34 protein-coding genes, 1 rRNA gene and 1 pseudogene are annotated in these 41,148 nt (G+C 63.8%); 18 read left to right on the top strand and 18 right to left on the bottom strand.

From position 1 onward, the window contains the following. From rrf to JOY50_RS27615, 7 genes are all read left to right on the top strand, one after another. Positions 1–101: ribosomal RNA gene (rrf, locus tag JOY50_RS27645) — 5S ribosomal RNA — on the top strand; the annotation flags it as partial. A gap of 150 nt (positions 102–251) precedes the next feature. Then, positions 252–3,731 (top strand): exodeoxyribonuclease V subunit gamma, encoded by a 3,480-nt coding sequence (gene recC / locus JOY50_RS27640; protein ID WP_243056136.1) that lies wholly within the window; start codon positions 252–254, stop codon positions 3,729–3,731. Further along, on the top strand, positions 3,728–7,402 hold the full coding sequence (gene recB, locus JOY50_RS27635) for an exodeoxyribonuclease V subunit beta (protein WP_243056135.1): 3,675 nt from the start codon (positions 3,728–3,730) through the stop codon (positions 7,400–7,402). Before recC ends, recB begins: the two co-directional genes overlap by 4 nt. Further along, a complete protein-coding gene (gene recD, locus JOY50_RS27630) occupies positions 7,399–9,474 on the top strand; it encodes an exodeoxyribonuclease V subunit alpha (protein ID WP_138737494.1) in 2,076 nt (691 codons plus the stop codon). Before recB ends, recD begins: the two co-directional genes overlap by 4 nt. Positions 9,475–9,672: 198 nt before the next feature. Then, the gene (locus JOY50_RS27625) at positions 9,673–10,239 is read left to right on the top strand and encodes a YfiR family protein (protein ID WP_243056134.1); all 567 of its coding nucleotides are present in this window, start codon (positions 9,673–9,675) and stop codon (positions 10,237–10,239) included. Beyond that, complete coding sequence (locus JOY50_RS27620; RefSeq protein ID WP_132842627.1) at positions 10,236–11,507, top strand: diguanylate cyclase domain-containing protein; 1,272 nt, start codon at positions 10,236–10,238, stop codon at positions 11,505–11,507. The genes JOY50_RS27625 and JOY50_RS27620 overlap by 4 nt, the downstream gene beginning before the upstream one ends. 4 nt (positions 11,508–11,511) lie before the next feature. Beyond that, positions 11,512–12,003: an OmpA family protein gene (locus JOY50_RS27615; RefSeq protein ID WP_132842625.1), complete on the top strand. Its 492-nt coding sequence runs from the start codon at positions 11,512–11,514 to the stop codon at positions 12,001–12,003. Positions 12,004–12,145: 142 nt separating this feature from the next. Here JOY50_RS27615 and JOY50_RS27610 read toward each other — a convergent pair whose 3' ends face one another. Then, a complete protein-coding gene (locus tag JOY50_RS27610; protein WP_138737493.1) occupies positions 12,146–13,096 on the bottom strand; it encodes a LysR family transcriptional regulator in 951 nt (316 codons plus the stop codon). 132 nt (positions 13,097–13,228) lie between these two features. Between JOY50_RS27610 and JOY50_RS27605 the strand changes: the two genes are divergently transcribed. Together JOY50_RS27605 and mmsB are read left to right on the top strand one after the other, a co-directional pair. Further along, a complete protein-coding gene (locus JOY50_RS27605; protein ID WP_132842609.1) occupies positions 13,229–14,755 on the top strand; it encodes a CoA-acylating methylmalonate-semialdehyde dehydrogenase in 1,527 nt (508 codons plus the stop codon). A gap of 9 nt (positions 14,756–14,764) precedes the next feature. Then, the gene (gene mmsB / locus JOY50_RS27600; RefSeq protein WP_019473211.1) at positions 14,765–15,652 is read left to right on the top strand and encodes a 3-hydroxyisobutyrate dehydrogenase; all 888 of its coding nucleotides are present in this window, start codon (positions 14,765–14,767) and stop codon (positions 15,650–15,652) included. 209 nt (positions 15,653–15,861) lie between these two features. Here the strand turns inward: mmsB and JOY50_RS27595 are convergent, their stop codons facing one another. The 8 genes from JOY50_RS27595 to JOY50_RS27560 form a co-directional block, all read right to left on the bottom strand. Then, positions 15,862–16,206, bottom strand: coding sequence for a cupin domain-containing protein (locus JOY50_RS27595; RefSeq protein WP_003258412.1), 345 nt, complete (start codon positions 16,204–16,206; stop codon positions 15,862–15,864). Between the two features lie 119 nt (positions 16,207–16,325). Continuing rightward, positions 16,326–17,258, bottom strand: a complete 933-nt coding sequence (locus JOY50_RS27590; protein ID WP_016489124.1) for a phosphatidate cytidylyltransferase — start codon at positions 17,256–17,258, stop codon at positions 16,326–16,328. A gap of 1 nt (position 17,259) precedes the next feature. Then, complete coding sequence (locus JOY50_RS27585; RefSeq protein ID WP_132842605.1) at positions 17,260–17,883, bottom strand: lysophospholipid acyltransferase family protein; 624 nt, start codon at positions 17,881–17,883, stop codon at positions 17,260–17,262. Between the two features lie 10 nt (positions 17,884–17,893). Next, complete coding sequence (locus tag JOY50_RS27580) at positions 17,894–18,325, bottom strand: hypothetical protein (RefSeq protein ID WP_138737490.1); 432 nt, start codon at positions 18,323–18,325, stop codon at positions 17,894–17,896. After that, a complete protein-coding gene (locus tag JOY50_RS27575; protein ID WP_243056133.1) occupies positions 18,322–19,770 on the bottom strand; it encodes a phosphatase PAP2/dual specificity phosphatase family protein in 1,449 nt (482 codons plus the stop codon). The genes JOY50_RS27580 and JOY50_RS27575 overlap by 4 nt, the downstream gene beginning before the upstream one ends. Then, entirely contained in the window at positions 19,771–21,525 is a 1,755-nt protein-coding gene (locus JOY50_RS27570) for a bifunctional alpha/beta hydrolase/class I SAM-dependent methyltransferase (RefSeq protein WP_243056132.1), read from the bottom strand. A gap of 32 nt (positions 21,526–21,557) precedes the next feature. Continuing rightward, positions 21,558–22,163 carry a CDP-alcohol phosphatidyltransferase family protein gene (locus tag JOY50_RS27565; protein ID WP_132842597.1) on the bottom strand — a complete coding sequence of 202 codons (606 nt, stop codon included), beginning with the start codon at positions 22,161–22,163 and terminating at the stop codon, positions 21,558–21,560. A gap of 160 nt (positions 22,164–22,323) precedes the next feature. After that, positions 22,324–23,208: a LysR family transcriptional regulator gene (locus JOY50_RS27560; protein ID WP_132842595.1), complete on the bottom strand. Its 885-nt coding sequence runs from the start codon at positions 23,206–23,208 to the stop codon at positions 22,324–22,326. 77 nt (positions 23,209–23,285) lie between these two features. Here JOY50_RS27560 and JOY50_RS27555 point away from each other — a divergent pair, with 77 nt between their 5' ends. Next, positions 23,286–24,050, top strand: a complete 765-nt coding sequence (locus tag JOY50_RS27555) for a sulfite exporter TauE/SafE family protein (protein WP_243056131.1) — start codon at positions 23,286–23,288, stop codon at positions 24,048–24,050. Here the strand turns inward: JOY50_RS27555 and JOY50_RS27550 are convergent. Further along, positions 24,040–24,354 (bottom strand): putative quinol monooxygenase, encoded by a 315-nt coding sequence (locus tag JOY50_RS27550; RefSeq protein WP_132842590.1) that lies wholly within the window; start codon positions 24,352–24,354, stop codon positions 24,040–24,042. The genes JOY50_RS27555 and JOY50_RS27550 overlap by 11 nt on opposite strands. 162 nt (positions 24,355–24,516) lie before the next feature. On the opposite strand from JOY50_RS27550, the gene JOY50_RS27545 reads away from it, so the two are divergent. From JOY50_RS27545 to ggt, 3 genes are all read left to right on the top strand, one after another. Continuing rightward, the gene (locus JOY50_RS27545; protein WP_243056130.1) at positions 24,517–25,107 is read left to right on the top strand and encodes an NAD(P)H-dependent oxidoreductase; all 591 of its coding nucleotides are present in this window, start codon (positions 24,517–24,519) and stop codon (positions 25,105–25,107) included. Positions 25,108–25,290: 183 nt separating this feature from the next. Then, positions 25,291–26,187 (top strand): LysR family transcriptional regulator, encoded by an 897-nt coding sequence (locus JOY50_RS27540; protein ID WP_019473093.1) that lies wholly within the window; start codon positions 25,291–25,293, stop codon positions 26,185–26,187. Positions 26,188–26,304: 117 nt separating this feature from the next. Beyond that, positions 26,305–27,972: a gamma-glutamyltransferase gene (gene ggt, locus JOY50_RS27535; RefSeq protein WP_243056129.1), complete on the top strand. Its 1,668-nt coding sequence runs from the start codon at positions 26,305–26,307 to the stop codon at positions 27,970–27,972. Between the two features lie 135 nt (positions 27,973–28,107). On the opposite strand, the gene JOY50_RS29395 is transcribed toward ggt, so the two are convergent. The 3 genes and pseudogenes from JOY50_RS29395 to JOY50_RS27525 form a co-directional block, all read right to left on the bottom strand. Next, the gene (locus JOY50_RS29395) at positions 28,108–28,971 is read right to left on the bottom strand and encodes a methyl-accepting chemotaxis protein (RefSeq protein WP_405046017.1); all 864 of its coding nucleotides are present in this window, start codon (positions 28,969–28,971) and stop codon (positions 28,108–28,110) included. Beyond that, positions 28,963–29,892: pseudogene (locus tag JOY50_RS29390) on the bottom strand (methyl-accepting chemotaxis protein); the annotation flags it as partial. The gene JOY50_RS29395 and the pseudogene JOY50_RS29390, both read right to left, overlap by 9 nt. 431 nt (positions 29,893–30,323) lie before the next feature. Next, complete coding sequence (locus JOY50_RS27525; RefSeq protein ID WP_063422447.1) at positions 30,324–31,217, bottom strand: neutral zinc metallopeptidase; 894 nt, start codon at positions 31,215–31,217, stop codon at positions 30,324–30,326. Between the two features lie 200 nt (positions 31,218–31,417). On the opposite strand from JOY50_RS27525, the gene pcaH reads away from it, so the two are divergent. Next, positions 31,418–32,137, top strand: coding sequence for a protocatechuate 3,4-dioxygenase subunit beta (gene pcaH, locus JOY50_RS27520; protein ID WP_016489110.1), 720 nt, complete (start codon positions 31,418–31,420; stop codon positions 32,135–32,137). A 10-nt stretch (positions 32,138–32,147) separates the two neighbouring features. Further along, on the top strand, positions 32,148–32,753 hold the full coding sequence (gene pcaG, locus JOY50_RS27515; protein WP_003251601.1) for a protocatechuate 3,4-dioxygenase subunit alpha: 606 nt from the start codon (positions 32,148–32,150) through the stop codon (positions 32,751–32,753). Between the two features lie 34 nt (positions 32,754–32,787). Here the strand turns inward: pcaG and JOY50_RS27510 are convergent, their stop codons facing one another. The 5 genes from JOY50_RS27510 to JOY50_RS27490 all read right to left on the bottom strand — a co-directional run bounded on the left by JOY50_RS27510 (position 32,788) and on the right by JOY50_RS27490 (position 38,108). Next, a complete protein-coding gene (locus JOY50_RS27510; RefSeq protein WP_243056127.1) occupies positions 32,788–33,222 on the bottom strand; it encodes a cupin domain-containing protein in 435 nt (144 codons plus the stop codon). 103 nt (positions 33,223–33,325) lie between these two features. Next, positions 33,326–34,231: a LysR family transcriptional regulator gene (locus tag JOY50_RS27505; protein ID WP_243056126.1), complete on the bottom strand. Its 906-nt coding sequence runs from the start codon at positions 34,229–34,231 to the stop codon at positions 33,326–33,328. Positions 34,232–34,287: 56 nt separating this feature from the next. Then, on the bottom strand, positions 34,288–35,373 hold the full coding sequence (gene trmA / locus JOY50_RS27500) for a tRNA (uridine(54)-C5)-methyltransferase TrmA (protein ID WP_016497920.1): 1,086 nt from the start codon (positions 35,371–35,373) through the stop codon (positions 34,288–34,290). Then, positions 35,370–36,665, bottom strand: a complete 1,296-nt coding sequence (locus JOY50_RS27495; protein ID WP_016497921.1) for an NCS2 family permease — start codon at positions 36,663–36,665, stop codon at positions 35,370–35,372. The genes trmA and JOY50_RS27495 overlap by 4 nt, the downstream gene beginning before the upstream one ends. A 222-nt stretch (positions 36,666–36,887) precedes the next feature. Beyond that, positions 36,888–38,108: an MFS transporter gene (locus tag JOY50_RS27490; RefSeq protein WP_243056125.1), complete on the bottom strand. Its 1,221-nt coding sequence runs from the start codon at positions 38,106–38,108 to the stop codon at positions 36,888–36,890. A gap of 344 nt (positions 38,109–38,452) precedes the next feature. Here JOY50_RS27490 and JOY50_RS27485 point away from each other — a divergent pair, with 344 nt between their 5' ends. Genes JOY50_RS27485 through JOY50_RS27475 form a run of 3 tightly spaced genes read left to right on the top strand, consistent with a single transcriptional unit; the run spans position 38,453 to position 41,065 of the window. Continuing rightward, complete coding sequence (locus tag JOY50_RS27485) at positions 38,453–39,889, top strand: cytochrome ubiquinol oxidase subunit I (RefSeq protein ID WP_019473085.1); 1,437 nt, start codon at positions 38,453–38,455, stop codon at positions 39,887–39,889. A 3-nt stretch (positions 39,890–39,892) separates the two neighbouring features. Next, positions 39,893–40,900 carry a cytochrome d ubiquinol oxidase subunit II gene (gene cydB / locus JOY50_RS27480; RefSeq protein ID WP_138737486.1) on the top strand — a complete coding sequence of 336 codons (1,008 nt, stop codon included), beginning with the start codon at positions 39,893–39,895 and terminating at the stop codon, positions 40,898–40,900. 9 nt (positions 40,901–40,909) lie between these two features. Continuing rightward, positions 40,910–41,065 (top strand): DUF2474 domain-containing protein, encoded by a 156-nt coding sequence (locus JOY50_RS27475; protein WP_016489104.1) that lies wholly within the window; start codon positions 40,910–40,912, stop codon positions 41,063–41,065. Positions 41,066–41,148: the final 83 nt, after the last annotated feature.

Raw genomic sequence — 41,148 nt, 5'->3', positions numbered from 1 at the left:
GCATTGGAACCACCTGATCCCATCCCGAACTCAGCAGTGAAACGATGCATCGCCGATGGTAGTGTGGGGTTTCCCCATGTGAGAGTAGGTCATCGTCAAGATTCATTTCGCAAAACCCCTATCTGCGTATGCAGGTAGGGGTTTTGTCTTTTCCGCCCAGGAAAAGATTTGTCTCCATGCATGCCATGGTCCACGGCATGCCCCGTGATATGGTTCCGCATCGGAATCAACCGCCTCCCAGGGAATGCTCAATGGCTACTACCACTCTCCACCCCGGCTTCATGATCGTCCACGGCAACCGCCTCGACGACCTGCGCAGCCTGGTGGTGAGCTGGATGCGTCGCTACCCCTTGGCGCCGCTGGAAAACGAAATTGCCCTGGTGCAAAGCAATGGCATCGCTCAATGGCTCAAGTTGGCGCTGGCTGAAGACCCGCAGGAAGATGACCAGGGCGGCTGCGGCATCGCCGCCGCAATCGATGTGCAACTGCCTGGCAGCTTCATGTGGCAGCTGTACCGAAGCGTGTTGGGCCGCGACGAAATTCCCGAGGTTTCGCTGCTGGACAAAGCTCCGCTGACCTGGCGCCTGATGCGCCTGCTGCCAGCTCTGGTCGAGCGCCCGCATTTCGAGCCGCTGCGGCGCTTCCTCACCGACGACAGTGACCTACGCAAGCGCTACCAGCTCGCCGAGCGCCTGGCCGACCTGTTCGACCAGTACCAGGTCTACCGCGCCGATTGGCTCAAGGACTGGGCTGCCGGCGAGCACATCGTCAGCACCGCCCGCGGTGAGCGCAAAGCGCTGCCCCCAGGCAACCGCTGGCAAGCCGAACTGTGGCGTGCATTGCTGGAGGATGTCGGCCAAGAGGGGATGGCACAGAGCCGCGCCGGGGTGCATCAACGCTTTGTCGAGCGTATCAACAGCTTGCAGCAGGCACCCGCAGGGCTCCCACCGCGGGTGATCGTGTTCGGCATCTCTTCGCTGCCAGCTCAGGCCCTGGAAGCATTGGCGGGCCTGGCGCGTTTCAGCCAGGTGCTGCTGTGCGTGCACAACCCCTGTCGCCACCACTGGGCCGATATCGTTGCCGACAAGGACCTGCTGCGCCATCAGTACAAGCGCCAGCAGCGCAAGCAGGGCATGCCCCTGCAACTGGACGACCAGTCGCTGCATCAACATGCCCACCCGTTGCTGGCGGCCTGGGGCAAACAAGGCCGCGACTATATCAACCTGCTCGACAGCTATGACGACCCGGGCAGCTACCAGGGGGTGTTCAGCGATGGCCGCATCGACCTGTTCAGTGATGGCTCGCCCACAACGCTGCTAAACCAGTTGCAGGACGACATTCTCGAACTGCGCCCGCTCGCCGAAACCCGCGAGCTGTGGCCGGCAGTCGACACGGCGAAAGACCGCTCGGTTCGGTTCCACATTGCCCACAGCCCGCAACGCGAAGTGGAGATCCTGCATGACCAGCTGCTGGCCCGCTTCAGCGCCGACCCGACGTTGCGCCCACGTGACGTGATCGTCATGCTGCCGGCCGTCGACACCTACGCCCCGCATGTCCGCGCAGTGTTCGGCCAGTTGCAACGCAATGACCCGCGCTACATTCCGTTCACCCTCACCGACCAAGGCCAGCGCGGTCGCGAGCCTTTACTGATCGCCCTCGAACACCTGCTCAAGTTGCCGGACAGCCGCTTCGCAGTCAGCGAAGTACTCGACCTGCTGGACGTACCGGCCGTCCGCGCCCGCTTTGGCATCCGCGAAAACGACCTGCCCACGCTGCACCGCTGGATCGAGGGTGCGGGCATCCGGTGGGGCATCAACGCCGAGCAGCGGGCCAGCCTGGGCTTGCCTGCCGGGCTTGAACAGAACAGTTGGCGCTTCGGCCTGCGGCGCATGCTGCTGGGCTATGCCGTGGGTGTGGGCGAGGCCTGTGACGGCATTGAACCCTACGACGAAATCGGTGGGCTGGACGCGGCACTGATCGGCCCGCTGGTTGCACTGCTCGATGCGCTCGAAGTCGCCTGCCAGGCCTTGGCCGAGCCTGCGACAGTCAGCCAGTGGGGTGAGCGCCTGCATGCCTTGCTGCAGGTGTTTTTCCTCGCCGAGGGCGAGCGGGACGAGCTCCTGCTGATGCAGCTGCAGGAGCTGCGCGATGGCTGGCTTGAAGTGTGCGAGGCCGTCGGCCTGCAAGACCCGTTGCCGCTGACCGTAGTGCGTGAAGCCTGGCTGTCGGGCCTCGACCAGGGCAAGCTGTCGCAACGCTTCCTCGCCGGCTCGGTGAACTTTTGTACCCTCATGCCCATGCGCGCCATCCCGTTCCGGGTGGTCTGCCTGCTGGGCATGAACGATGGTGACTACCCGCGCGCCCAGCAACCGCTGGACTTCGACCTGATGGCCAGCGACTACCGCCCCGGTGACCGCTCACGGCGCGAAGACGATCGTTACCTGCTGCTGGAAGCGCTACTGTCGGCGCGTGACCAGCTGTATGTCAGCTGGGTCGGGCGCAGCATTCGCGACAACAGCGAGCGACCTGCCTCGGTGCTGATCGGCCAATTGCGTGATCACATCGCAGCTGGCTGGCACTTGGCCGGTGCGCAGGAGGGGCCGGCAGCGCAGCCGGGTGAGCAACTGCTGCACGCACTGACCCAGGAGCATCCCCTGCAGCCTTTCAGCGCTCGTTACTTCCAGAAGGGCAGCCCGTTGTTCAGCTTTGCCCACGAATGGCAGCTGCTACACCAAAAGGGCGAGGAGGATGAGCAGGGTGACACCGGCCTGCCGCCTTACCTTGACGATGAAGCCCTGAGCCTGACCCAGCTCAACGACTTCTTGCGCCACCCGGTGCGGCATTTCTTCAGCCAGCGCTTGAAGGTGTACTTCGAGGCGCTGGAAACGCCAACCCCGGACGAAGAACCTTTTATCCTGGATACCCTGCAGCGCTACGGCGCCAGTGAAAGCCTGCTCGGCGCCGCGCTGGCCGAGCCGGGCAACGCCGAACAGGCGTTGCGGGCCCAGGCCCGGCGCCTTCAGGCTTGCGGTTTGTTGCCGCTGGCCGGTTTCGGCGAGCTGCTGCAAAGCGAGTTGATCGAACCGCTCCCCGACCTTCTGCAACGTCACCAGCAGTTGCTGCAACGCTGGCCGCAGCCGGTCGAGGGCGCTTTGCCGGTGCATTTCGAGCACGGCCCGCACCGTCTCGAAGGCTGGCTGGGGCGGGTCTTCCAGGCGGATGACCTAAGCCTGCTGAGTATCACCACCGTACCTAACACAATCAGCGCAGGGCGCAACAACCTCAAGTGGCACCGTTTGATCGCCCCCTGGGTTACCCACCTGGCGGCCTGTGCGGCAGGCTACCCCTATAACAGTGCACTGGTAGCCAGCGACCTGACCCTGTTGCTTGCGCCGCTGCCGCAAGAGCAGGCTGCGCAACTGTTGGGCGACTTGCTGGTGGCCCGTCAGGCGGCGATGAATGCGCCGTTGCCCGTCGCGGCCAAAACCGCGTTTGCCTGGCTGGCCCAGGACGATGCTGATAAAGCCCTGGCCGCAGCGGCCCGCGCCTACGAAGGCGATGAACGCACCCGTTTTGGCGAGCGAAGTGAAAGCGTTGCCCTGGCCCGCCAGTTCCGCGACTTTGCCGCGCTTAGCGCCGACGAAACCTTCGAAGGCTGGTGCGAAACCTTGTACCGCCCATTGTTCACCGCCCCGTGGCAGACCCTGGGCAACCCGGAGAAAGGCGCATGACCCAGGACCGTCCCCTGGCACTGAGTTTCCCCCTGCACGGCAGCCAGCTGATCGAGGCCAGCGCCGGCACGGGCAAGACCTTTACCATTTCGGCGCTGTACCTGCGGCTGATCCTCGGTCACGGTGGTGAGCAGGGCTTCGAACGCGAACTGCTGCCACCGCAGATCCTCGTGGTCACCTTCACTGATGCTGCCACCAAAGAGCTGCGCGAACGCATCCGCGCCCGCCTGGCAGAGGCTGCACGGTTCTTCCGTGGCGAACTGGAAGGCGCCGATCCGCTGTTGCATCAGCTGCGTGACGATTACCCGCAGGAGGCTTGGCCGCGTTGTGCAGGCCGCCTGGAAATCGCTGTGCAGTGGATGGACGAGGCTGCGGTATCGACCATCCACGGCTGGTGCCAGCGCATGCTGCGCGAGCATGCCTTCGACAGCGGCAGCCTGTTCACCCAGACCCTGGAAACCGACCATAGCGAGTTGCTGGGCCAGGTCATGCGCGATTACTGGCGGCGCTTCTGCTATGGCATGCAAGGTGACGCCCTGGCCTGGGTACGTGGCAACTGGGGCAGCCCTGACGCTTTGCTGCCACGCATTCGCCCACTGTTCGGCCGCGTACGCGCCCAGCAGGACGGGCCGGAGCCAGCCGCACTGATCCAGGCATCGCTGCAGCAACGTGGCGAACAGTTGGCCCGGCTGAAGGCACCGTGGGCGCAATGGGCCGAGGAACTGCGGCAGATCTGCCGCGATGCGCTGGCCGCCAAGCAGGTCGATGGCCGCAAGATGCAAGCCCGTTACTTTGAGCCCTGGTTCGACAAGCTCTGCGCCTGGGCCGGGGATGAGCAACTGGTGGAGCTCGACCTGGGCACGGGCTTTACCCGCCTGACCCCGGCCGGCATGGCCGAGGCCTGGAAGGGGGAGCCTCCCGAGCACCCGGGCCTGAACGCCATGCAGAGCTTGCAGCAACAATTGCAGGCCTTGGACAGCCCGGATGCTCCGCTGCTCGAGCATGCGGCCAATTGGGTATCCGCGCGTTTCGAAGTGGAGAAGCGCCGGCGTGCCGAAATGGGCTTTGACGACATGCTCGTGCGCTTGCAGCACGCGCTTGCCAGCGAGGCCGGCGAGCGCCTGGCCAGCCTGATCCGCGAGCAGTTTCCGGTAGCGCTGATCGACGAATTCCAGGACACCGACCCGGTTCAGTACGGTATTTTCGAGCGTATCTACCAGATCAGCGAAAACCGCGCAGAAACCGGCCTTTTCATGATCGGCGACCCCAAGCAGGCGATCTATGCCTTCCGAGGCGCCGACATCTACACCTACCTTGCCGCACGGCGCGCCACCAGCGGCCGCCTGCACAGCCTGGATACCAACTACCGGTCCAGCAAGGCCATGGTCGCGGCGGTCAACCAGGTGTTTCTGCAGGCCGAGGCGCGTGAAGCGGGGCGGGGCGCATTCCTGTTCCGCGAGGCCGATGACAACCCGCTGCCATTCATCGAGGTCCGCGCCAAGGGGCGTAGCGAACAGTTGCTGATTGACGGGGAGCCCAGTGCAGCCCTGCAGTGCTGGCAGCTGGAGAGCGAGGAGCCAGTCTCCAGCAGTGTCTATCGCCAGCAGCTGGCAGCCAGTTGCGCCAGCCATATCGTTGCCCTGCTCAATGGCGGTCAGCAGGGCACGGCGGGGTTCCAGAACGCCGAAGGCGAATTGCGCCCCTGTCTGCCCTCCGACATCGCCATCCTGGTGCGTGATGGCCATGAAGCGCAGATGGTCCGCGCCGAGCTGGCCGCACGCGATGTGCGCAGTGTGTATTTGTCCGACAAGGACTCGGTGTTCGCCGCCCAAGAGGCCCACGACCTGCTGGCCTGGCTCAAGGCCTGCGCCGAGCCAGACTCGGAGCGCCTGCTCAAGGCCGCACTGGCCAGCCTTACACTGGGCCTGTCGCTGACCGCGCTGGACCGCTTGAACCAGGACGAACGGGTCTGGGAAGGTTGGGTCATGCGTTTTCGTCATTATCGCGATACCTGGCAACGCCAAGGCGTGCTGCCCATGCTGCGGCACCTGCTGCATGACTTCCAGCTGCCGCGCACGCTGGTGCGCCGCAGTGATGGCGAACGTGTACTGACCAACCTGCTGCACCTGGCCGAGCTGCTACAGCAGGCCGCGGGTGAGCTGGACGGCGAACAGGCGTTGATCCGTCACCTCGCCGAACAACTGGCCAGTTCCGGGCAGGCCGGTGAAGAGCAGATCCTGCGTCTGGAGAGCGACGAACAGTTGGTCAAAGTGGTGACCATCCACAAGTCCAAGGGCCTGGAGTATCCCCTGGTCTACCTGCCGTTCATCTGCACCAGCAAACCGGTAGATGGCAGCCGTCTGCCGCTGGCCTGGCATGACAGCGAAGGTAACGCTCACCTCACCCTCACTCCGGAACAGCAACAGATCGAGCGCGCCGACGACGAGCGCCTGGCCGAAGACCTGCGCCTGCTCTACGTAGCCCTCACCCGCGCCCAGCATGCTTGCTGGCTAGGTGTTGCCGACCTCAAGCGCGGCAACCACAAGAGTTCGCAGCTGCACCGCTCAGCCTTTGGCTACCTGCTGGGTGGCGGCCTTGCCTTGGCGGGCTCGGAGCAGCTTGCAGGCTGGTTGCAGGCGTTGGCGTCAACCTGTCCGCACATCACTTGCCCGGGCCTGCCGCAGGCGGATGAACGCGTGTATCGCATGCCGCACGCCGAACGTGAGCTCTTGCCCGCACGCAAACCGCGCCGCGCGGCAGCCGAGCATTGGTGGATCGCCTCGTACAGCGCCCTGCGCATCGGCGATCAGACGCTCGTTGCCGACAGCTCGCAGGCCCAGCAACTGCTGGATGACGAAGTGGTCGATGCCCAGCTGCTGCGTGAGGTCCCGGCCGACAGCGGCGACATCCACCGCTTTCCGCGGGGGCCGAACCCTGGCACTTTCCTGCATGGTTTGCTGGAGTGGGCGGGGCGCGAGGGCTTCAGCCAGGTCAGCGACAACCCTCAACTGATCGAGCGTACCGTGGGCCAGCGCTGCAACCGCCGTGACTGGGCCGGCTGGATTCCCACCCTCAGCCAGTGGATGCAACGCCTGCTGGGCGAGGCGCTGCCATTGCCGGGCAGCGACCAGGGCGTGACGCTGGGGCAGTTGCGTCATTACCAGATCGAAATGGAGTTCTGGTTCGCCAGCCACCAGGTCGACGCCGAGCAACTCGATCGCCTTGTCGCACGCCACACCCACCCCGGCCTAGCGCGCCCGGCGGCGCAGCCAACCGTGCTCAACGGCATGTTCAAAGGTTTCATCGACCTGGCGTTCGAGCTGGACGGGCGTTACTACGTGACTGACTACAAGTCCAACTGGCTGGGCCCGGATATCCAGGCCTACGACGCCATGGCCATGGAAAAGGCCATTATCGAGCACCGCTACGACCTGCAGTACGTGTTGTACCTGCTGGCCCTGCACCGCCAGTTGCGCGCTCGCCTGCCGGATTACGACTACGACCGCCATGTTGGCGGTGCCTTGTTCATCTTCCTGCGGGGCGCCAGCAGCAGCGGCCACGGCGTGTACCACACCAAGCCACCGCGCGAGCTGATCGAACGCCTTGATGCGCTGTTCCGTGGCGAGCATGCGCCGGCACAGCAGGACCTGTTTGGCGGAGCCGTGCCATGAGCCGAAACCTAGTCGACCTGTTGCCCACCCCGTTGCACGCCGAGCATCTGCTGGCGCTGGCGCCACAGCATGACAGCGGTGACCTGCTGCAACTGCTCGATCGCTGGGTAGAGCGGGGCTGGCTGCGTGCCCTGGACCGCGCCTTCGTCTCGTTCCTCGAAGAGCGCGCCCCCGGTAGCGACCCCTTGCTATTGCTGGCGGCGGCGCTGGCCAGCCACCAACTGGGCCACGGGCATGTCTGCCTGGACCTGCAACAAACCCTGGCCGAGCCCGATTTCGCATTGTCGCTGCCGCCGGAAGGCGACGCCCTGATCGGCCCCTTGCTGCTGCCGTCGCAGTTGCTGGCCAACCTCGACTTGCAGGCCTGGCACGACCGCATCGCCGCCAGCCCACTGGTGGCCGCAGGCGATACCCCAGGCCAACAAGCGAGGCCACTGGTGCTCAGCGCAGAGCGCCTGTACCTGCGCCGTTACTGGAGCTACGAGCGGCGTATCGACCATACCTTGCGCCAGCGCCTGACCCAGGCCGAAGCGCCGCTGGCCGACCTGTCAGGCCGCCTGGCGCAATTGTTCGAGGGCGGTGCGCCAGCGGGCCAGGTGGACTGGCAGAAGCTCGCCTGTGCGCTGGCTACCCGTGCCGGTTTCAGCATCATCACCGGTGGCCCCGGCACGGGTAAAACCACTACCGTGGTGCGCCTGCTGGCCTTGCTGCAGGGGCCGGCAGTGGAGCAGGGCAGGCCGCTGCGCATCCGCTTGGCCGCGCCGACCGGCAAGGCTGCTGCGCGCCTGACCGAATCGATTGGCCAGCAAGTCGAGCGCTTGCAGGTCAGCGCCGAAGTACGCGGGCAAATTCCTACCGAAGTCAGCACCGTGCACCGTCTGCTCGGCAGCCGGCCCGGCTCGCGGCACTTCCGCCATCATGCGGGCAACCCGCTGCCGCTGGATGTGCTGGTGGTCGACGAAGCGTCGATGATCGACCTGGAAATGATGGCCAACCTGCTCGACGCCCTGCCACCCCGCGCGCGCCTGGTGCTGCTGGGCGACAAGGACCAGCTGGCCTCGGTCGAGGCCGGTGCGGTACTGGGTGACCTGTGCCGGGATGCCGAGGAGGGTTATTACTCGCCGGCGACCTCAGCGTGGCTGGAACAGATCAGTGGCGAGTCGCTGGCCGCCAGCGGCCTCAAGGCCGGTGATGAGCAGCGCAACCCGCTGGCCCAGCAATTGGTGATGCTGCGCTTCTCACGGCGCTTCGGGGAAGGCAGCGGCATTGGTCAGCTGGCGCGCCTGGTCAACCGCCAGGACTCCCATGCAGCGCGTAACCTGCTGGCCGCGCCGCCGGCCGACGTGCACAGCCTTGCCCTCAAGCACGAGCAGGACCGGGCTTTCGACCGCCTGCTGCTCGACGGCCTTAACCGCGGTGCCGAAGGCCCGCAGGGCTATCGCAGCTACCTGCGCACCCTTGGCCGCTACCGGCCTCCACTCGACACCGCATTTGACGACCCCGCGTGGGAGCAATGGGCGGGCAGGGTGCTGCACAGCTTCGAGGACTTCCAGTTGCTGTGTGCCGTGCGCCGTGGCGCCTGGGGTGTCGAAGGCCTCAACGAACGGGTGGCGCGGGTACTGCACAATGCCGGGCTGATCGACAGCCAGCAGCCCTGGTACGAAGGCCGCCCGGTGTTGGTAACCCGCAATGACTACGGCTTGGGCCTGATGAACGGTGATATCGGCATCGCTTTGCGCCTGCCGGATGAGCACGGTGAGCCGCTGCTGCGCGTAGCCTTCCCGCGTAACGACGGCAGTGGTGGTGTGCGTTTCGTTCTGCCGAGCCGGCTCAATGAAGTGGAAACGGTATTTGCCATGACCGTACACAAGTCCCAGGGCTCGGAGTTCAGCCACACGGCCCTGGTGCTGCCGGATGCGCTCAACCCGGTGCTGACCAAGGAACTGGTGTACACCGGCATCACCCGGGCCAAGCACTGTTTCAGCCTGGTGGAGCCACGCCAGGGCATTTTCGAAGAAGCGGTGGCGCGCAAGGTGCGGCGTATTTCCGGGTTGATGCTGGAACAGGTGTAAGACCGCGGGGCCCTATCGCCGGCAAGCCAGCTCCCACAGGTGCAGCACAGCTTTCAAAGGCTGTGCTGCACCTGTGGGAGCTGGCTTGCCGGCGATGGGGCCATCAATCCCGATACATGAAGCAGCTCATTCCTACAACCATGCGGCCATGTGCTATCGTTGCGCCGATATCGGAAGGGACTTTAAGAGATTTCCCACATGAAGGTGGCCGCAAGGCGAGTGACAAGCTGTGCGCTTTCGCTATTGCTGGCCGTCCTGTTCCTTTGCGCAGGCCCTGCCCAGGCAGACCCCGGCACAACCGCCGCCCAGGCGCAGCAACGTGCCAAGGCCGTCACCCAAGTGGTACTCGGCATCTTCAGTTACGCCCGCTGGCCCGTCGAACCTTCACCCTTGCGCTTGTGCCTGGTCGGCCCGACCGAATACGCCGATGACCTGATCAAAGGCCATGTGCAGGAGTCCGGCCGCCCGCTGCAGGTGCGGCGCCTGCTGGCAGAAGACACTCAGGTTGCCCAGGCCTGCGATGCCATTTACATCGGCAAACTTGACCAAGGCCAGCGTGATCGGCTGTTCGAGCGTGTCAGCGGCCACCCGGTACTGAGCATCAGCGAAGCGAACGACCCGTGCACGGTGGGCAGCCTGTTCTGCCTGCGGGTCAGCGACCAGCAGGTGGCCTTTGACATCAACCTCGACTCGGTGGCGCGTTCCGGGGTACGCATCCACCCCAGTGTGCTGCAATTATCGCGGCGCCGGGCGGTGCAGCCATGAAGCCGACCCGCAAGCATGGTGTGCGCCCGACCCTGCGCTCGGTGCTTGGCCGTGGCCACCTCAGCGTTGCCTTGCTCGCCGTGGGCCTGGCCGGTATTTCACTCACCCTGTTGGGCGTGCTCGCCCTGCGCGTCTACGCCAACCACAACCTGCACCTGATCGCCCGTTCGATCAACTACACCGTGGAAGCGGCAGTGGTATTCGACGACAGTGCCGCAGCCAATGAATCGCTGGCACTGATCGCCAGTAAAGAGGAAGTGGCCGAGGCCAAGGTCTTCAACGGCGAAGGCGGGCTGCTGGCGCACTGGCAACGCGCCGATACTGGCATGCTCGCCAAGCTTGAAGTGCAGGTTGCCACTGCCTTGCTGGATGAGCCGATCAACCTGCCGATCCTGCACCAGCAACAGCAGGTCGGGCACATCGAGCTGGTCGGCCAGGGCCGTAGCCTGTTGCTGTTTTTGCTCAGCGGCCTGGCTGGCATCCTGTTCTGCACGATTCTCAGCGCCTTGGCGGCCCAGTATCTGTCACGGCGCCTGCTCAACGACATCACTCGCCCGCTACGTGGCCTGGCCAGTGTCGCCCACGCCGCTCGCCGCGAGCGCAGTTTCGACCGCCGTGTGCCGGAGGCGCCGATTGCCGAACTCAACGAACTGGGCAACGACTTCAACGCCCTGCTCGACGAACTCGAGGTATGGCACAGCCACCTGCAGAACGAAAACCAGACCCTGGCCCACCAGGCCAGCCACGACAGCCTGACCGGCCTGCCCAACCGCGCCTTCTTCGAAGGGCGCCTGAACCGCAGCGTGCGTAACGCTGCGCGGCAGCAGGACCACCTGGCGCTGCTGTTCCTGGACAGCGACCACTTCAAGCAGATCAACGACACCCTCGGCCATGCCGTGGGTGACGAAGTACTGATCAGCGTGGCCGACCGTGTGCGTGCCCAACTGCGCGAGCACGACCTGGTGGCACGCTTGGGCGGTGATGAGTTCGCGGTACTGCTCACACCTTTGCAGTCGCGCGAGGACGCCGAGCTCATCGCCGAGAAGATTGTTGCCAGCATGAAGCTGCCCGTGCAGCTGGACAGTGGCCGCAGTATCGCCACCTCACTGAGTGTCGGTATTGCCTATTACCCGGATGACGGCGCTGACCCCGCCAGTCTTCTCAATGCCGCCGATGCGGCGATGTACCAGGCCAAGCGCAAACGCCGAGGCCATTGGCAAGTGGCGCAGACGGAACGGTCCGCCAATGAAATCAAAAACAGGAGTTGAACCCGTGATACACGCTTTACGTTTTCCCCTTTGGGCCTTGTTGCTCGCCGTGCTGGCGCTGACCGGTTGCCAGAGCGCACCCCCCAAGGGCCTGACCCCCGAACAGATTGCCGTACTCAAGCGCGAAGGCTTTACCCCAACCGATGAAGGCTGGGCCTACGACTTGTCTGGCAAGGTGCTGTTCGGCAGCGACCTGGATGGCCTTAACGGCCCGAGCCAGGCGATTGTCGAGCGCATTGGCAAGGCGCTGCTTGGCGTTGGCATCCAGGGTGTACGGGTGGACGGGCATGCCGATTCGTCGGGCAAGGCGGCGTACAACCAGCAGCTGTCCGAACGCCGTGCGCAGAGCGTGACCAAGGCACTGGTAGGGGTTGGCATGCAGGCGCAGAATATCCAGAGCCGTGGCCTGGGTAGCAGCCAGCCGGTGGCGGACAACCGCACCAGTGCCGGGCGTACCGAGAACCGTCGGGTGTCGATAGTGGTGGCGTCCTACTGACCGCTGTCCTCTGAGCTATCACATTTCTCTGTAGGAGCAGCCTTGTGCTGCGAAGAGGCCAGACCAGGCACAGCAGTTGTATTGCCATGACTGGCCCCTTCGCAGCACAAGGCTGCTCCTACAAAGGAGCTATGCAGCCCCATTATTCCTGGGCAAAGCGCATCTCGCGGGTTTCCCCCATCAACAACGGCGCATTCGCCTCAGTCACCCCACGGATGTAATCCCACAACAGGGTAATCCGCTTCAACTTGCGCAAATCCTCCCGGCAATACATCCAGAATTGCCGCGTCACCTCGATCTCCTCCGGCAGCACCGTCACCAGTCGCGGGTCTTGCGCCGCAAGGAAACACGGCAGTATCGCCAACCCACGCCCCTGCAGTGCGGCCGTGTACTGGGCAATCACGCTGGTACTGCGCAAGTGCGCGCTGGCGCCGGGAATCAGGTTGGCCAGGTACAAAAGCTCCGAACTGAACGCCAGGTCGTCCACGTAACTGATGAACGGGTGCCTGGCCAGGTCGGCCACCTGGCGGATCGGGGTGTGGCTGTCCAGGTAGTCTTGGGTCGCATACAGCCGCAAGCGGTAATCGCACAGTTTGCAGCACACATAAGGCCCATGCTCCGGCCGCTCCAATGCAATGACGATGTCCGCCTCGCGCTTGGACAGGCTGATGAAGTGCGGCAGTGGCAGGATATCCACCGAGATCGCGGGGTAGGCATCAACGAAGTGGCTTAACTGCGGGGTGATGAAAAAGCTGCCGAAGCCCTCGGTGCAGCCCATGCGCACATGCCCCGACAACGCCACGCCCGACCCGGACACCTGCTCGCACGCCATGTGCAGCGTGCTTTCGATCGACTCGGCATAGCCGAGCAAGCGTTGGCCCTCGGCGGTAAGGACAAAGCCGTTGGTCCGCGATTTTTCGAACAGCAACGTGCCCAGCGCCCCTTCCAGCGAGCTGATGCGCCGCGACACCGTGGTGTAGTCCACGCTCAGGCGTTTGGCGGCGCTGCTGGCTTTGCGGGTGCGCGCCACTTCGAGGAAAAACTTCAGGTCGTCCCAGTTGAGCGCGCTCAGGGATGTGAGGTCTTTTTGCATGATGATCCGGTTTTTTTGTGCGTTCTTGTTGGATGTTTGCACATCTATACTCGAAACAAGCCTCAGGACGCCACCTCGCGTTTGCTTGGCGCTGGCGATCTCGTCCCGACAATAATTCCAAGGAGAACGCAGATGAACGCACCGCAGTCCCCTAACAGCACCAAGATCGAGCAGGTGAAGCTGCTGATCGACGGCCAGTGGGTCGAATCGAAAACTACCGAATGGCGCGACATCGTCAACCCGGCCACCCAAGAGGTGCTGGCGCGCGTGCCGTTCGCCACTGTCGAGGAAGTCGACGCTGCTGTAGCCGCTGCCCACCGCGCCTTCCAGACCTGGCGAAATACCCCGATCGGCGCGCGCATGCGCATCATGCTCAAGCTGCAGGCGCTGATCCGCGAACACACCAAACGCATTGCCCAGGTGCTCAGCGCCGAGCAGGGCAAAACCCTGGCCGACGCTGAAGGCGACATCTTCCGGGGCCTGGAAGTGGTCGAACACGCCGCGTCCATTGGCACCCTGCAAATGGGCGAATTCGCCGAGAACGTCGCGGGCGGTGTCGATACCTATACCCTGCGCCAGCCAATCGGCGTATGCGCCGGTATCACCCCGTTCAACTTCCCGGCAATGATCCCGCTGTGGATGTTCCCCATGGCCATCGTCTGCGGCAACACCTTCGTGCTCAAACCGTCCGAGCAGGATCCGCTGTCGACCATGCTGCTGGTCGAGCTGGCGCTTGAAGCCGGCGTACCGGCGGGCGTGCTCAACGTAGTGCACGGTGGCAAGCAAGTGGTGGACGCCATCTGCACGCACCAGGACATCAAGGCCATTTCCTTCGTCGGCTCTACTGAAGTTGGTACCCACGTGTACAACCTTGGCAGCCAGCACGGCAAGCGCGTGCAGTCGATGATGGGCGCCAAGAACCACGCGGTGGTGCTGCCCGATGCCAACCGCACGCAAACCGTCAACGCCCTGGTCGGTGCCGCCTTCGGCGCGGCGGGCCAGCGCTGCATGGCCACCTCGGTGGCGGTGCTGGTGGGCAAGGCCCGTGAGTGGCTGCCCGACATCAAGGACGCGGCGAGCAAGCTCAAGGTCAATGCCGGCTGCGAACCGGGCACCGACGTGGGCCCGGTGGTTTCCAAGCGCGCCAAGGAGCGTGTGCTGGGCCTGATCGAAAGCGGCATCAAGGAAGGCGCCAAGCTGGAACTCGACGGCCGCGAGGTCACTGTGCCGGGTTACGAGCAAGGCAACTTCGTTGGCCCAACCCTGTTCTCGGGCGTGAAGACCGACATGCAGGTGTATACCCAGGAAATCTTCGGCCCGGTGCTGGTAACCCTGGAGGTCGATACCCTCGATGAGGCCATCGCGCTGGTCAACGCCAACCCGTTCGGTAATGGCACCGGCCTGTTCACCCAGAGCGGCGCGGCGGCGCGCAAGTTCCAGAGCGAAATCGATATCGGCCAGGTCGGCATCAACATTCCGATCCCTGTACCGGTCCCGTTCTTCAGCTTCACCGGCTCCCGTGGCTCCAAACTCGGCGACCTCGGCCCGTACGGCAAGCAAGTGGTGCAGTTCTACACTCAGACCAAGACCGTCACCGCCCGCTGGTTCGATGACGACAGCGTCAATGACGGTGTGAACACCACCATCAGCCTGCGCTAAGGAGAAGTCATGCGTATTGCATTCATCGGCTTGGGCAACATGGGCGCGCCCATGGCCCGCAACCTGATCAAGGCCGGGCACCAACTGAACCTGTTCGACCTCAACAAGGCCGTGCTGGCCGAGCTGGCAGAACTGGGTGGGCAGATCAGCCCCTCGCCCAAGGACGCGGCGGCCAACAGCGAGCTGGTGATCACCATGCTGCCGGCTGCGGCCCATGTGCGCAGCGTGTACCTGAACGAAGATGGCGTGTTGGCCGGTATTCGTGCCGGTACGCCTACCGTGGACTGCAGCACCATCGACCCGCAGACCGCCCGTGATGTGTCCAGGGCGGCAGCGGCCAAGGGCGTGGACATGGGCGACGCGCCGGTGTCCGGTGGCACTGGCGGCGCGGCGGCCGGCACCCTGACCTTCATGGTCGGCGCCAGCGCCGAGCTGTTCGCCACGCTCAAGCCGGTACTGGAGCAGATGGGCCGCAACATCGTGCACTGCGGTGAAGTCGGCACCGGGCAGATCGCCAAAATCTGCAACAACCTGCTGTTGGGCATCTCGATGATCGGTGTGTCCGAGGCCATGGCCCTGGGCAACGCGCTGGGCATCGATACCAAGGTGCTGGCCGGCATTATCAACAGCTCGACCGGGCGCTGCTGGAGTTCGGATACCTACAACCCGTGGCCGGGCATTATCGAGACGGCGCCGGCATCGCGTGGCTATACCGGCGGCTTTGGTGCCGAACTGATGCTCAAGGATTTGGGGCTGGCCACCGAAGCGGCACGCCAGGCGCACCAACCGGTGATCCTCGGCGCCGTGGCCCAGCAGCTGTATCAGGCCATGAGCCTGCGTGGCGAGGGAGGCAAGGACTTCTCGGCCATCGTCGAGGGTTATCGCAAGAAAGATTGACGCAAGAGGTGGGCTTCATCGCGGGCCAGGCGGCCTTCCCTCTGTAACTGCGCACCAGAGGGAAGGGCACCTGCCCCGCGATTTTTTTTGCCTGTTCCGGCCCTATCGCAGGCAAGCCGGGCTCCCACAGGTACAGCGCTGGGTTGAAGGCCAGTGCTGTATCTGTGGGAGCCCGGCTTGCCGGCGATAGGGCCGGTGAAGTTTACAAATCAGGCGAAGACGAAATACTTGCGCACGGTCTCGACCACTTCCCAGGTGCCTTTCATCCCGGGCTCGATCACGAACACGTCACCGGCCTTCAGGTGCTTCGGCTCTTCGCCTTCCGGGGTGATGATGCAGTAGCCATCAAGGAAGTGGCAGAACTCCCACTTCTCGTAGTTGACCTCGAACTTGCCCGGGGTGCAGATCCAGGTGCCCATGATCTTGCTGCCGTCGGCCGACAGGTAGGCATTGAGGTTGACGGTGTGCGGATCGCCGCCGATGCGCTTCCACTTGGTAGCGTCCACGACCGGCGTCGGGCAGGTTTCGCGCAGCACGGTGATGAAATCGGACATGGGACAACTCCTGGTGACTGGTTGAATGACGGGTCACCATAGGGCCATCGGCCGAGCCGCAGTTGCCTGGGCTCGACGTCCAGCTGTCTGGTCGCGCTATGCCAGACGTTTGATATTGGCTACGCCCACCAGTACCGCACAAAGTGGAAGAACACCGGCGCGGCAAAGCACACCGAGTCCATGCGGTCGAGCATGCCGCCGTGGCCTTCGATCATGTGGCCCCAGTCCTTCACCCCGCGGTCGCGCTTGATCGCCGACATCACCAGCCCGCCGAAGAAGCCCATGGCGTTGACCGCCAACGCCATCAGCGCGGCCTGCCAGAAGGTGAACGGGGTGATCCAGCACAACAGGGCGCCGATCAGCGTGGCCAGTGCCACGCCGCCGGCCAACCCTTCCACGGTCTTGGACGGTGACAGGTTGGGGGCCACCTTGTGCTTGCCAAACAACTTGCCGCACACGTATTGCAGCACGTCGCTGATCTGCACCACCAGGATCAGCCAGGCGATCAGCAGCAGGTTGCGCCCCTCGTAGCCGGGGATGTCCAGGGTCATCAAGGCGGGTACCGACGACACGCAGTACACCGCGATCATCAGCCCCCACTGCACCTTTGACGCCCGTTCGAGAAAGCGCGTGGTATCGCCGCCGAAGCTGGCCAAAATCGGCAGCAGCAGGAACAGGTACACCGGGATGAAGATGCTGAACAGGCCGTACCAGTCCATGGCGATCAGCACGTACTGCACCGGCAATGCCACATAAAACGCTGCCACCAGCGCCGGGTAGTCGCTGCGCCGGGTCGGGGTGAGGGTCATGAACTCGCGCAGGGCGTAGAACGACACGCCATAGAACAGCACGATCACGCCGTATTTACCGAACAGGAAGGCGATGCCGATCACCAGCACCATCACCCACCAGGCGTTGATGCGGGCGTTGAGGTTGTCGATCACCGCGTGTGGCGCCGGGCCGGCGCGCCACTTGAGCAGGCGGCCGGTCACGCTGGCGAGCAGCAGCAGGGCGCCGATGCCGGCGAACAGGGAAAGGGTGTTGTCGTCCATGTCAGGCATCCTTCGGGGCCAGGGTCAGCAGGGCCTGGCTGGCCCGCTCGAGAAAGGCCTGCTTGCTTTCATCAGCGTGCAGGTGCAGCGGTTCGCCAAAGCTCAGTGTGCACAGCAACGGCAGGGGCAGGGCACGGCCTTTGGGCATCACCCGGTTGAGGTTGGCGATCCATACCGGTACCAGCTCGACGTCGGGGTTGGCCGCAGCCAGGTGGTACAACCCGCTTCTGAACGGCATCAATGGCTCGTCGCCCAGGTTACGCGTGCCTTCCGGGAAGAAGATCAGCGAGTCACCTTGGGCCACGGCCTCAAGGATCGGCTGTAGCGGGCTGCCTTGGCCTTCGCTGCGTTGGCGGTCGATCAATACGCCGTTGAACACCTTGCGAATGAGAAAATCGCGCATGCCCGGCTTGGCCCAGTAGTCCGCACCGGCCACCGGGCGGGTGCGTTTGCGCAAGGGTTGCGGCAGTGAAGCCCACAGCAGCACGAAGTCACCGTGGCTGCTGTGGTTGGCGAAGTACAAGCGCTGTACCGGCAGCGGCGTGCACCCCAGCCACAGCGCGCGGGCGCCCGTGATCAGGCGGGCGGCGGAGGTGATGAGGTAGGCGGTCAGGTTGGCGAGCATGGATCGGTGGTCATCCCTTCAAAGGCAGTGTCAGCAGGGTAGCCAAAGCCAGCGACAGCTGCAGGCCCAGGCACACTGCCTGGCGGCGCAACAGGTTCAACGCGGCTTGGTTGCGTTCAGGCCAGGCGCGGGCGTCCGTGGCCTGCGGTTTCAGTTTCAGCTCGAACAGGGCGCGGTCCAAGGCCTGAGTGTCTGCTGCCAGGTGGTTGCTGCTGGCGAGGTGGGTGAACAGGTCGGCATCTATGGCCACGCGGATGGCCCAGTACTTGTGCATCACGCCAAGCACCAGCAGCACCCCGCACAGCAAGCTAGCCAGCGGCTGAAGGGGTGCACCCAACAAAGGTGCAAGGCCGTAGGCCAGGGCCAGCAGGGTGAGGCCGTCGGACAAGCGTTCCAGCTGTTTGCCGCGACCCAGCAGGCTAGCCACCACACGCAGGTTCATGGCTGTGCTCCAAGCTGTTGCAGGGCCCGCCGGTGTGCCAGGTGCAGGACGATGCCGGGGCGGGCTTTGCGGATCAGTGCTTCGGCCTGCTGGGCGTTGCTGCAGCGGCCGGAGAGCAGCAGCCAAGCGGCCACGGCGCTGGCGCTGCGCGAATAGCCCAGAGCGCAGCAGACCAGTACGGGGCCTTGGGCGCGCAGGCGTTCGATGGCCTCGGCGGCCTGCTGTAGCAGGACAACGTCCGGCGCTATCAGATCCAGGGTAGGGAAACACTGATACTCAAAGGCTGACTCGGCCGTTGTAGGAGCGGCCTTGTGTCGCGAAAGGGGCGCGAAGCGGCCCCGGTTTTTCAGCTTCGCAGCAGACATTGCCGGGGCTGCTGCGCAGCCCTTTCGCGACACAAGGCCGCTCCTACAACGGTTGGCGCTGCCTTGAGCTTTGCACGGCAGCTCGGCGCACAAATCGACAAGCGCAGCGAACTGCGTGCTGCGCCCAGGGATCCTCCCCAGATACACGCCATCGCACACGTCATCGGCCTGTGGGTGGTGCCGGGTCCATAGCCGCGAATTGACCCACGCGCCGACCAAATACGGTGACAGCAGCCAGCTGGCCGCATTCGACAAGCGCCCATCGGCGCCTTTCTGAAACCCGCCTGCACCCAACACACCATAGTTCAGCGCAACCAGCGCCAGCGACACGGCCGGCCAGGCCAACCACAACCAGGCGCCGCCCGACACAACGGCAGGCACAGCGCACAAAATAGCGCCCACGGCATAGTAGAACGCCACCCGCCAGCGCTTGGCATCCTGTGCAAGGCGCGCCTGTTGCCAGGGCAGTCGCCCCTGATACGGCCACAGCCAGACGCAGGCAAACCCCGCCAATGCCCCCGTGGGTACATCGATAAAATGATGCTGCCAGGTGGTCAGTACCGACACCCCGATCAACGCCATCCAGCCATGCATCAGCCATCGCCAGGGCTGGCGCTGCACATGCCGGGCAAACATCGTCCAGATGATCACCAGCAGCGCAATGTGCAGCGATGGCGCCTGGTTGAACGGCTTGTCGAAGCCCATCAGCACATCGAACAGCCAGCCGAACAGCCCACCCAGCTCCGGCCGTTCGAAGGTGAACCGTAGCGGCCACAGCAGGAAGCAGGTGACGCTGATCACTTGTGCGCTGAGCAGTGCCAGCGCGTGCCGGTCCATTTCCTGGCGCGTGCGCGGCAGCAGGAAGGACAGCCCGTAGAGCAAATCGATCGACCAGTACGGGATGATCGTCCAGGGCCACAGCGGCATGCCGCGTTCCCAGTCGAACACCAGGCTGCCGACATCACTGCGCCCGGCCGTATGGTTGTTCGCCAGCCCGTAGCTGAGGAAGAACAACGGCCCCAGCAGCAGAAGCCAGAACACGCCCCGGCGGACCAGCCCTGGCTCGCGTGGTGGGTTCATTCAGCGCACCCGCTGTGCCAGGCTGACGCTGAAAATACCCCATTCATCGATGCGCTGGGCCAGCTTGCGGAAGCCGGCTGCCTCTACCAACTGGTCCATTTCGGCCTGGCTGCGGCGTCGCATCACCCAGGCCTCGCCACCCCTGTGGCTGGTAAGGGCGCGGGCGATCATCTCCAGTTGCGGGTGCCACGGCTGGCCGGTGTAGACCAGATAACCGCCATCTTCCACGGCATCGGCCAGGCCGGCCAGTGAGTTGCCCACCAGTTGGTTGCTGGGGAACAGTTCGTAGAGCCCCGAGACCACCGCCAGGGTCGGCGGCTGCTCCATCGTGGCCAGGCTCTGGCGGTCGAAGGCATCCCCTTGGACGAAGCGGGCAATGTCGGCCAGGCCCTTCTCAGTGATCAGCGCGCTGCCTTGCTGCACGTTCAGCTCGCTGTAGTCGCGCAGCAGGATCGAGTCCGGCAACTGCTCAAGGTCTTGCAGGGCTTCGAGGATGTAGCGGCCATGGCCGGCGGCGATATCGACAATGTGCACAGGCCGCTGTTGTTCGCGCAGCCGAGCGATGGCCAAGCGCAGCAGTTCCTCGACGTGCAGCTTGCGCTGGCGAATGCCACGCCAGCCAATGGCGTCGAGGTAGTTCTGGTCGACCAGGCGGCCCAGCTTGCCCTTGCCGGTGGGTTGGTTGCGGTACACGTAGTCGAGGGTGCTGCCCGAATCGAAGCCGGTGTCGAAGCCCAGTTTCACACCCGTAGACAGCCCCTTGCCCAGGCTTAGCCCCGCGCGGGTGGCGCGCCAGTAAAGGTCACGCGGCGAGTGGCGTGGCAACGGTGCAGCCAGGCTTTCGGCTTCGGCGCAACTGGCGCCGGTCTTGTCGGCATCGAGCAGTGACGGCAGGGCGGCGGGGCTGGCGAAGCAGTGTTCCACAAACCGCTCGATGCGCTTCAGGGCATGGGCCCGGTCACGCTCGCCAAGGGTGTCGTGGAAGAAGCCCGGCAGGATGTGCATTTCCTTGCGCGTGCTGCCAAGGCGTTCGAAAAAGCGTTCCTGCGGCTGGCGCTCGACCACGAAGTCGGCCCCGGATACCAGCAACTGGGTCGGGACCTGGATGGCCTGGGCATCCGCCACCACGCGGTCAGCGGCTTCGTACAGGCCCAGCAGCATGGTCACCGAAATCGGCCGGCTGATCAGCGGGTCGGCCACGTACGACATGACACGCTCGGGGTCGTGTGTAAGCAGGCGTGGCTTGACGTAGCTGTTGACGAAGAAGTTGCCGCGCAAGGCCTTGAGCAGCTTCAGGCCAGGGCGGGCGAATGGCACGTACAGCTTGACCTTGAACGCTGGCGAGGCCAGCACCAGGCAGCGCACCTTGGGCGCGTAGTCGTGGGCCCAGGTGGCAATCAGCACAGCGCCGACGCTTTGCGCCAGCACCACCAGGTCGTGCTCGACGATGCCGTGATGGGCCTGGATATGTTCGATGAAGGTTTGCACGTCGCGCACGCTGGTGGCGAACCCCGGGCTGTCGCCACGTGCGCCTGGCGACTGGCCATGGGCGCGGGCATCCCAGGCGAAGAAGTCGTAGCCCGGCATGTCCAGCTCATCAGCCAGGTGGGCCATGCGCCCGCCGTGTTCATGGCCGCGGTGGAACATTACCACGGCTCGGCGGGGCTGGTGCTCGTTACGGGTGGCAGGCCAATGACGGTAGTGCAACTCGACACCGTCATGGGTAGAGAAGTGCAGCGCTTGCGCTTGGCGCATGTTCAACATCCTTATTTGCGGCGGCTTTGGGCTCAGCGGGTTTCGGCCAGCCCCTGGCGAACCCGGTTGTAGAGGGTATAGAGCGACAGCGCGAGGATGACCAGCAGCAAACCATTGATCCAGCTGCCGTTCAGCAGGCCAAAGGCGACGCCGGTACCCAGCACGCCGAAGGCAAAGGCACGGTCGCTTTTGCCCATGGGGCCGTCATAACGCCGCGAGGCACCGGCCAGCGGGCCCATGACACCGGCGTATTCACTAAAGGTGGCGCACAGCACCACCAGCACCACCAACGTCGGTGAAACCCCGGCCAGCAGGGCGAAGGGCAGGTACAGGGCCGCGTCGGCGATCACGTCGCAGAGTTCGTTGAGGTAGGCGCCCAAGGTAGATTGCTGGCCGAACTCCCTGGCCAGCATGCCGTCGACGGCATTCAGCGCCATGCGCAGCAGCATCCACACCGGGATCAGGATGAACAGCCAGGTAATGTGGGGCAGGGTAGCCAGCAGCAGGCCCAGCAGGATCGATACCACGGCGGCGGCGACGGTGACCTGGTTGGCGGTGACACCGCGGTCGTATAGGTGCTGGACTGCTGGCCGCAACAGGGCCTGGAAGCGGGGTTTGAGCTGGTAGATCGATGCCACCGGAAAATCCTTTTTTCGTGGTGCGGTAGGGCGTTATTGTGTGACAGCATGCTTCGCGGGTAAACCCGTTCCCACATGTTTTGCGTCAACTTGGAAATACCGGTTCTTCTGTGGACACGGGTTTACCCGCGAATGCGCCGTGACAGGCGCTGACGTAACCTCAGGCTTCCATCAACCGTTCAAGCAGTGCTGCGGCATAGCCCGGCAACGCTGCAAAATCCCGCGCGCACACCAGCAACTTGCGATTGGCCCACGCCTCCTCCAACGCCACCCAGTGCAACGGCAGCACGCCCTGCCAGCGCTTCACTGCTGCCAGCGGCACCACCCCGACGCCGGCCCCGCCTGCAACCATGCGGATCACCCCATCGAAACCCTCGGCCCGCACCCGCACTTGCATACGGCGCCCCTCACGCAGCGCCTGTTCTTCCAGGTACAACGCCAACGCGCTCCCGGCCCCCAGCCCGACATACCCATGCACCAGGCTGTCGATGAAGCGGGGCGCCACCTCACTGGCCAGCGGGTGGCACAAGGGTGTGACCAGTACCAGCGGGTCATCGCGAAAAGGGCGGGTCTGCAGGTGTTCGTTGGGGGCGGCGGTTGAAACGATGCCAAAATCCGCCATGCCCTGGGTAATCGCCAGCACAATGCGCAGGCTCGGCAGCTCTTGCACATCCACGCTGACCCCGGGGTTTTCAGCCAGGTAGCCGGCCAGCAGTTCCGGCAGGTATTCCGTAAGTGCAGCTGTGTTGCATAAAAGGCGTACCTGGCCCTGCTGCCCTTGCGCGTACTGGCCCAGATCAAACTGCAGGCGCTCGACCTGCTGGCCTATCAGGCGTGCATGCTGCAGCAGTGCCTGACCAGCCGGTGTCGGCTGCACGCCCCGGCGGTTACGCTCCAGCAACGGGGTACCCAGCGATGCCTCCATGGCGCGGATGCGCGCGCTGGCTGCCGGCAGCGACAGGTGGCTGCGGCTGGCGCCGGCGGTGATGTTGCCGCACTCCAGGGTGTGCTGGAACAGCTTGAGGTCGATCAGGTCGAAATGCATGTGGCTCTGTCAGTGCAAGAGTCTGGCTAAGTATATGGCAGATTTTCCCGCTGCCCGGAACCCGCCATCATCAGCCCATGACAACCTTGCTTGCTTTCTATCACAACATTGGCCCGGCACTGTCGCTGCTGGTGGTACTGACCTTCCTGCTGGCGGGCGCGGTCAAGGGGGTGATCGGCTTGGGCCTGCCGACCATCGCCATGGGCCTGCTGGGCCTGGCTATGCCGCCGGCGCAGGCTGCCGCGTTGCTGATCGTGCCTTCGACCCTCACCAACCTTTGGCAACTGGCCAGCGGCGGGCACCTGCGGCCGTTGCTGGCGCGGCTGGGGCCGATGCTAACGCTGATCTTCATTGGCACCTTGCTGGGCAGTGCCTGGATGGGTATCGACAGTGGCCCATGGGCCGTGCACGCGCTGGGTGCGGCCTTGCTGGTGTATGCGTTGTACGGGCTGGTCGGCCCGGGCGTGCACCTGGCGCCGGCGCACGAGCGTTGGCTGGGGCCGGCCTGCGGGCTGGTGACGGGGCTGGTCACGGCGGCAACCGGGGTGTTCGTGATACCCGCTGTGCCCTACCTGCAGAGCCTGGGCCTGACCCGTGAACAGATGATCCAGGCCCTGGGCCTGTCGTTCACGGTTTCGACCCTTGCGCTGGCCGTTGGCCTGGCCGGGCAGGATGCCCTCGGTGGCCAGGCGTTGGGGGCTTCGCTGCTGATGCTGGCGCCCGCCTTGCTCGGCATGCTGGCCGGGCAGTGGTTGCGCCAGCGCATCAGCGCGCAGATGTTCAAGCGTTGCTTCTTCATCGGCTTGGCCGCACTCGGCGGCCACTTGCTGATCAACGGCTAGCGCTTGATGCGCTGAGCATGTCGACCCGCTGGATATCGAAATCGCGCTCCAGGTATTCCATGCGCTTTTCAAAAAACGCCTTCATGTGCGGCAAGGCCGAGTGCACGTCCAGCGCGGCCTGGTCGGCCCACACTTCAAAGAATACGAACAGGCTCGGGTCCTGCTGGTCGCGCAGCATGTGGTACTCGATGCAGCCCGGCTCCTGCCGGCTGGGCTCGACGAAGGGGCGGAACAGGGATTCGAACGCATCAGCCATTTCCGGGCGGGTCTTGGCTTTGAGGATGAAGGCGAACTGCTCACTCATGGGGCGCTACTCGGTGATGGGTTGTGAATCGATTCTACGGCAATAATGCTTTGTCCATTCGTGACTTCTGGTCAATTGTATTTTGCCCCGTCATCGCTGTATCCCTCCCCCGCGAGCCTCTAACCTGCCGGCATCAATTTTGACTCGGCCCGGGAGGCCAGCATGAAAAAGATCCTTCTGCTCAATGGTGGTAAACAGTTCGCTCACTCCGAAGGCCGCCTCAACGCGACCTTGCACGAAGCGGCCATCGCTCACCTGGACCGTGCCGGTTTCGATGTGCAGCAAACCTTCATCGACGGCGGCTACGACGTGCAGGCCGAGGTAGAGAAGTTCCTCTGGGCCGATGTCATCGTCTACCAGATGCCGGGCTGGTGGATGGGCGCACCCTGGACCGTGAAAAAGTACATCGACGAAGTCTTTACCGCTGGCCATGGCAGCCTTTACGCCAACGATGGCCGTACCCGTTCGGACCACACCCAGAAGTACGGCAGCGGTGGCCTGCTGCACGGCAAACAGTACATGCTGTCGCTGACCTGGAATGCGCCGCAGCAGGCGTTCGATGACCCGAGTGATTTCTTCGAAGGCAAGGGTGTGGATGCCGTGTACTTCCCGTTCCACAAGGCCAACCAGTTCCTTGGCATGACCAGCCTGCCGACTTACCTGGCGGTGGACGTGATGAAGCGCCCGGATGTGCCAGCGGCGTTGGCAGCCTATGAAGCCCATCTGGACAAGGTGTTTGGCACGGCAAAGTAATGTGTTGCCTGCTCTGGCCTCTTCGCGGGCTCGCCCGCTCCCACAGGTATTACACAGGTCTCAAGCGCTGTGCAGTACTTGTGGGAGCGGGCAAGCCCGCGAAGAGGCCGGTACAGGCGCCTCTGGACTTGGCCTCGACAAGCGGCTATCTAATCCTTGCACAGTCCAACCACAGGCCCAGATGTGAAAACCCGATCCGAAGAACTCCAGGTATTCGTCGCCGTCATCGATTGCGGCTCGATTTCTGCCGCCGCCGAGCAGATGGGCCAGACCCCGTCCGCCGTCAGCCGCACCTTGTCGCGCCTGGAGGGCAAGCTGGGTACCACCCTGGTCAACCGCACCACCCGGCGCATGGACCTCACCGAAGAGGGTCGCTATTTCCTTGAGCGCTCACGGTTGATCCTGGAGCAGATGGACGAGATGGAAGAGCGCCTGTCGATGAACCACCAGACGCCCACCGGGCGCTTGCGCATCAACGCCGCTGCGCCGTTCATGCTGCATGCCATCCTGCCGTGGATCGGTGAGTTCCGTCGCGAGTACCCAGGCATCGAGCTGGAACTGAACACCGATGACCTGATCATCGACCTGCTGGAGCAAAGCACCGATGTGGCGATCCGCATCGGCGAACTGGCCGACTCCAGCCTGCACGCGCGCAACCTGGGGTGCAGCCCGGTGCAGGTGCTGGCCAGCCCGGCGTACCTTGAGCAGCACGGCACGCCGCAGCGGGTCGAAGACCTTGCCAACCACTGCCTGCTCGGCTTCAGCCAGCCCGAATCGCTCAACCATTGGCCGCTGCGCCACGCCCAGGGTGACCGCTTCAGCATCCGCCCGGCACTGATCGCCTCCAGCGGCGAGACCCTGCGCCAGCTGGCACTGGCCGGCGAGGGCATCGTCAGCCTGTCGCACTTCATGACCCACGAGGACATCCGCGCCGGGCGCCTGCAAGTGCTCCTGGCGGAGGCCAACAATGGCTACCGCCAGCCGATCCACGCGGTGTACTACCGCAATACCCAGCTGGCGCTGCGTATTCAGTGCTTCCTCGACTTTATCCAGCGCAAGCTGGCGATGTACGCCTGCTGAGTTGCCTGAACGCGACAGATCCTGTCCACAGGCGGCGAAATTTCCTACGGTTGATTGCACAGTCGAAACGCTTCGGCCTTACTGACTGCTCAACAAAAACAACACCAAGGAAGTGTCATGCGTATTGTCCCGTTCCAGTACCTGGCTCTCGCAGCCGCGATCCTGAGCTGTTCCTCGGTTTATGCCGCCACGCTGGAGGGCGGCGCGGTGGCTGCACCCGATCAATATGGTGCACAGGTAGCCGCCGATATTCTGAAAAAGGGTGGCAACGCGGTAGACGCCGCAGTGGCCACGGCCTTCACCCTGGCGGTGACTTACCCGGAGGCCGGTAACATCGGTGGTGGTGGGTTCATGACATTATTCGTCGACGGCAAGCCCTACTTCCTCGATTACCGCGAAGTCGCGCCTAAGGCTGCTACACGCAACATGTACCTGGACGACAAGGGCAAGGTCATCGAAAACCTCAGCCTGGTCGGGGTTCGCGCCGCGGGTGTGCCTGGCACGGTGATGGGCCTTTGGGAGGCGCACCAGAAGTTCGGCAAGCTGCCCTGGAGCGAGCTGCTGACCCCGGCCATCGGCTATGCGAAAAACGGCTTCAAGGTAGCTGAAAAACAGTACCAGTACCGCAACGATGCCCAGGGCATGTTCAAGACGGCGACCAACTTCAATGACTACTTCGGCAACATGAAGGTCGGCGAGCTGTTCAAGCAGCCAGAAATGGCCCAGACCCTGGAACGCATCGCTGACAAGGGCGTGAGCGAGTTCTACCAAGGCAAGACCGCCGACCTGCTGGTGGCGCAGATGCAGGCTGACAAGGGCCTGATCACCAAGGATGACTTGAAGGATTACAAAGCCGTATGGCGTGAGCCGATGGCGGTGAGCTGGCGTGGCAACGTGGTCTACACCGCGCCACCGCCAAGCTCTGGTGGCGTCGCCTTGGCCCAGCTGTTGGGCATCAAGGAAGACCGCGCGGCGGACTTCAAGGGGGTGGCGCACAACTCGGCGCAGTACATCCACCTGTTGGCCGAAATCGAGAAGCGCGTATTCGCCGACCGTGCCGACTACCTGGGCGACCCGGCCTTTACCAAGGTGCCGGTGGACCAACTGGTGGCCAAGGACTACCTGGCCAAGCGCGCCGCGCAGGTCAACCCGAAGGCCATTTCCGCCACCGACAAGGTCAAGCCGGGCCTTGAACCGCACCAGACCACGCATTTCTCGATCGTCGACAAGCAGGGCAACGCGGTCAGCAACACCTACACCCTCAACCTCGACTACGGCAGCGGCGTGGTGGTGAAGGGCGCAGGCTTCCTGCTCAACGACGAGATGGATGACTTCAGCGCCAAGCCAGGCGCTGCCAATGCCTTTGGCGTAGTCGGTGGCGATGCCAACGCAATCGAGCCGGGCAAGCGCATGCTGTCATCGATGAGCCCCAGCCTGATGACTCGCGATGGCAAGGTCGAGCTGGTCATCGGTACCCCGGGGGGCTCGCGGATCTTCACCTCGATCTTCCAGGTCATGAACAACCTGTACGACTACGGTATGCCGCTGGACAAGGCGGTGGCGGCGCAGCGCGTGCACCATCAGTTGCTGCCCAAGGACACCATCTACTTTGACAGCTATGCACCTCTGACCGGGCCGGTAGCGGATGAACTGAAGCAGATGGGCTATGTGCTGGAGGACCAGGGCTGGGAGATGGGCGATATCCAGGCAATCCGGGTGGATGGGGCGAAGCTTGAGACCGCTTCCGATCCGCGTGGGCGTGGGGTGGGGATGATCGTCAAGTAAGCGGACACCTGTATCGGCCCTATCGCCGGCAAGCCAGCTCCCACAGGGACACCGATGCCCACGAGGCCTGTGCGGTCCCTGTGGGAGCCTGGCTTGCCGGCGATAGGGCCGCAAAGCGGCCCCAGGTTACCCAGATCAGACTCGGAACTGGCTGACCAGCATCTGCAACTGCCCACCCAACCGCGCCAGCTCAACGCTCGACGCTGCCGTCTCGTCACTGGCCGCCGCCGTCTGCTCGGACACATCACGCACATTCAGGATGCTGCGGCTGATCTCTTCAGCCACTGCACTCTGTTGCTCCGCCGCCGCAGCAATCTGTTGGTTCATCGACTGGATGCTCGACACCGTGCTGGTGATGTTCTCCAGCGAGGCCCCGGCCTTACGTGCCAGTTCGACGCTGCTGTCGGTCAAGGTACGGCTGCCCTGCATGGCGTTCGCCACTTGCTGGGTCCCATCCTGCAGGCTGGCAATCAGCGCTTCGATTTCTTCGGTGGACTTCTGCGTGCGCTGGGCCAGGCCACGCACTTCGTCGGCGACCACGGCAAAACCACGACCGGCCTCGCCGGCACGCGCCGCCTCGATCGCCGCATTGAGCGCCAGCAGGTTGGTCTGTTCGGCCACCGACTTGATCACGTCCATCACGCTGCCGATCTTCTGGCTTTCCTGCTGCAGCAGGTTCATGGCCTCGGTAGAGCGGTGCATGTCCTCGGCCAGGCGTTCGATCTGGCCAATCGCCTCGCCTACCACGCGGTCGCCGGCGCGGGCTTCGTCGTCGGCACCGGTGGCGGCATGCGAGGCCTGCTCGGCATTGCGCGCCACTTCCTGAACGGTGGCGGCCATTTCGTGCATGGCGGTGGCCACCTGGTCGGTCTCGACCTTCTGGCTGTTGGCGCCGGCACTGGTCTGTTCGGTGACTGCCGACAGCTCTTCGGCGGCGCTGGCAATTTGGGTGACGCCATCGCGGATGCCGGTGATCAGCTCGCGCAGGGTGGTGCCCATACGCGCGATGCCTTGCTGCAGCACGCCCAGTTCGTCGCGGCGGGTGATGCGCGCATGCTGGGTGAGGTCGCCGCTGGCGATCTTTTCTACCGCTACCAGGGTTTCACGCAGTGGGCCGGTGATCTGGCGGGTGATCAGTACCGCTGCCAGGATGCCGACCAGCAGCGCCAGCAGGGTAGCGATGGCCTGCAGGGTGCGGGCCTGGGTGCTCTCGATGTCGCGGCGTTCCAGCTGGATCTGGTACAGCGCATCGCTGCGCTTGACGATATCTGCGCCCTGCACCGTCATTTCGGCGCGCGAGGTGGTGATGTTGGCGACCGCGTCGCGGAACTGGCGCACGGCGTCACGGTAGGCCAGTACCGAGCTTTCGAACTGTTGCAGGCGGGCGTCCTCGGCGGGCAGCTGGCGCTTGAGGTTGCCGATATCGGCTAGCGCTGCATCCAGCTGGCGCAGGGCGGCCTGCTCGTTGGCAGCACTGTTGTCGGCAATGTAGCCGCGCACGTCGATGCGCACCTGCAGCAGTTGCTGGCGGGCCTTGCTGATCAGCTGGTACTGGGCCAGGCGCACGCTGTCAGCCTCTGGGCGCGCCATCACTTGCTGGCTGAGGGCGTCCATGGCCTGGTCGGCGCGGGTGGCCGAACCGTCCATCGCAACGCGCGCAGCGCGGGTAGCGTCGTAGCCTTGGCGCATCTTGTTCAGCGACACCTTGTAGGCGCTGATGGTTGCGCCCAGCTCATTGAGCAGCTTGACGTTGTCCGGGCTTGTGAACGTGCTGGCCAGGTAGGCCTGCTGCTTGCTGAAGGCATCCAGCTTGGTCTGGGTGTTGGCGGCGGCGGTATCGTCGCCGTTGGCGATCATGTACTGCAAGCGCGCAATGCGCAGGTCGGTCAGGTCTTTGTTGAGCTGGCCGATGTCACCCATCCAGTTGCTGCGGTCGATCAGGCTGCCCAGGCTGGTCCAGCCGGTCAGGGCCAGCAGGCCGGTGAGGATCAGCACCAGGCCGAAGCCCAGGCCAAGTTTCAGGTTGACGCTGATGTTGGCGAACCAGCTGTTCATGCACGCTCTCCAGAAGTAGTTTTCGCTCTCTTGATCTTCGATCGCAAGGCGTTGTTGTTCTGGGTGCCCGCTGACTCGTGCAGGGGTTATCGGCAATGATCAGGGAAGCTGAAACGCTTTTTCAGCAAAAGCCCGAGATACTGTTAAATGTGTAGGAGCGGCCTTGTGTCGCGAAAGGGCCGCAAAGCGGCCCCGGCAACATCAGCTCTAACGCTGAAATCCTGGGGCTGCGTTGCAGCCCTTTCGCGACACAAGGCCGCTTCTACAATGATCTCGCCAACCTGTTGAATCGGGTGTTAGAGGCTGCGCGCGCTGAAGGTATCGCAGCTGTTCACCTCACCTTGGGCAAACCCGGCCTTGAACCAACGCACCCGCTGCGCCGAGGTGCCATGGGTGAACGAGTCCGGTACCACGCGGCCGCGGCCTTGCTGTTGCAGGCGGTCATCGCCAATGGCGTTGGCCGCGTTCAGCGCTTCCTCGACGTCACCCGGCTCCAGCCAGTTCAGGCGTTTTTGCGCCTGGTAGGCCCACACCCCGGCCAGGCAGTCGGCTTGCAGCTCCTGGCGCACCAGCAGCCCGTTGTCGCCCTCCATGCGCTGGCCGTTGCGGCGTGCGGCATCGACCTTGGCCGAAACGCCCAGCAGGGTCTGCACATGGTGGCCGATTTCGTGGGCAATCACGTAGGCCTGGGCGAAGTCGCCGGCCGCAGCGAAGCGGGTTTCCATTTCACGGAAGAACGACATGTCCAGGTAAACCCGCTGGTCAGCCGGGCAGTAGAACGGCCCCACCGCTGCCGAAGCAAAGCCACAGGCCGAATTGACCTGGCCGCTGAACAGCACCAGCTTGGGGTCGCGGTATTGCTTGCCGGCTTCGGCAAACAGCGCTTTCCAGGTGTCCTCGGTGTCGCCCAGCACCGAGGCGACGAACTCGGCCTGCTGGTCGTTGGCCGGTGGCGCCTTGGCACCCGTGCCACTGGGTGCCGTCTGCTGTTGCTGCTGTTCCATCTGGCCGGTGAGCTGGCCAAGAATCTGCAACGGGTCCTGCCCGGTGAGCCAGCCGATGCCGACGATCAGCAGAATTGCCCCAAGCCCCAGGCCTTTGCCGCCGCCGAAACGCATGCCGCCGCCACCGCCACCTTCACCCCGGGCATCGACCACGTTGTCGCTGCGTCGGCCTTTTCGCCATTCCATGAGTGCTCTCCCGAGCGTGAAACAAGAAGACAAAGATTAGTTCAGGAACTGCACCACTGTCAGGCCAAGGTGTTAATCCATAACCATTTGGTTATGTATGGAGTGGTCGATTTCAATATTAATCGCGCGCGACCTGCCGGAAACTGTAAGTCCGCCTGCCACGCCCAGGCGTTCACATAATTCCAAGAGAGGAAACCGGCATGCCCGCACAGGACAACAGCCGCTTCGTGATCCGTGATCGCAACTGGCACCCCAAAGCCCTTACGCCTGACTACAAAACGTCCATTGCCCGCTCGCCGCGCCAGGCACTGGTCAGCATTCCACAGTCGATCAGCGAAACCACTGGTCCGAACTTCTCCCACCTGGGCTTCGGCGCCCACGACCATGACCTGCTGCTGAACTTCAACAACGGTGGCCTGCCGATCGGCGAGCGCATCATCGTGGCCGGCCGCGTGGTCGACCAGTACGGCAAGCCTGTGCCGAACACCCTGGTGGAGATGTGGCAAGCCAACGCCGGTGGCCGCTATCGGCACAAGAACGACCGTTACCTGGCACCGCTGGACCCGAACTTCGGTGGTGTCGGCCGTTGCCTGACCGACAGCGACGGCTATTACAGCTTCCGCACCATCAAGCCGGGCCCGTACCCATGGCGCAACGGCCCGAACGACTGGCGCCCGGCGCACATCCACTTCGGCATCAGCGGCCCGTCGATTGCCACCAAGCTGATCACCCAGCTGTATTTCGAGGGTGACCCGCTGATCCCGATGTGCCCGATCGTCAAGTCGATCGCCAACCCTGAAGCTGTACAGCAGTTGATCGCCAAGCTCGACATGAGCAACGCCAACCCGATGGACTGCCTGGCCTACCGCTTCGACATCGTGCTGCGCGGCCAGCGCAAGACCCACTTCGAAAACTGCTGAGGAACCCGCCATGCCAATCGAACTGCTGCCGGAAACCCCTTCGCAGACCGCCGGCCCCTACGTGCACATCGGCCTGGCCCTGGAAGCGGCCGGCAACCCGACCCGCGATCAGGAAATCTGGAACCGCCTGGCCAAGCCAGACGCCCCAGGCGAGCACATTCTGCTGCTTGGCCAGGTGTATGACGGTAACGGCCACCTGGTGCGCGACTCGTTCCTTGAAGTGTGGCAGGCCGACGCCAATGGCGAGTACCAGGATGCCTACAACCTGGAAAACGCCTTCAACAGCTTTGGCCGCACCGCTACCACCTTCGATGCCGGTGAGTGGACCCTGCACACGGTCAAGCCGGGTGTGGTGAACAATGCGGCTGGCGTGCCAATGGCGCCGCACATCAACATCAGCCTGTTTGCCCGTGGTATCAACATCCACCTGCACACGCGCCTGTACTTCGATGACGAAGCCCAGGCCAATGCCAAGTGCCCGGTGCTCAACCTGATCGAGCAGCCACAGCGGCGTGAAACCTTGATTGCCAAGCGTTGCGAAGTGGACGGGAAGACGGCGTATCGCTTTGATATCCGTATTCAGGGGGAAGGGGAGACGGTGTTCTTCGACTTCTGATGGGAAGCTGGGGCCGCAAGGCGGCCCCGGGCTATCAGCCGTTGACAGGCTTCAGGTCGAAAGCATCGGCCTGGTACTGGAACAGCAGGCAATCGGCCGCCGCAGTGCACCCGCTTTCATGCACCAGGTCGGCCGGCAGCTTGTAGTAGGACCCGGCTGAAAACTCGGTGCGCTTGCCATCGATTACCGCGTAGAAAGTACCCTTCAGCACCACGGTCGGCAGTGCCTGGCTGTGCTGGTGCAAACCATTGTCGGTCCCTTTGCTGAATTTCACATAGGCCGAGTAAGGCCCCTTGCCGAAAATGTCCCCCTCAACGTTGGCGTAGCTGACTGCGCCGTTGGTGTTGGGCACGTCCTGCCACTTCAATGCTGCGCTCTCGGGTACTGACACGGTTTTTTCTGCTGCGTTGATGCCAACGGCCAGGGTGGCGAGCACCACGCCCGCAATGATTGCCTGGAATGCCTTCATGGTGGTGTTCCTTCGTTGAGTGACAGTGCAACGAAGCCTAACTAAACCGTTCCTGCACAAATACGCCTATCGACGCGCATGACTTGTTCATGTTTTGCACAGATCAGGCCTGCCATCTCGGCTGCGCGTAGTAGGTTTGCGCATAGTCCAGCAACGCCCGCACTTTGGGTGCCAGGTAGCGGCTTTGCGGGTACACCGCATACAGATTGCGTGGTGGCAGTTTCCAGTCCTTTAGTACCGGCACCAGGCGCCCGTCCAGCAAGGCGTCATGCACGATGAAACGATCAAAGCTGGCAATGCCCAGCCCGCCAATGGCAGCAGCGCGCAGGGCCATCGGCGAGTTGGCGCTCAGGCGCCGGGGCATCAGGATGTGGCGCTGTTCACCCTCTGGGTTGGTCAGATGCAGACGCTGTGGGTGAGGCAGATTGCTGTAGCCGAGCAGGGGATGGTCAACCAGTGTGTCGAGGGAATTGGGCGTGCCGTGGCGTTGCAGATAGCGCGGCGCTGCCACCAGCAGCACCTCGCTGTGCGCCAGCAGGCGAGCAACCAGGCTGGAGTCAGGCAGATGATCGGTGATCCGCAGGCAGACATCGATTTCTTCTTCCAGCAGGTCGACGAAACGGTCGCTGCAATGGAGCTCTACCTGCAAATGCGGGTGGCGTTCGACAAAGTCCGGCAACCAGCCCGCCAGTTCAAGCTCGCCAAATGCGGTCGCCACGCCCAGGCGCAGGGTGCCCGTGGGTTGTTGCTGATGCTCGGACAGTTCCAGGGTCATCGCTTGCATCTGTTCCAGAATCTGCACGCAGTGGCGATAGAACAGTGTTCCGGCTTCGGTCAGGTGCAGGCGACGGGTAGTGCGGGTAAGCAGTTGCGTGCCCAGCTGGCGTTCCAGCTGTTTCACCTGGCGTGACAGCACGGTATGAGACTGGCCTGCCAGGCTGGCGGCGGCACTGAAGCTGCCGAGGTCGACGACCCGGCGGAAGGTCTGCATGGCGTTCAGCTGGTCCATCGGCATAACTCTCCTGAAGCGCCCGGTGGGCCATACAGGCCCCACCGGGTGGCAGTTCAACGCCGGACCAGCAACACGCCGCTTTCCATGTGATGGGTGTACGGGAACTGGTCGAACAGCGCGCAGCGTTCGATACGGTGGGTATCTTGCAGCTGGGCGATGTTCTGCGCCAGGGTTTCGGGGTTGCAGGAGATGTACAGAATCCGCTCGAAACGCCGGGTCAGCTCGCAGGTGTCCGGGTCCATGCCGGCCCGTGGTGGGTCGACAAACACCGTGCCGAAGTCGTAGCTCTTCAGGTCGATGCCTTCCAGGCGACGGAACGGCCGCACCTCGTTCAGCGCCTGGGTCAGCTCTTCTGCCGACAAGCGCACCAGCCGCACGTTATCCACAGCGTTCTCGTCGAGGTTGCTCAGCGCGGCATTGACCGAGGTCTTGCTGATTTCGGTCGCTAGCACCTGGCGCACGCGGGTGGCCAGCGGCAGGGTGAAGTTGCCGTTGCCGCAGTACAGCTCCAGCAAATCGTCCTGACGCTCGCCAATGGCCTCGAAGGCCCAGCTCAGCATCTTCTGGTTGACTGCGCCGTTGGGCTGGGTGAACGCGCCTTCCGGCTGGCGATAGCTGAACACACGGCCAGCCACGTCGAGTTTTTCCACCGCGTAGTCGCGGCCGATCACCAGGCGCTTGCCCTTGGAGCGGCCGATCACGCTAACGCCCAGCGCTTCAGCCAGTTGCCGCGCTTCTGCTTCCCAAGCCTCGTCCAGCGGGCGGTGGTAGCACATCGTGATCATCGCATCGCCGGCCAGGGTGGTGAGGAACTCCACCTGGAACAGGCGGTTGCCCAGTTCCTCGCTGGCCTGCCAGGCCGCCTTCAGGCGCGGCATCAGTGCATTGATGCGCTGGCTGGCGATGGGGAAATCCTCGATCAGGATCGCCTTGTGCTTATCGCCCGGGGCAAACATGGCGTAGTGGCGCTGGCCATCCTCGCGCCACAGGCGGAACTCGGCGCGCAGGCGGTAGTGCTCGCGCGGCGAGTCGAAAACAGCCGGTTCCGGCGCGCCGAATGGCGCCAGCAGCTCGCGCAGCCGGGCCACCTTGGCGTCCAGCTGGGTGGCGTAGGAGGAGGGGTCGAAAGCAGCACTCATGCGTTGAACCAGCCCAGCTTGATGACGAACAGGATGGAAAGGATCACCAGGGCCGGGTTCAGGTCGCGGTGGCGGCCGGAGATCAGCTTGACGGCGGTCCAGGAAATGAAGCCGAAGGCGATGCCGTTGGCGATCGAGTAGGTCAGCGGCATGGCCAGGGCGGTCACCACCACCGGTGCGGCTTCGGTGACGTCGTCCCAGTTTATTTCTGCCAGGCCCGAGGCCATCAGCACGGCGACGAACAGCAGCGCCGGCGCGGTGGCGAACGCCGGCACGCTACCGGCCAGGGGGGCGAAGAACAGCGCCAGCAGGAACAGCACGGCAACCACGATGGCAGTCAGGCCGGTGCGGCCACCGGCGCTCACGCCCGCAGCGGACTCGATGTAGCTGGTGGTGGTCGAGGTGCCCAGCAGGGAACCGGCCATGGCGGCGGTGCTGTCGGCGATCAGGGCGCGGCCCATCTTCGGCATGTGGCCGTCCTTGCCCATCAGGCCGGCGCGCTTGGCCACGGCAATCAGGGTGCCGGAGTTGTCGAACAGGTCGACGAACAGGAACGCGAAGATCACGCTGATCAGGCCCACATCGAGGGCACCGGCGATGTCCAGCTGCAGGAACGTAGGTGCCAGCGAAGGTGGCATCGACACGATCCCGCCGAACGGCGTCACGCCCATTGCGATCGATGCGACGGTGACGGCCAGGATGCCGATCAACACCGCGCCACGCACCTTTAGAGACTCAAGGCCGACGATCAGGAAGAAGCCCAGCGTGGCGAGAATCACCGACGGCTGCTTGAGGTCGCCCATGCCCACCAAGGTGGCCGGGTTATCAACGACGATGCCGGCGTTATGCAGGGCGATCAATGCCAGGAACAGACCGATGCCGGCGGCAATAGCCGAACGCAGCGGCAGCGGGATGCTGTTCACGATCCATTCGCGGATGCGGAAGATCGACAACAGGAAGAACATCACCGCCGACAGGAACACCGCGCCCAGCGCCACTTGCCAGGTGTGGCCCATGTGCAGCACCACGGTGTAGGTGAAGAACGCGTTCAGGCCCATGCCCGGCGCCAGGGCGATCGGGTAGTTGGCAATCAGGCCCATGGTCGCAGAGCCGATGGCCGCTGCCAGGCAGGTGGCGACGAAGATCGCGCCCTTGTCCATGCCGGTCTCGCCGAGGATGCTCGGGTTGACGAACAGGATGTAGGCCATGGCCAGGAAGGTGGTGACGCCCGCGAGAATCTCGGTGCGCACGTTGGTGTTGTGTGCTCTTAATTGAAACAGCCTTTCCAGCATGCCCGCTCCCCAAGGCGCCCCCGGCGCCATGAATGTATCGACCCCATCAGCAAAGCACAGACCGTACCGGTTGCCGTGGTTTTGTGTGGGGAGGAAAAAAGCCGCGCATCATACCAGCATGCTTGGCGGGGGCCTATGGCCGTTGGGAATGGCATTGCCTATTGGCTGTACCGGCCTGTGGGAGCGGGCTTGTCCCGCGAAGACGCCGGCACAGGCAACTGATCAACCATTATGCAACCGGTCCCGCTTGGCCAGTGTCGGGAACATTTTTATCCACACCCCCGTCACCACCAGCGTGCCTACCCCGCCCATCACCACCGCCGGCACTGTGCCAAACCAGTGCGCGGTGACGCCCGATTCGAACTCGCCGAGCTGGTTCGAGGCACCAATGAACAACCCGTTCACCGCGCTCACCCGCCCGCGCATTTCATCCGGTGTCTCCAATTGCACGAACGAACTGCGAATGACCATGCTGATCATGTCCGCCGCGCCCAGCACCACCAGCACCGCCAGCGAGAACCAGAACGAGGTCGACAGGCCGAAGGCGATGGTGGCCACGCCGAATACCCCGACTGCTGTGAACATGGTTCGCCCGACGTTGCGTTCGAACGGGAAGCGCGCCAGCCACAGCGACATGCACAATGCCCCCACCGCCGGCGCCGAACGCAGCAGGCCCAGGCCCAGCGGGCCGGTCAGCAGGATGTCCTTGGCGAACACCGGCAGCAGCGCGGTGGCCCCACCCAGCAGTACGGCGAACAGGTCCAGCGAAATGGCCCCGAGAATGTCGGGCCGGCTGCGGATGAAGCGGATGCCAGCCAGCAGCGATTCGATGCTGGCACGCCCGCGCTGCACCACCTGGCCGCGCGCCTGCAGGCTCAGGGTGAGCACGCAGGCGATGGCGTACAGGGCCACGGTAGGGCCATACACCCAGAGGCTGCCAAAGGCATACAGGAAGCCGCCCACCGCCGGCGCCACGATGGTTGCCGACTGGGTGGCCGACGCCGAAGCCGCCACAGCCCGCGGGAACAGCCCGGGCGGCACCACATTGGGCAGCAGCGCCTGGGTTGCCGGCATTTCGAACGAGCGCGTGGCGCCCAGCAGGAAGGCGAGGGCGAAGATCAACTCACGGGAGACGTTGTCGGTGGCGCTGCCCACTGCCAGCGCCAGGGCAATCAGCCCCTGCAGGCTCTGGCACAGGGCGGCGACCTTGCGCCGGTCATAGCGGTCAGCCACATGCCCGGTGTGCAGCATGAACAGCACACGCGGGGCGAACTCGACCAGGCCGACCAGGCCCAGGTCCAGCACATTGCCGGTCAACTGGTAGAGGTGCCAGCCAATGGCCACGGTGAGCATCTGGAAGCCGCTGGCGGTGAATACACGGGCCAGCCAGAAGGCCAGGAAGGGGCGGTGGTGACGCAACAACTGCGGTGCGGAATCGGACATCGGAAACCAGGGGCCTCGGCGCAGTAGAGGGGCGCGCAGCGTATCATCTGTTTGTAACAAGTAGTTACTGTTTGCCCGAATCGGCACTTTTTCACGCTTTATGAAAGAGGGTGGGGCAACGGGTCACGCGGCAAACAACCACACGGCCCGCCGGCCTATTCGGGACTATGCTTCCTAGCATTCGTTGATCTGGGTCAATCGTTCCAGATTCAACGAATTGGCCCTCTGGGCCGGAATCCCTGCGATCGAACAGAACAATTCCAACGCGCCGTACTCGACCAAGTGGGGGCAGTGGGCGACTGGGCCACAAGCCCGGACGCCGGATTATCTGAAGAGGAAGCACCATGTTCGGAATAGAGGCCTTAGAGCTCGCCCGAATGCAGTTTGCCTTTACCGTGTCGTTCCACATCCTGTTCCCGGCCATCACCATTGGCCTGGCCAGCTACCTGGCAGTCCTCGAAGGCCTGTGGCTGCGGACCCACCAGCAGGTCTACCGTGACCTCTATCACTTCTGGTCGAAGATCTTTGCCGTCAACTTCGGCATGGGCGTGGTCTCAGGCCTGGTGATGGCCTACCAGTTTGGTACCAACTGGAGCCGCTTCTCCGAGTTCGCTGGCGCCGTGACCGGGCCGTTACTGACCTACGAGGTGCTGACCGCCTTCTTCCTCGAGGCAGGTTTCCTTGGCGTCATGCTGTTTGGCTGGAACCGTGTGGGCCGCGGCCTGCACTTTTTCTCCACGTGCATGGTGGCACTCGGCACGCTGGTCTCCACGTTCTGGATCCTCGCCTCCAACAGTTGGATGCAAACCCCCCAAGGCCACGAGATCATCGATGGCCGGGTGATACCGGTGGACTGGTTTGCGGTGGTGTTCAACCCATCATTCCCCTACCGGCTGATGCACATGGCCACGGCCGCGTTCGTTTCCACTGCGTTTTTCGTCGGCGCCTCGGCGGCCTGGCACCTGCTGCGCGGGCGTGACAACCCGGCGGTGCGCAAGATGCTGTCGATGGCCATGTGGATGGCGTTGATCGTTGCCCCGGTCCAGGCGGTGATCGGCGACTTCCACGGCCTCAATACGCTCAAGCACCAGCCGGTGAAAATCGCGGCGATCGAAGGGCACTGGGAGAATGTGCCTGGCGAGCCCACCCCGCTGATCCTGTTCGGTATCCCCGACATGAAGGCCGAGACCACGCGCTTCAAGGTCGAGATCCCGGCGCTCGGCAGCCTGATCCTGACCCACAGCCTGGACAAGCAGGTGCCGGCGATGAAGGAATTTCCGCCCGAGGACCGGCCCAACTCGACCATCGTCTTCTGGTCGTTCCGGATCATGGTCGGGCTCGGCTTGCTGATGATCTTCGTTGGCCTGTGGAGCCTCTGGCTGCGCAAGCGCGGCACGCTCTACACCTCGCGCCCGTTCCTGTATATGGCGCTATGGATGGGGCCTTCCGGGCTGATCGCATTGCTGGCGGGCTGGTTCACCACCGAGATCGGTCGCCAACCCTGGGTGGTGTATGGCCTGATGCGCACGGCGGACGGTGTGTCCAACCACAGCTACGCCCAGCTTGGTTTCACGTTGGTTGCCTTCGTGGTGGTGTATTTCGCCCTGTTCGGCGCCGGCCTTGGCTACATGATGCGCCTGGTGCGCAAGGGCCCGCAAACGGGCGAAGGCGACGAGCACACACCGGGCGGCCCTGGCCAGAAACGCACGCCGGCGCGGCCGTTGTCTGCCGCCGATGACGGCCATGAGGCCAAGACTGCCAGCCTGAGCAAGGAGGACTGAGCCATGGGTATCGACCTTCCGCTAATTTGGGCCGTGATCATCATTTTCGGCGTCATGATGTACGTGGTGATGGACGGTTTCGACCTGGGCATCGGCATGCTGTTCCCGTTCGTCAAGGGCGAGCAGGACCGTGATGTGATGATGAATACCGTCGCCCCGGTGTGGGATGGCAACGAAACCTGGCTGGTCCTGGGCGGTGCCGGGCTGTTCGGGGCGTTCCCGATGGCCTATGCCGTGGTGCTCGAAGCCCTGTACCTGCCACTGATCCTGATGCTGATCGGCTTGATCTTCCGTGGCGTGGCCTTCGAGTTCCGCTTCAAGGCCACGGCCGACAAGCGGCATATCTGGGACAAGGCGTTCATCGGGGGCTCACTGGTCGCCACCTTCTTCCAGGGCGTGGCCCTGGGCGCCTTCCTCGAAGGCTTCAAGGTGGTCGACCGCCATTTTGCCGGTGGCACCCTCGACTGGCTCACCCCGTTCAGCCTGTTCTGTGGGGTGGGGTTGATCGTTGCCTACACCCTGTTGGGGTGCACCTGGCTGATCATGAAGACCGAAGGGCCGCTGCAACAGAAGATGCATGACCTGGCCCGGCCTCTGGCGCTGATATTGCTGGTAGTGATCGGTATCGTCAGCCTGTGGACGCCGATCGCTTATCCACAGATCGCCGACCGCTGGTTCAGCATGCCTAACCTGATCTGGTTCATGCCGGTGCCGCTGCTGGTACTGGTGACGTTCTACGGGCTGCTCAAGGCGGTGGCACGCCATGCGCACTACACGCCGTTCCTGCTCACCCTGGTGCTGATCTTCCTCGGCTACAGCGGCCTGGGCATCAGCCTGTGGCCCAACATCATCCCGCCGTCGATTTCGATCTGGGATGCCGCAGCGCCACCGCAAAGCCAGGGCTTCATGCTGGTGGGCACACTGTTCATCCTGCCGTTCATCCTCATGTACACCTTCTGGAGCTACTACGTGTTCCGTGGCAAGGTGACCCATGAAGACGGCTATCACTAGGAGGGCCGCATGATGACCGGCAAACATGGCCTGGAAGAGAAGAAGCCGCTGTGGCAGCGACTGGGTTGGCTGGTGCTGATCTGGGCAATGAGTGTTGCGGCCCTGGGTGTGGCAGCGTGGGTGATGCGGCTGTTCATGGGGGCTGCGGGCCTTACCACCCATTGAGTAAGCCTGCTCTGGCCCTATCGCCGGCAAGCCAGCTCCCACAGGTTAGCTACTGCCCTTGGGCAACGCTGCACCTGTGGGAG

The organism is Pseudomonas sp. BP01, from assembly GCF_022760795.1.
Lineage (GTDB): Bacteria > Pseudomonadota > Gammaproteobacteria > Pseudomonadales > Pseudomonadaceae > Aquipseudomonas > Aquipseudomonas putida_Q.
Note: the sequence above shows the minus strand (reverse complement) of the source record. Positions and strands in the feature narration are given on the sequence as shown.

What these genes read in the sequence shown, in the direction of transcription:
- JOY50_RS27550 (WP_132842590.1), bottom strand. Translation starts at nt 24,354, where the DNA reads ATGAGTGAGCAGTTCGCCTTCATCCTCAAAGCCAAGACCCGCCCGGAA.
- JOY50_RS27605 (WP_132842609.1), top strand. Translation starts at nt 13,229, where the DNA reads ATGAACGCACCGCAGTCCCCTAACAGCACCAAGATCGAGCAGGTGAAG.
- JOY50_RS27555 (WP_243056131.1), top strand. Translation starts at nt 23,286, where the DNA reads ATGACAACCTTGCTTGCTTTCTATCACAACATTGGCCCGGCACTGTCG.
- JOY50_RS27580 (WP_138737490.1), bottom strand. Translation starts at nt 18,325, where the DNA reads ATGAACCTGCGTGTGGTGGCTAGCCTGCTGGGTCGCGGCAAACAGCTG.
- JOY50_RS27560 (WP_132842595.1), bottom strand. Translation starts at nt 23,208, where the DNA reads ATGCATTTCGACCTGATCGACCTCAAGCTGTTCCAGCACACCCTGGAG.
- recC (WP_243056136.1), top strand. Translation starts at nt 252, where the DNA reads ATGGCTACTACCACTCTCCACCCCGGCTTCATGATCGTCCACGGCAAC.
- pcaH (WP_016489110.1), top strand. Translation starts at nt 31,418, where the DNA reads ATGCCCGCACAGGACAACAGCCGCTTCGTGATCCGTGATCGCAACTGG.
- JOY50_RS27620 (WP_132842627.1), top strand. Translation starts at nt 10,236, where the DNA reads ATGAAGCCGACCCGCAAGCATGGTGTGCGCCCGACCCTGCGCTCGGTG.
- JOY50_RS27595 (WP_003258412.1), bottom strand. Translation starts at nt 16,206, where the DNA reads ATGTCCGATTTCATCACCGTGCTGCGCGAAACCTGCCCGACGCCGGTC.
- JOY50_RS27590 (WP_016489124.1), bottom strand. Translation starts at nt 17,258, where the DNA reads ATGGACGACAACACCCTTTCCCTGTTCGCCGGCATCGGCGCCCTGCTG.
- JOY50_RS27505 (WP_243056126.1), bottom strand. Translation starts at nt 34,231, where the DNA reads ATGGACCAGCTGAACGCCATGCAGACCTTCCGCCGGGTCGTCGACCTC.
- JOY50_RS27475 (WP_016489104.1), top strand. Translation starts at nt 40,910, where the DNA reads ATGATGACCGGCAAACATGGCCTGGAAGAGAAGAAGCCGCTGTGGCAG.
- JOY50_RS27610 (WP_138737493.1), bottom strand. Translation starts at nt 13,096, where the DNA reads ATGCAAAAAGACCTCACATCCCTGAGCGCGCTCAACTGGGACGACCTG.
- JOY50_RS27575 (WP_243056133.1), bottom strand. Translation starts at nt 19,770, where the DNA reads ATGAACCCACCACGCGAGCCAGGGCTGGTCCGCCGGGGCGTGTTCTGG.
- JOY50_RS27510 (WP_243056127.1), bottom strand. Translation starts at nt 33,222, where the DNA reads ATGAAGGCATTCCAGGCAATCATTGCGGGCGTGGTGCTCGCCACCCTG.
- ggt (WP_243056129.1), top strand. Translation starts at nt 26,305, where the DNA reads ATGCGTATTGTCCCGTTCCAGTACCTGGCTCTCGCAGCCGCGATCCTG.
- mmsB (WP_019473211.1), top strand. Translation starts at nt 14,765, where the DNA reads ATGCGTATTGCATTCATCGGCTTGGGCAACATGGGCGCGCCCATGGCC.
- JOY50_RS27485 (WP_019473085.1), top strand. Translation starts at nt 38,453, where the DNA reads ATGTTCGGAATAGAGGCCTTAGAGCTCGCCCGAATGCAGTTTGCCTTT.
- recD (WP_138737494.1), top strand. Translation starts at nt 7,399, where the DNA reads ATGAGCCGAAACCTAGTCGACCTGTTGCCCACCCCGTTGCACGCCGAG.
- JOY50_RS27525 (WP_063422447.1), bottom strand. Translation starts at nt 31,217, where the DNA reads ATGGAATGGCGAAAAGGCCGACGCAGCGACAACGTGGTCGATGCCCGG.
- JOY50_RS27570 (WP_243056132.1), bottom strand. Translation starts at nt 21,525, where the DNA reads ATGCGCCAAGCGCAAGCGCTGCACTTCTCTACCCATGACGGTGTCGAG.
- JOY50_RS27545 (WP_243056130.1), top strand. Translation starts at nt 24,517, where the DNA reads ATGAAAAAGATCCTTCTGCTCAATGGTGGTAAACAGTTCGCTCACTCC.
- JOY50_RS29395 (WP_405046017.1), bottom strand. Translation starts at nt 28,971, where the DNA reads ATGGGCACCACCCTGCGCGAGCTGATCACCGGCATCCGCGATGGCGTC.
- cydB (WP_138737486.1), top strand. Translation starts at nt 39,893, where the DNA reads ATGGGTATCGACCTTCCGCTAATTTGGGCCGTGATCATCATTTTCGGC.
- pcaG (WP_003251601.1), top strand. Translation starts at nt 32,148, where the DNA reads ATGCCAATCGAACTGCTGCCGGAAACCCCTTCGCAGACCGCCGGCCCC.
- recB (WP_243056135.1), top strand. Translation starts at nt 3,728, where the DNA reads ATGACCCAGGACCGTCCCCTGGCACTGAGTTTCCCCCTGCACGGCAGC.
- JOY50_RS27495 (WP_016497921.1), bottom strand. Translation starts at nt 36,665, where the DNA reads ATGCTGGAAAGGCTGTTTCAATTAAGAGCACACAACACCAACGTGCGC.
- JOY50_RS27490 (WP_243056125.1), bottom strand. Translation starts at nt 38,108, where the DNA reads ATGTCCGATTCCGCACCGCAGTTGTTGCGTCACCACCGCCCCTTCCTG.
- trmA (WP_016497920.1), bottom strand. Translation starts at nt 35,373, where the DNA reads ATGAGTGCTGCTTTCGACCCCTCCTCCTACGCCACCCAGCTGGACGCC.
- JOY50_RS27625 (WP_243056134.1), top strand. Translation starts at nt 9,673, where the DNA reads ATGAAGGTGGCCGCAAGGCGAGTGACAAGCTGTGCGCTTTCGCTATTG.
- JOY50_RS27585 (WP_132842605.1), bottom strand. Translation starts at nt 17,883, where the DNA reads ATGCTCGCCAACCTGACCGCCTACCTCATCACCTCCGCCGCCCGCCTG.